The organism is Stenotrophomonas testudinis, assembly GCF_024499815.1.
In the GTDB taxonomy this organism is placed as follows: Bacteria; Pseudomonadota; Gammaproteobacteria; order Xanthomonadales; family Xanthomonadaceae; genus Stenotrophomonas.
Genome location: NZ_JAMOKY010000020.1, coordinates 1 through 56495, shown reverse-complemented (window position 1 = coordinate 56495; position 56495 = coordinate 1). Strand labels below are relative to the sequence as shown.

Genomic DNA, 56495 nt, shown 5'->3' with positions numbered 1-56495 from the left:
AGCACCTGGTCCGGCGACAGGCCGCGCAGCTGCGCGGCACGCACGTGGTCGGCACCGCCGGAGTTGGACTGGCGCGGGAAGTTGAACGACGGCAGCAGGGCCTGCAGCGCGCTGCCCAGCTCGCCGTTGACCACGCCGGCCTTGCGGATGTCCTCGGCGGTGAGCACGTCCACCGGCGAGGTGGATTCGAGCACGGTGCGGTCAGCGGCGCGGGTACCGGTGACGATCACCGTGTCCAGGTTGGTGGCTGCATCCTGGGCAGAGGCCAGGGCAGGGGACAGGGCGAGCGCGATGGCGAGGCCGAGCGGCGACGCGGACAGGCGGAGGGACATGCGGACTCCAGCAACTACGACGTGGGGAAGGGGCGGGGGGAGAGATGGTTTCACTTACATCCATCCGGATGAAGCGATATATTATCTTGGCGTGAGGAGGGGGTGTGACGCAAGCCCCGTTTCCGATCGCATCAGCTGATGCCCCTGTGGCATGAGTGATCGGTTGCAACCGCAACCGAAACGCAGGTGTACCCTCCGTGCCCCTTCGATCCGCTTTTTCCCCTTCCCCGGAGTGCTGTCCCCCATGAAACACCTTGGCCTGATCTTTGCCGTGCTGCTGGCCACCAGCGGCTGCGCCAGCCTGTCCTCGAAGACACCCAGCGCCTACGCCGCTACCGCCGAGATGCAGGGCGATGCCGCGCGGCCGTCCAACGGCACGGGCTGGGTGCGCAGCGAGCTGTACTTCGGCGTGGGCGGGGAGCAGGGTGCCGGCGACCGTCCGCAGGCCGATACCATCAGCGAGGCGCAATGGCGCGCGTTCCTGGACAAGGAAGTGACCCCGCGCTTCCCCGATGGCCTGACCGTGTTTGATGCCTACGGCCAGTGGCTGTTCCGCGGCGATGCCTCGCCCAACCGCCTGCGCACCAAGGTGCTGGTGGTGCTGCACGAAGACAGCCCGCAGCGCCGCGCCGACATCGAAGCCATCCGCCTGGCGTGGAAGCAGCAGACCAAGCACCAGTCGGTGCTGTGGTCGCGGCAGGCGGTTGACGTATCGTTCTGACCTGGAGGCGCCAGCCTGGCGCCGCAGGGAATGACGATGAAACACAGCGAGACGGTGGTTGGCATGCTGCTGGCGGGTCTGCTGGTGCCGCTGGCGCAGGCTGCTGACAGCGATGCGCCGTTGCGCTTCGAGGCAGCGCCCGGCGTTCGCGTGCAGGCTGAGGTAATCGAGGACGGCAGCATCGACGTGCAGCTTCTGCCCTCGGGCACACGGCTGAGCCTGCCGGGTGCCCCTGACGCCGACGGCAATTCCCGGCTGTCGGCCGAGGATGTTGATTTCGACGGGCGTGCCGAACTGGTGGCGCGGGCGTCGGTCGGCATGGTCAACGAAGCGGTGGCGGTGTATCGGCTCGATCCGGCCAGCGGCGGATTCCGCGCGCTGCAGGCCGAAACCCACGGGCATGACAACTGCGGCGGCCTGATGGGCCTGACCGTCGACGCCGCCACCCGCACCCTGACCAGCAGCTGCCGCAGTGGACCGATGTGGTACACGGACCAGTATCGGTTCGACGGTACGAAGTTGTACCTGTATCGCTCCGAAGACGTGCTGCGGCTGGGCGATGCGCTTGATACCGCCCTGCAGTGGGAGCAGGCCGACGAACAGGGGCCGCTCGCGGTATGGCGTACCCACGATGTATCCGGCCACGTGCTGGAAAGTGCCATTGCCGATGGGTTGAGCGCGCCCGCCACTGGCGAACCGCTGCGCGGCCAGCAGGCCACGGTGGTGCCCAAGCGCCTGTTCCTGTTCGACCGGCCCGCTGCGGCCAGCACCAAGCGCTACCTGGTGCAGGGCGACCGCGTGGAGATGCTGGATGAGCAGGACGGCTGGGTGAAGCTGCGCTACCGCAGCCCCAAGCACGGCGCGATCGAAGGCTGGATCAACGTCAACGATTGACGCGTCGCCGGTCCGCAGTTTGCTCAACAAGGCGGTCGGCTTCTTGCCCACGGGAGCATCACCTGGCCGGGTCTAGCCTCGGGTTTCTCCCCCGAACCGGCTGTGCCCTCATGACCAAGCGCGTTGCAGAGATCGTCATCGACACCCTCCAGCAGGCGGGTGTCCGCCGCTGTTACGGCATCGTGGGCGATACCTTGAACCACGTAACCGATGCGATGCATCGCAGCGATATCGAATGGGTGCACGTGCGCCACGAAGAGGTGGCTGCGTTTGCCGCCGGTGCCGATTCGCTGGTGAGCGGGCAGCTGACTGCCTGCGCGGGCTCGTGCGGGCCCGGTGGCCTGCACTTCATCAACGGCATCTTCGAAAGCAACCGTAACCGCGCACCGATGGTGCTGATCGCCAGCCAGATCGTCACCAGCGAACTGGGCATGGAGTTTCCGCAGGAAGTGGATTTCAAAGCGGTGTATGGCAGCTGCACGGTGTTCTGCGAGCAGGTGCACAGCCCCGAACAGGCACGACGCGTGGTGGCGCTGGCCTGCCAGGCTGCGATCAGCCGTCGCGGCGTGGCGGTGGTGATCCTGCCGGCGGACATCAGCGAGGCCGAGGTGAAGCACGATGTGCCGTTCTCGGTGCATTACGCCCAGCCAGTACTTCGCCCCTCCGATGCGGAGCTGCAGCGCATCGCCGAGCTGCTGGGGCAGGGCAAGCGCATCGGCATCTATGCCGGCGCCGGCTGCCAGGGCGCGCATGCGCAGCTGCTGGAACTCGCACGGCGGCTGCAGGCGCCGGTGGCGCACACCTCGCGTGCCAAGGATTTCGTCGAGCCGGACAACCCCTACAACATGGGCATGACCGGCATCTTCGGCATCGAGTCGGGCTTCCACACGCTGATGGAGTGCGACACGCTGCTGCTGCTCGGCGCGGACTTTGCCTGGGGCCAGTTCTACCCGGACAAGGCGACGATCATCCAGGTCGACCGCGATGGCAGCCACCTGGGCCGTCGCCACCCGGTCAACCTCGGCGTGGTGGGCGATATCGCACCGACCCTGGACGCGCTGCTGCCGATGCTGCCGCCGCGCGAGGACAGCACCTTTCTCGACGAGTGCATCACCCACCGCGACAAGGCGCTGCAGAAGCGCGAGCAGGAAGAACAGCCGGGCGAAGGCGAGCTGATCCACCCGCAGCACCTGACTGCGCTGCTGTCGAAGCACGCCAGCGACGATGCGCTGTTCACTGCCGATGGTGGCTCGCCGATGGTCTGGGTACTGCGCCATATCCGGGTGAACGGCCGCCGCCGCACCCTGACCAGCCTGCTGCACGGCACGATGGCCAACGCGATGCCGCAGGCGCTGGGCCTGCAGAAGGCATTCCCCAGCCGGCAGGTGATTTCCCTGTCCGGCGATGGTGGCTTGGCGATGCTGCTGGGCGACCTGCTGACCGCGGTGCAGGAAAACCTGCCGATCAAGGTGGTGGTGTTCAACAACGGCTCGCTGAATTTCGTCGAGCTGGAGCAGAAGGTGGAGGGCCTGCTGGACAACTACACCGACCTGAAGAATCCCGATTTCGGTCGCCTGGCCGAGGTGATCGGCTTCCACGGCCGCACGGTGACCCGCAGCGAGGACCTGGAGGAAGCGGTGCTGGACTTCCTGGCCCAGCGCGGCCCGGCCCTGCTGGATGTGCACACCAGTCGCGCGGAGCTGGTGATGCCGCCGCAGATCGAAGCCAAGCAGGTGGCGGGCACGGCGCTGTATGCGGCCAAGGCGGTGTTGAATGGCCGCTTCGATGATGTGAAGCACCTGCTGGTGGACAACTTCCTGAAGAAGTAAGGGTGGGTTTTGATGCAGGGCTGCGCCCTGCACCTGCCGAGGCCAGAGCAAGATCAAGAGCCCGCTATTCGTGGGATGGCGGGGTGGGTCCGGTTGAGGGTGGGGGCCGACCGTTGGTCGGCACAGTAGAGCCACGCCATGCGTGGATATCGAAAGAGTGATCGGAGTGATCTTCTGTAGAGCCGAGCCATGCTCGGCTCAAGACTCGCGCGTACAGCAGCCGAGCATGGGCTCGGCTCTACAACGAGAGCCTGCCTTCGATCTTTTGATTCTCTTCCGTGGCTGCCGCGCGCAGGAAACTGTCAGGGCCGGGCGGGATGGGGTGCGCAGGACCGTTGGCGCCATGGATGGCGCCATCGAGCCCCCAGGGACGGGTGTGCGGCGTGTCCTGCGCAGCCCATCCCGTCCGGCCCGGCCCGGAGTTTGCCGTTCGAGACCCAGCCACGAGGGGCCCCGCCGTTGGCTGGAACCCATCATTCCACGACGGAATTGGCGCCCGGGCCCCGCTGGGCCTACCATCGGCGGTCCCCGCCCCCCACCGCCCCTTCCATGTCCGCTCCCGCTCCCGCCACAGCACGCCGCTGGTTCGTCGCCGGCGACTTCAATGGCTTCTTCGGCCTGGTCGTCGACAACCTGTCCATCCTGGGCTTCATCGCCATGGCCCTCATCGGCATGTTCCAGTTCCCCGCCGACGTGGTGTTTGGCCGCATGTTCCCCGGTACCGCCTTCGGTGTTCTGGTCGGCAACCTGCTCTACACCCTGATGGCGCGCCGCCTGGCCGCGCGCACCGGCCGCGATGATGTCACCGCCATGCCGCTGGGCCTGGATGCGCCGACCAGCATCGGCATGGCCCTGCTGGTGCTCGGCCCGGCCTTCGTCGCCTTCAAGCAGCAGGGCATGGACCCGCATGCCGCAGCCATCGCCACCTGGCAGCTGGGCATGGCCGCGCTGGTCATCATGGGCGTGCTGAAGCTGATCCTGTCCTTCTTCGGTGAAGCGGTAACCCGCGCGCTGCCGCGTGCGGCGCTGCTGGGTTCCATCGCCGGCATCGCCCTGGTGCTGATGGGCCTGCTGCCGCTGCTGGAAACCCTGCGTTCGCCGCTGGTCGGCTTCACAACGCTGGGCCTGCTGCTGTACGTGCTGATCGCCAAGGGCAAACTGCCGATTCGTGGACCGGGCGTGCTGCTGGCCTTCGTGTTCGGTACCGTCCTCTATTACGGCCTCGGCCTGGCCGGGCTCGGCGTGCCGGGCTTCCAGGTGCCGGCCTGGGTGCCGCCGCAGGTGGTGCTGCCGCTGCCCACGCTTGGCTTCATCGACGGCCTGCCGACGGCGATGACCTACCTGCCGCTGCTGCTGCCGTTTGGCCTGCTGATGGTGGTCGGTGGCATCAACGTGTCCGAGAGCGCTCGCGCGGCCGGCGACGACTACCGCACCCGCGACATCCTGCTGGTGGAAGCGGTGGCTACGCTGGTGGCCGGTGTCTGCGGCGGCGTCGCCCAGACCACGCCGTACATCGGCCAGCCGGCGTACAAGCACATGGGCGCACGCAGCGGCTACACGCTGCTGACCGGCCTGTTCGTCGGCATCGGCGGCATGCTCGGCATCATCTCCGGGCTGGTGCAGTGGCTGCCGCTGGCGGTGCTGGCGCCGATCATCGTCTACGTGTCCATCGACATCACCACCCAGGCCTTCCAGGCCACCCCGCGCCAGCACGCCGGTGCGATGGTGCTGGGCTTCCTGCCGTCGGCGGCCTACCTGCTGGCGATCAAGGCGCCGGGCTGGATTCCCGCCGATCAGATGGGCGCGCTGCTGACCCACGTCGATGGCCACGGTCTGCCGGAACTGGCGGTGATCTTCGCGCTGGGCAACGGCTTCATCATCACCTCGATGCTGTGGATCGCCACGGTATCGGCGATGGTCGATGGCCGCCTGCGCCGCGCCTGCGGCTTCCTGTTGGTAGCGGCGGCGCTGACCCTGTTCGGCCTGATCCATTCGGTCGACCCGCGCGGTGGCATCTACCTGCCGTGGGATCTGCAGGGCCTGGCGCGCATCATCAGCTGGCAGTTTGCGGGTGCCTACGTGGCGCTGGCCGTACTGCTGGGCCTGCTGTCGCTGCAGAAGCAGCCGGTGAAGCCGTTGGCTGACGCCGGCCATTGAACGCATACGCCGGGCCGTGCCCGGCGTCAGGTCTCGCGATCCAGCTCGGGGTAATGGCGGAAAATGCCGTTGGTGTTGAACGCCAGTCGCCGCTCCGAGGCGAGATAAGCGGCGATGTTCGGCCGCTTCGACACCCGCTCCTGCAGCGCCCGCAGCAGGGGCAGGGTGGGCGACAAGGCCTGCATCCGCTTCGGGAACATGTAATCCAGCCCGCTCAGCAGCTGGAACAGCGAGAGATCCACATAGGAATGCTCGCGCAGCGGGTGGCGGCCACCATTGGCCTCGATCACCTGCTCGAAATAGCCGAGGAACTTCGGCAAGCGCTCGCTGCGCATCGCCGTGGCGCGCGCCTTTGCCTCGGCTTTCTGGTCCTCGTAATACTTCGATGCGGCAATCGGATGATGGGTGTCGTGTACTTCCGCCACCAGGTCGGCGATGGTCAACTGCAGCTGTAGCGCCTGCATCCGGCGTGAAGCGGCATGCGGCACCAGATCCAGCGTGGGGCCGAGGAAATCCAGGATCGCCGCGACCTGCGCGATCACCTGGCGCCCGGCTTTCAGGAACGGTGGTGCGAAGGGTTGGCCGCCCTCGGTCTGGCCGCGCAGGAACGGCTCCATCACCGTATCGCCATGGATGCGTGCCATGTCCTCGTACGCGGCACCGGCATCTTCCAGCGCCAGCCGCACGAACTCGCCACGGCCCTGGATGCCGGTCCAGTAATACAGCGCGTAGTGCATGTCGATCTCCGTGAGGAATTTCATGCAGACTCGCGTGCCGCACGCAAAGCAAGCGTGAGCATGGCGTTCATGCAAAGAACAACGCAGGCCAAACAGTGGGGGAACCGCCTGCGACGAAGGGGGTCATACTCGGGTCGTGCACGTGAAAAAAGCGAGGTACTGCGTCATGCAGAAGAGTGGAAAAGCGGTGTGGCCCTGGGTACTGGGCGTGGTGGTGGTAGGCGGTGCGGGCGCGTGGCTGTTCCGCGACCAGTGGCAGGACCTGGCGGATCGCGTGGAGGTGCCCACCCAGGCAGCCGCGCCTTCGACGGCGGCGCCACCTGCAGCGCCCACGGCTGAACCCGCGTCGTCGACACCCGCCATCCAGCATCCGCTGGACACCGACGCTGCAGCCGACCCCGCGCTGCCGAAGATGGAAGACAGCGACACCGCAGCGTGGGCCGCGCTGAGTGGCCTGTTCCAAGGCGAAAGCGGACTCGCCCTGTTGATGCGTGACCACCTTATCCAGCGCCTGGTCACCCACGTGGACAATCTGGACAAGACCAGCGTGCCGCCGTCTGCGCTGGCCACGCGGCCGCTGCCCGGCAGCCTGCAGGTGGAAGCCGGCGAGAACGGCGAGCAGATCGCCGCAGGCAACGCGGCCCGCTATGCGCCCTACGTGCAGGCGTTCACCGCGCTCGATCCGGCGGCAGCAGCTGGGGCGTACAAGCGCTTCTATCCGCTCATCCAGCAGGCCTACGTGGACCTCGGCCGACCGCAGGGGTATTTCAACGACCGCTTGGTGGCGGTGATCGACCATCTGCTGGAAACCCCGGAACCGGCGCGACCGTCGGCCGTGGTGCGTGATGAGCGAGGCCGCTATCGCTTCGTAGATCCGGATCTGCAGTCGCGCTCGGTGGGGCAGAAGGCCCTGCTGCGGCTGAATGCGGACCAGCAAAGGCGGGTCAAGCAGCAGCTTCGCGCCATCCGCGGGGCCATTACCCGCTAGCCGGGGGGGATCTGATCCAGATCAACGCTCCGCCAACACCCCATCGGTCATGCTGGATACCGCTTGAACGGCTCGGATGCGCAGTCGCAGCCCCCCTTGAAACCGGGTGGGGCAACCGCATCTTCCCTGCATCGCCGGCGCGGCCGGCACTGATGACCGATGAGGATTCGCCATGCGAATGGACAAGCTTACTTCGCGTTTCCAGCAGGCGCTGGCCGACGCACAGTCGCTGGCCGTGGGCCGCGACAACAGCATCATCGAACCGGTTCACCTGTTCAGCGCGCTGCTGGACCAGCAGGGCGGCAGTACGCGCCCGTTGCTGGCCCAGGCTGGCGTGAACGTGCCGGTGCTGCGCGAGCGCCTGGCCGAGGCGCTGGATGCGCTGCCGAGGGTGTCCGGCCAGGCCGGCAACGTGTCGATGGGCAATGACCTCGGGCGCCTGCTCAACCACACCGACAAGCTGGCCCAGCAGAACGGCGATGCCTTCATCGCCAGCGAGTGGTTCGTGCTGGCCGCCCTGGAGGACAGCGGCACGCTGGGCATGGCGCTGCGCGCCGCCGGTGCCGACAAGGCGCGCCTGCAGACCGCCATCGACAAGCTGCGTGGCGGAGAGAACGTGCAGTCGGAAAACGCGGAAGAACAGCGACAGGCGCTGGAGAAGTACACCATCGACCTGACCGCGCGCGCCGAGAGCGGCAAGCTCGACCCGGTGATCGGTCGCGATGAAGAAATCCGTCGCACCATCCAGGTCCTGCAGCGCCGCACCAAGAACAACCCGGTGCTGATCGGCGAACCCGGCGTGGGCAAGACCGCCATCGTCGAAGGGCTGGCCCAGCGCATCATCAACGACGAAGTGCCCGAGGGCCTGCGCGGCAAGCGCGTGCTGTCGCTGGACATGGGCGCGCTGATCGCCGGCGCCAAGTTCCGCGGTGAATTCGAAGAGCGCCTGAAGGGCGTGCTCAACGACCTGGCCAAGAGCGAAGGGCAGATCATCCTGTTCATCGACGAGCTGCACACCATGGTCGGTGCGGGCAAGGCCGATGGCGCGATGGATGCGGGCAACATGCTCAAGCCGGCGCTGGCCCGTGGCGAGCTGCACTGCGTGGGTGCCACCACGCTGGACGAGTACCGCAAGTACATCGAAAAGGACGCTGCACTGGAGCGCCGCTTCCAGAAGGTGTTCGTGGGTGAGCCGTCGGTGGAGGACACCATCGCGATCCTGCGTGGCCTGAAGGAAAAGTACGCGGTGCACCACGGGGTCGAAATCACCGATCCGGCCATCGTCGCCGCCGCCACGCTGTCCAACCGCTACATCACCGACCGCCAGCTGCCGGACAAGGCCATCGACCTGATGGACGAGGCCGCCTCGCGCCTGCGCATGGAGATCGACTCCAAGCCGGAGGAACTGGACCGCCTGGAACGGCGGGTGATCCAGCTGAAGATCCAGCGCGAGATGCTGAAGAAGGAAAAGGATGATGCCTCGCGGCAGCGCCTGGCTGATCTTGAAAATGAGATCGAGGGCCTGGAGCGCGAGTTCTCCGACCTCAATGAAATCTGGAAGTCGGAGAAGGCTGCGCTGCAGGGCGCGACCAGGATCAAGGAACAGGTCGAGCAGGCAAAGCTGGATCTGGAAGCCGCGCAGCGCCGCCAGGATTTCGCCCGCATGAGCGAGATCCAGTACGGCCTGCTGCCGCAGCTGGAAAAGCAGCTGGCTGCTGCGCAGGAACTGGATGCGAACGACTTCAAGCTGGTGCAGGACAAGGTTACTGACGAGGAGATTGCCGAGGTCGTTTCGCGCTGGACCGGCATCCCGGTCAACAAGATGCTGGAAGGCGAGCGCGACAAGCTGCTGCGCATGGAAGACGTGCTGCACAACCGCGTGGTCGGCCAGGAAGAGGCGATCAAGGTCGTCTCCGATGCGGTGCGTCGCTCGCGTGCTGGCCTGTCCGATCCGAACCGTCCGGGTGGCTCGTTCCTGTTCCTCGGCCCGACCGGCGTGGGCAAGACCGAGCTGTGCAAGTCGCTGGCCGAATTCCTGTTCGACAGTGCCGACGCGATGATCCGCATCGACATGAGCGAATTCATGGAGAAGCACAGCGTCGCCCGCCTGATCGGTGCGCCCCCGGGCTACGTGGGCTACGAGGAAGGTGGCTACCTGACCGAGGCCGTGCGCCGTCGCCCGTACTCGCTGATCCTGCTGGACGAGGTGGAGAAGGCGCACCCGGATGTGTTCAACATCCTGCTGCAGGTGCTGGACGATGGCCGCCTGACCGATGGCCAGGGCCGCACCGTGGACTTCCGCAACACTGTCATCGTGATGACCTCCAACCTGGGCTCGCACCAGATCCAGGACATGGGCAGCGATGACAGCCCGGAGGCCTACACGCAGATGAAGGCCGCGGTGATGGGCGTGGTGCAGGCGCACTTCCGTCCGGAGTTCATCAACCGCCTGGACGACATCGTGGTGTTCCATCCGCTGGACAAGCAGCAGATCAAGCAGATCGCGCGCATCCAGATGCGTGGCCTGGAGCGGCGCCTGGCCGAGCGTGGCTTGAAGCTGGCGGTCTCCGATGCAGCGTTCGACCTGCTCGGCAACGTCGGTTTCGATCCGGTGTACGGCGCACGTCCGCTGAAGCGTGCGATCCAGGCGCAGCTGGAGAACCCGCTGGCGCAGAAGATCCTCTCGGGGGAGTTCGTCAACGGCGATACCATCGAGGTCGGCAACGACGGCGGCCACCTGGTGTTTGCCAAGGCGTGATGCGGTTGCGTTCGTCCCCGTCTACGGGCGGGGACGAATCTGTCGGTAGCGCCCGTCCTCGCCGACTCCTTTGCTGCGGGTGTCGACGTTGGCACAAAGCTGTTCCTTTCCGCACAGCACCACGTCGGCGCGGTTGTAGGCACGCAGCAGTGCGGCCTCGATCTGGTTGCGCTCGATCTCCGCGCGATATTGACCGCCCAGCCACGCGGCACCCCCGAGAAGGATCGCCACGGCAGTTACGGCCGTGGCCACGCTCTTCCAGACGACGCCGCGCGACGCGAGCTGCAAGCGCTTGACTTCCGCAGCCAGTGCTTCGGTGCTGCGGCCCACACCCTTGGCCGATGCCGCCAGTTGCTGCTCATAGGCGCTCACCGGCGCGAGCAACGCCTGTTTGACGGCCGTTGTGCTGTCCCGGCTCACCCCAGCCACGGCAGCATCGGCGCTGGCTTTGAACTGCGCGGGCAGTGATTGTGCAAGCCCATTCAACGCAGCCGACAGCTGCGATTGCTGCTGGGCCATGTCCGTGCACATCCGCTGGTAGCGCTCCATCAGCAAGGCGGTCTTGCTGATCAGATCTTCCAGTTCGCGTTCATCCATGAGGGTGTCTCCGGTAGGTCAACGGCGCATGGCAGAGGCTGCCTGTTCCTGTTGCGCCGCCTGCTGGGCGGCCTGTTCCTGGCTGCGCGCGCGCGCCCGGTCCTCGGCATTTACCTGGGACTGCGCCTGCTGGTCCAGCACCTGGCCGGCATTGAGCGTGGACATCTGCTGGTTGAGGACCTTGAAGCGGCCGGGGGCGGCGTTGAGCATTTCGTTCAAGCGATTCCCCAATGGCGACAGAGTGTGGAAAGTGGGGTCTTCCCTCATCGGCCCACCGTCGGAACCGGGGGCATTGCGGTGCTCAGCCGGGTTGAACATCGGAGCTGCCTGCCTTGCGGCTATTTGGCGTTGTCCGTAGGCGCCTGACTCTTCCGGACCGCGGATTGCATCCAGCGCATCCACTGCGAGGCCGGGGGACCCACGAGCAATCACCGTGGTGGTGGCGCGTATCTGGTGGATGCTGGTGCGATAGGCATCCACACGGCGCTGGTCGTCAGCATCGGTAATGCGAGCCGCTGGGTTCTCGAGGACCGATTTGACCTGTTCTCCATTTTCTACATGATCGACGAAGTGTTTCATGCGATGGGAATCGCCCAGCATGGCTGCCGTCAGCGGCTTGGCAACCTCGGTGGCCATTCCACCCGCCAGACGGGAAGCGAATTCGACATTGCGTAGTGTCTTCAGTTCGCTGGGCAGTGCATACATCTCGACATTCCCGTAGTGCTTGCCTCCCGCACTGACGAAATCGCCGGCCATTACATGATTGGTGAAAGGCGCAGCGTTGCTGGGCTGGCCTGCTGGAATGCGGTAACCCAGACTGTTGGCGCCGTAAGGGTTGAAGGCTTCGCCGGGCAGGTTGTAGTGATGCGCGGTGACCTGCGCCAGCGCGCCACCGAGGGAGTGGCCGGTGACGGAGACGTTGCTGCCATCGCGATCAGCCAGTTCCTTGGCTTGTCGCGTGAGTTCCAGTGCGTCCTTGAGCTGTCCATTGAAGCGGGTGGAGACCATTCCCAGATCGATTGCGCCGTCCATCAGCGGTTGGCGGTCAAATTCGGTGCCGCGATGCGCAACGACGTAATCGCCGGTCTGAAGGTTCTTGTAGATCGTGCCCTGATAGCCGCTGGGCATGTCCAGGTGTTTCACGGCTACAAATTTGTCTCCACCAGCATCGATCTCTTTCGGAGCTCCGTTGGCTTCAAACTGAGGTGGTAAATAAGCTGCGTCTGACAGGTCGGCATTGGCGTTCTTGCTCATTTATTTCTTCCTTGGACTGATTGCGATCGTGTACGAAAAGTAGTTGCTGCGCTGAGCTTCCGGTACGGTCCTGATGAACCTGGACGTCGGCATGCTGTCTGCCGGAGATGCGCTGCCTTCGCCGAGCAGCGGCTGGATGCTCTTGCTTGAGTATCGTGTCTCACTCCCGCCGTCTACGCTGGTGGAGATCGTAAAGTAGGTGGGAGACTTGGGGGTGTCCGCTTTCAGTGCCGCGCCGACCAGGACTATTTCCCATTCGCAGGGGCCTCTCCCGTAGTAGTCGAGATCGAGGATGCCGTCGCGGAAGTACGTTCCCTTGTATGTTGTTGGGTTGACTTTCCGTAGCGGAATATCGAGCGAGTGCTTGTCGATCCCGTAACGAACACCCTCAAAATTGTCGATGGGAGGCAGGCAATCATTTGTGACTTTGTAGGTCACGTACGCGCCCGTTGCGTAGATGCTCTCCGGCGCATCATGCGTCGTGATGACGACCTCATACGCTTCCTTGGGCGAAGGATTGGCCTCATAGGGAGGCGGCGTGCGCTCTTTACTCCCACATGCGGTCAGCAGCGGCAGTAACGCCAGCAACAGCGGGCAGCGTGCGCGGGACGGGACATGTGCACTGATCCGGTGCCCTTTGAGTTCCATCATCAGCCGATCCCGCATCTTTAAAATGTCTCTACGATACGGCCGCGAATGGGCAGATTTCAAACCAGCAGACTCGCATACCAAATTAAGTGACGAGAATGTCACTTTTAACGTTGTAACTGATTTCGGGCAAGACGCTTGTCCTGCGAATACGTCACAAACACTCACGCGTTGTCGCATACGGCTCGGCGAACATTCCAAAGACGCCGCGCGACGCGAGCTGCAAGCGCTTGACTTCCGCAGCCAGTGCTTCGGTGCTGCGGCCCACACCCTTTGCCGTTACCGCCAGTTGCTGCTCATAGGCGCTCACCGGCGCGAGCAACGCCTGTTTGACAGCCGTTGTGCTGTCCCGGCTCACCCCAGCCACGGCAGCATCGGCGCTGGCTTTGAACTGCGCGGGCAGTGATTGTGCAAGCCCATTCAACGCGGCCGACAGCTGCGATTGCTGCTGGGCCATGTCCGTGCACATCCGCTGGTAGCGCTCCATCAGCAAGGCGGTCTTGCTGATCAGATCTTCCAGTTCGCGTTCATCCATGAGGGTGTCTCCGGTAGGTCAACGGCGCATGGCAGAGGCTGCCTGTTCCTGTTGCGCCGCCTGCTGGGCGGCCTGCTCCTGGCTGTGCGCGCGCGCCCGGTCCTCGGCATTTACCTGGGACTGCGCTTGGTGGTCCAGCACCTGGCCAGCATTGAGCGTGGACATCTGCTGGTTGAGGACCTTGAAGCGGTCGGGGTCGGCGTTGAGCATTTCGTTCAAGCGCTGGCCCAAGGGGGACGCCGTCTGGAACTCTGGCTGCTCGCGTAGCGGTCCGCCGTGGGAGCCCGGCGCATTCCGTTGCTCGGCCGGATTGAACGGATGCGCAACGAGCCTTGCTGCCTCCGCCTGGCGCTCGGCGTAGGCACCGGGTTCATCCAGGCCACGGAGCTTGTCCACGGCGTCCAGCACCAGACCGGGGGAGCCACGGGTAATTACCGTCGCGGTGGCGCGCATCTGATGGATACTTGTTCGATAGGCATCGACCCTTCGCTGATCTTCGGGATCAGTGATCCGCGCCGAAGGGTCATCCAGCACAGACTTGATCTCCACGCCATTCTCGACGCGATCTACAAAATGCTTCATCCGATGCGAATCGGTCAGAGCGAGTGCTGGCAGGGGGTTGCCACCTGTGCTGCCTAGTCCGCCGGCCAGGCGGGAAGCAAGCTCCGCATTGCGCAATAGGGTGAGCTCTCCAGGCGCGGCATACATCTCGATGCTGCCGTAATGCTTGCCTGCCGCGCTGACGAAGTCACCGGCAGTGACATGATTGACGAAGGGGGCCGCATTCGCAGGCTGGCCACTCGGGATGCGATAGCCCAGGCTGGCCGCGCCATACGGGTTGAATCCTTCGCCCGGGAGGTTGTAATGATGTCCGGTGACTTGGGCCATGCACGCGCCGAGCGAGTGGCCGGTCACTGAGAGTTTGGTGCCATCTCGTTCGGCCATTTCCTTGGCCTGTCGTGTCAGCTCCAAAGCATCCTTCACTTGAGCGTTGAATCGCGTAGTGACCATGCCGAGATCGACCGCGCCATCCTTCAGCAACTCGCGGTCGAATTCGGTGCCGCGATGGGCAACGACGTAATCGCCAGTGTCCATGTTCCTGTAAATGTATCCCTGGTAGCCGTTGGGCATATCAACCTGCCTGACGACCTCGTATCGCTCTTGCCCATCCTTGCCCGCCTTCACCGTTCCTGGCGTTCCGTCGGCCTTGCGCGGCGGTGGGTCATAGACAGCCATTGCCAGATCGGCGCTTGCTGATTTGCTCATTTTTCATACTTCCTTGTATTGATCGAGATGGTGTACGAGAAAAAATTGTCCTTATCAGATGTCGGGATTTCACGCTCGAATCGCTCTTGCGAGAAAGCTGCCGCTGGGTGTGCCTGCCCATCATCGAATACCGGCTTAATCGACTTTTCTGCGAATCTTGTCTGCGCACCCGTCTCCGGAGTGGCGCCGATTGAAAAGTAGATGAGCCTGCCGGTAGAGGGCAATCTCAGATTCGCGTTGATGCCTGTGAACTTCCACTTGCAATCGCCCCGCCCAAAATAGTTCGCGACCCTCAATCCGTCGCGGTAATACACCCCTGCAAATGTTGTGGAATCCAGTCGAGTTAGCTGGATGGGAAGCGAGTACTTCTCGAGCCCATATCTCACGCCCTCGACGTTGTCGATAGGCGGGAGGCAAGCTTCGTCTGCAATCTCAAAGTCCACGGACGTCGCGGTGATGAACATTTCTTCGGGCGCATCATGCGTCGTGATGACGACCTCATACGCTTCCTTGGGCGAAGGATTGGCCTCGTAGGGCGGCGGCCCGCGCTCCTTGCTCCCACATGCCGCCAGCAGCGGCAGCAATGCCAGCAACAGGGGGCGGAGCGCATGGGAAACCACCCGTGACCTGGCCGGCTGCCTTTTGAGTCCCATCATCAACCGATCCATCATCAATCGACCCAGCATCCTTGAATGCTTCTACGATACGGCTGCGGATGGGCGGAATTCAAATCAATACACGTCTACACTCAATTGAGTGACGAAAATCTCACTTTTAACGTTGTAACTGATTTCGGGCAAGACGCTTGTCGTGCGAATACGTCACAGACACTCACGCGTTGTCGCATACGGCTCGGCGAACATTCCAGACATGCTTCATGCTGTGCGCGTCCCACGCAGTTATCGCTTACCAGGAGAAGGAGTTCCATGAAGAAGTTCCGCGCGGTCCCGTTGTGTCTTGCCTTGGGCGTCAGCCTGGCCTCCGCTACTGCGATGGCGGCCAGCAGCCAGCAGGTGCTGATGCCAAAGTTCGATGGCTACGTCAAAGCTTTCGAGGCATCCGATCCGAAAACCGGCGACATCACCGAGTTCGTGCCCGAGGGACAGACGGTGGAAGCGTGGACCGACATGGTCACCGTCAACATCGCGCCAAATTCCGCTTGGGTTTCGCCGCGAGAGTTCCTGGGCACCATGGAAGCCGGCTGGCGCGGGGTCTGCCCGGATTCACAGGCGAACTGGCTGCGTGATGGGGAAGAACACGGCCGTCCGATGGCGGTGCTGATGCTCAGTTGCCCGCTCAACCCCGCCACAGGCAAGCCTGAAACCTCCTGGATCAAGGGCATCCAGGGCAAGGAGGGCTTCTACACCGTGCAGAAATCGTTCCGCACCGAGGTGAAGGAAGCTGACGTGGTGACCTGGGTGAAGTGGCTCAGTGGCGTGATGGTGTGCGGTGGTGGCGAGGGGCCTGCGTGCCCGGGCGACGGCCGCTGATAACCCGCAGTAAGGGTCTGATTGCCAGTGGGTCTGACCCGCGCGACACGGCTGCCCTATGGTGGCCGTTTCCCGGATGGAGTCAGGTGCGATGAGTGACCCGCAGTGGCAACTGGAAACCCTGGCCGTGCACGGCGGCTATCGTCCCGACCCGACCACGCGTGCGGTGGCGGTGCCGATCTACCAGACCGTGGCCTACGCCTTCGATGACACCCAGCACGGCGCGGACCTGTTCGACCTGAGGGTGCCGGGCAACATCTACACACGCATCATGAACCCCACCACCGACGTTCTGGAACAGCGCCTGGCCGCGCTGGAAGGCGGCATCGGTGCGTTGGCCCTGGCCTCGGGACAGGCGGCCATCACCTATGCCATCCAGACCATCGCCGAGGCCGGGGACAACATCGTAGCGGCCAGCGCGCTGTACGGCGGCAGCCTCAACCTGCTGGCGCACACCCTGCCGCAGTACGGCATCAGTGCGCGCTTTGCCGATCCGGCGGACCCCGCTGCGTTCGCCGCGCTCATCGACGAACGCACCAAGGCCGTGTTCGTCGAGTCCATCGGCAACCCGCGCGGGAATGTCACTGACATCGCCGCCATCGCCGAGGTGGCGCATACCGCCGGTGTGCCGCTGATCGTCGACAACACCGTGGCCACGCCGTTCCTGCTGCGCCCGTTCGAGCATGGTGCCGACATCGTGGTGCATTCGCTGACCAAGTACCTCGGCGGCCACGGCACCAGCCTGGGCGGGGCGATCGTCGACTCGGGACGCTTCGACTGGGTCGCGCAGCGCAAGCGCTTCGCCCGTTTGAACGAACCCGACCCCAGCTACCACGGCGTGGTCTACACCGAAGCGCTCGGTCCAGCGGCGTACATCGGCCGTGCGCGGGTGGTGCCGCTGCGCAACACGGGTGCAGCGCTGTCGCCGTTCAATGCGTTCCTGATTCTGCAGGGCATTGAAACCCTGGCCCTGCGCATGGAGCGGATCAGTGCCAACGCACTTGCGGTGGCGCAGTACCTGCAGGCGCACGCCAAGGTAGCGTGGGTGCGTTATGCCGGCCTGGCCGACGACCCCGAACATGCCGCCGCGCAGCGCTACCTGGGTGGGCACGGCTCCGGGGTGCTGACCTTCGGCCTGCCCGGTGGGCGTGAGGCCGGCGCGCGCTTCCTGGATGCACTGAAGTTGTTCACCCGGCTGGTGAACCTGGGCGACGCAAAATCGCTGGCTACGCATCCGGCCTCGACCACGCACCGCCAACTGGACGCCGACGAACTGGCCCGTGCCGGCGTCGGCGAGGACACCGTGCGGCTGTCGATCGGTATCGAACACATCGGCGACCTGCGCGCCGACCTGGAGCAGGCGCTGGCGGCGGCCTGATAGCTGCAGGCTTGGTCGTCATCGCCAGCGGCGATCACCACGCAGGGCAGGATGGGTTACGGTGGAACTGCCTCTCCAAGGCGTGGCAGAACTGGCAGTCCCAGCAAGACAAATCCCCGGCGGGTGCGGGCCCGCCGGGGATTTTTTTGTAGTAGATCCACGCCATGCGTGGATGAACATCATCCACGCATGGCGTGGATCTACCGTGTCGACCAAGGTCGACACCTACCAGAGCAGAACCAAATCAGAGCCCGTTACGCAGCAACGGGATCCGACCCCGTGCCGACCAACGGTCGGCACCCACCGAATTCCCAACATCAGCATTTCCAACAGACGCAGGAAAGTGTCGAAGGCGGGGTGGGTCCGGTGGCAGGGGTGTGAGCGGCATGGATGCCGCGACCAAGCCCCCATGGATGGGTTTACGGCGTCCCCTGCCACCGGACCCACCCCGCCATCCCACGGACAGTCAGCTTTTGACGTTGAAGTTGACGTTGATTCAGCAGGTGCAGGGCTGCAAGCCCTGCCACGCCCCACCCATTACACCACCGGAATGCTGTGCTGCCCCAGGTTCCGGTACGGCGGCGTCGACATGATCATCTCCGCCAGCGAATAGGCCAGCTCACGCTCGGCCATCACCGTGCCATCGGCACCGTGTTCCAGCAGATGCTTCACCTCCGCATCGCTGTGCGCCCGCGCCAGCAGGGTCAGGTCCGGGTTGATCGCCCGCAGCTTGGCCAGCGCCTCACCGGCTTCCAGCGGCTGCGGAATGGCCAGCACCGCGATCTTCGCCCGCTCCGGATGGGCCTCGGCCAGCACCCGGTCGGCCGCCGCGCTGCCGCGGATCGCCGCCAGGCCCTTGGCATGCGCCTGCTCGACGTGTTCCTTGTTGTCATCGATCACCAGCACCGGCACGCCACGGTCGCGCAACACCTGCGCCAGCTCGCTGCCCACGCGGCCGTAGCCGATCACGATGGCGTGGCCATGCAGGTCGCGGGAGGGGCCGGTGGCCTCTTCGGGCTCGGCCGCCTGTGGCGACTTCTCCTGCTTGGCCTGCCAGCGGTCCAGCAGGCCGAACACCAGCGGGTTCAGCATGATCGACACCAGCGCACCGGCCAGCACCAGCGACTGGCCCTCCTTGGGCAGGATCTGCAGGGCGACGCCGAGGCCGGCGATGATGAAGGCGAATTCGCCGATCTGCGCCAGGCTGGCCGAGATGGTCAGCGCCGTGCTGGTCGGGTGGCCGAAGGCGCGCACGATGAAGAACGCTGCCGCCGACTTGCCGAACATGATGATGGCCACCGTCGCCAGCACCTGCCACGGGTGCTGCACGATGATGTTGGGGTCGAACAGCATGCCGACCGAGACGAAGAACAGCACCGCGAACGCATCGCGCAGCGGCAGCGAATCGGTAGCGGCCTTGTGGCTCAGTTCGGATTCGTTGAGCAGCATGCCGGCGAAGAACGCGCCCAGCGCGAAGGACACGCCGAACAGCATGGCCGAGCCGAACGCCACGCCCAGCGCAATGGCCAGCACCGAGAGGGTGAACAGCTCGCGCGAACCGGTGCCGGCGATTCGCTCCAGGATCCACGGAATGACCCGGCGGCCGACCACCAGCATCACCGCCACGAACAGGCCCAGCTGCACGAAGGTCCAGCCGATGTCGGCCAGCACGCTGCCGAGGGTGTGGGTTTCCTTGGCGGCATCGGGGCCGAACACGCCGGCCAGCACCGGCATCATCACCAGTGCAAGGACGCAGGCCAGGTCCTCGACGATCAGCCAGCCCACCGCGATCTTGCCGCGCAGGGTTTCCAGCAGGCGGCGTTCTTCCATCGCCCGCAGCAGCACCACGGTACTGGCGGTGGCCAGCGAGAAACCGAAGATGACCCCATGCAGGGCCGGCCAGCCCATCAGCCAGGCCACCCCCCAGCCCAGCAGGGTGGCCACGGCGATCTGGCCGATGGCGCCGGGGATGGCGATGGCCTTCACCGCCATCAGGTCCTTCAGCGAGAAGTGCAGGCCGACGCCGAACATCAGCAGCATCACGCCCAGTTCGGCCAGCTGGTTGGCCAGCGCCTGGTCGGCGACGAAGCCGGGGGTGAACGGGCCGACGCAGATGCCAGCCACCAGGTACCCGACCAGAGGAGACAAGCGCAGCTTGTTGGCCAGCGCGCCGAAGATGAAGGCGAGCCCCAGACCAACGGCTACGATGTTGATCAGGTCGGTGTCATGGTGCATCGGCACTCGCAGGAAATCGGGGGGATGCCCCGATTTTCACCGATGACGCCAGATACGGCAAACCGAAAATGCGAATGGGGTCAGATCCCTTTTCCCGCGGGAAAAGGGCTCTGACCCCACCAGTGCCCCAGATACGGCAAGGGTCTGCCGGCCAGTGGCCGGCGTTACCGCTTACCAGTTGTACTTGATGCGGCCGTAGACATACGCGCCGTTGAAGCCGAACGGCGAGTAGTTGCTGTAGGGCAGCATGCCGAAGGTCGAGTTCTGCAGGTCTTCGGTGCGGTCCGGGTACTCGTCCAGCAGGTTGTCGGCGCCCACGGTCAGGGTCCAGTTGCTGCTCGGCTTGTAGCTCACCGACGCATCCAGCACCCACTTGTCGCCGTAGGTCTGGTCGCGCAGGGCGGTGGCCGAGTTGCGCACGGTGAATTCGCCGTAGCGGGTCGCCGCCAGGCCCAGTTCCCAGTGGTCCGAACGCCAGGTGCCGCTCAGCACGGTCTTGTCGCGCGGGTAGCTGTCCTCGATGCGACCGATCTCATCACGGCCGATCAGCGACTGGGTCAGGCCCAGGGTGCTGAACACGGCCGGGGTGCCGCCCACGCGCTGCACCTTGGTGTCGTTGTAGCTGTAGGCCGCGGTCAGTTCCAGGCTGCTGGCCGCGAACGGCACGGTGTAGCTGGAGACGAAATCAACACCGCGGGTGCGGGTGTCCAGGCCGTTGGTGAAGTACGAGAACGCGGTCACCTGCGGCAGGCCCAGCGTGCCCAGCAGTGCGCTGGTGGCGGCGTTGGTGGTGATGCTGGACGACAGCGCGATGCGGTTGTCGATGTCGATCTGGTACGCATCGACGGTGATGTACAGGCGGTCAACCGGCTGCAGCACCAGGCCAAGGCTGTAGGAGGTGGACGTTTCTGCCTTCAGCGGCGAAGCGCCCAGCGCCTGTGCGGCCTCGCTGGTGGTGGGGAAGGTGCCGCGTTCGACGAACACGCCGTTGGTGAACTGGCTGGTCACCGCCTGGTAACCCTGCTGGGCCAGCGACGGGGCGCGGAAACCGCTGGAGGCAGTGGCACGCAGCGCGACCTTGTCGGTGAAGGCATAGCGCGCGGACAGCTTGCCGGAGAAGCGGTCGCCGAAGTCCGAATAGTCCTCATAGCGGCCGGTCACGCCGGCAGAGAACTTGTCGGTCAGGTCCGCTTCCAGGCCGGCATAGACGGCGTAGTTGTGGCGGTCGGCGTGCACTTCATTGGTGGGGGTGAAGCCGGCGAAGCCCTGGGCACCGGTGCCGGTGTAGGAGTTCAGTTCGCCCGGGTTCTGGTCCCACTTTTCCTTGCGGTATTCACCGCCGAAGGACAGGGTGACCGGATAGGCCAGGCCCCAGTCCAGCGACTTGGTGAAGTCGGCATTGAAGATGTCCTGCTGGTACTTCAGCGTGCCGTCGTAGAACGAGCTCGGGCTGGTGGCGCCCAGGCTGTAGTTGATGCTGTTGCGGGTGTTGAAGTCCAGGGTGTTCTCGCCGTGGTTCAGGCTGAGGTCCCAGGTCCAGCCGCTGTCGGTGTTGCCCTTGACGCCGGCCACCAGCGAGCGGTCCTTCGAGTACTGGTTGATCTCCGGCACGTAGCCGTCCGGGTAGATCTGCGACAGCAGCGCGGTCTGGCTGCTGTGGTTGGGCGAGCGGTAGAACGCGAACGAGGTGATGTCGCGGTTGCTGAGCAGCGCGCTGGCGTAGCCGGTGACGTGGTCGCTGAAATCGAAGCTGCCGTTGAGCGAGGCCGCGGTGGCATCCACGCGCGGGTCGCCGACGACGAAGGTCGTTTCACCGATGGCCGGGAAATTGCCGGTGTTCGGGGTGGTGCCGCGGTACGGGCCGGCGCGGTTGCTTTCGTCCTGCTGGCTGATCTGGCCGGCAACGTGCACGCGGCCACGGCCGTTGGCGAACTCGACGCCGGTGTCACCGGAGAGCTGGTACTTGTTGCCGTCTCCGGCCGAGTACTGGCCGTAGTCAACGGCCAGGCTGCCGCCACTGCCGCTGCCCTTCAGCACGATGTTGATGACGCCGGCGATGGCGTCCGAGCCGTACTGGGCCGAGGCGCCGTCACGCAGCACTTCCACGCGCTCGATGGCAGCGATGGGGATGGCATTGATGTCCACCGCCGAGGAGCCACGGCCGATGGTGCCGTTGACGTTGATCATCGCCGAGGTGTGCTGGCGCTTGCCGTTCACCAGCACCAGCACCTGGTCGGGAGAGAGGCCACGCAGCTGCGCCGGGCGCACGCCGCTGGTGCCGTCGGTCAGGGCCGGGCGCGGGAAGTTCAGCGAGGGCAGGGCGCGCGACAGCGCGGTGGCCAGTTCGCCGGAACCGGTGGATTGCAGGATTTCCGGGGTGATGATGTCGATCGGCGACTGCGACTCGGCGACCGTACGGTCGGCCACGCGGGTACCGGTGACGATCACCGTATCGAGGGTGTTGGCGGCGGTGCCGGTCTGCTGGGCAGCAGCGGCGAACGAAGCGCCACCGAGTGCGACAGCGATGGCGGCGGCGATCAGGCTGGTCTTGCGGTTCATCGGGGGTGGGGCTCCGGTTGGCGGGAACTGGCACCGGAATCGACATCACGGGGGTGAGGCGGACGACGGTTGTTGCGGTGCGCAATACAGCAATTAACGGGAATTTAAGCAGCTGTCAAATGCGCGTCATGTGAAAAAACGTTGCAAAAGCAATCATTTAGCTGTGGCGGGCATTGGCGGGGGAGGGGCCCGGGAGGCGCGCGGACTCGACGAGGGAGAGATGTGGAGCGACCGCGTCGCTTCCCGGGGCGCGTCAAGTATTCGTTAACGCTAGAATTGCGTCGCAGGAACAGTGCTCACCAGCACATTCCATTCGGTTATATGGACGCCTTCCCCCATGATTTCGCTTCGTAATTTCGCCTTGCGCCGCGGCGAGCGGCTGCTGTTGTCCAATGTCGACCTGACCCTGCACGCCGGTTACCGGGTGGGTGTGGTCGGCCGCAACGGTGCTGGCAAGTCCAGCCTGTTCGCGGCGGTGAAGGGCGAGCTGGAGGCGGACAAGGGCGACGTCGACCTGCCCGGCAAGGTGCGCATCGCCAGCGTCGCCCAGGAAACCCCGTCGCTGCCCGACCCGGCGCTGAGCTTCGTGCTGGGCGGCGATACCGAGGTGGCCGCGGTGCTGGCCGCCGAGGCCGACGCCACCGCCCGTGAAGACTGGGAAGCCGTGGCCGAGGCGCATACGCGCATGGCCGAGCTGAACGCCTACGACGCCGAAGCGCGCGCAGGCAAGCTGCTGCACGGCCTGGGCTTCCCGGCCGAGACCCACCACCGCGCGGTGTCCTCGTTCTCCGGCGGCTGGCGCGTGCGCCTGAACCTGGCGCGCGCGCTGATGATGCCCAGCGACCTGCTGCTGCTCGACGAACCGACCAACCACCTCGACCTGGACGCGGTGTACTGGCTGGAACAGTGGCTGCTGAAGTACCCGGGCACCCTGCTGCTGATCTCGCATGACCGCGAGTTCCTCGACAACGTGGCCACCCACACCCTGCACCTGCACGGTGGCGGCGCCAAGCTCTACCCGGGCGGCTACACCGATTTCGAGCGCCAGCGCGCCGAACAGCTGCGCCAGCAGCAGATCGCGCATGAGAAGGAACAGGCCGAGCGCGCCCACCTGCAGAGCTTCATCGACCGCTTCAAGGCGCAGGCCAGCAAGGCCGCGCAGGCGCAGAGCCGCATGAAGCGCCTGGCCAAGCTGGCCGGTACCGAAGCGGTGCGTGCCGAGCGCGAGTTCCGCATCGAGTTCGCGCCTCCGGCCAAGCTGCCGTTCTCGCTGATCCGCCTGAACCACGTCGAGGCTGGCTACGGCGCCGATGCGGTGATCCTGCACAACGTCGGCTTCGGCCTGGAAGCTGGCCAGCGTATCGGCTTGCTCGGCCCCAACGGCGCGGGTAAGACCACCCTGGTGAAGACCCTGGTGGGCGAGCTGATGCCGATTGTCGGCGAGCGCTCGGCGCACCCGGACCTGAAGATCGGCTACTTCGCCCAGCACACGGTGGAATCGCTGCACGAAGGGCAGTCGCCGATGGAGCACTTCCGCGAGATCGCCCCGGATGCGCCGAACCAGTCGTTCCGCGATTTCCTCGGCAAGTGGAATTTCCCCGGTGACCGCGCGTTCGAGCCGGTCGATGGCTTCTCCGGTGGCGAGCGCGCGCGCCTGGCGCTGGCGCTGATCGCCTGGCAGCAGCCGAACGTGCTGCTGCTCGACGAACCGACCAACCACCTTGACCTGGAAATGCGCGAAGCGCTCGCCGAAGCGCTGGCTGATTTCGACGGCGCGATCGTGATGGTCTCGCATGACCGCCACCTGATCGGCCTGGTCTGCGACACCTTCTGGCGCGTGGCCGATGGCGTGGTCGAGCCGTTCGACGGCGACCTCGATGCCTACGCCGCCTGGCTGCGTACCCGTCCGCAGGCGCAGGGCACCAAGGCGCGCATGGAGCAGGTGGAAGAGCCGGTGGTGGTCAAGACCGCCCCGGTGGCGCAGGTGGTGCAGAAGAAGCCGGCCAACCCGCACAAGCTGGCCGCTGCCGAAACCAAGGTGTCCGAGCTGGAAAACAGCCTGGCCGAGCTGGACCGGCAGCTGGCCGACCCGGCCAACTACGCCGATGCCACCCGCATGGCCGTGCTCGGCCGCGACCGCGAAACCACTGCCGCGCAGCTGGAAAAAGCCGAAGCCGCGTGGATGGAGCTGCTGGAGTCCTGATTGCATTGGTAGCGCCGGGCCATGCCTGGCGGCTTTACCATCCGCGGCGCTACCAACCACCCGCTGCGCTCGCCGGGCACGGCCCGGCGCTACCGTTGCAGTCGACGGTGGTAGTGCCGGGCCATGCCCGGCGAGGTTACCCGCCCTGCGCCTGCAGCCACTCGCGGAAGCGGCGGGCCGGTTCGCGTTCGGCGCGTGAGCGCAGCCGCGTCAGCCAGTAGCGGCCCAGTTCCAGCGTGGTCGTGAACGGCTGCAGCAGGCGGCCTTCGGCCAGTTCCTGTTCGAACATGCGCAGCGGCAGCAGGGCGACGCCGGCGCCGCCGGCCGCAGCCATCGCCACGGTCAGCGACGAATCGAACACCGGCCCGCGCGCTTCAACGCCGCTCACTCCGGCCGTCTGCAGCCAGCGCGGCCACTCATCGCTGCGGTACGAACGCAGCAGCGGCACCGTGCCCAAGTCGCGCGGCTGCTTCAGCCGTCGCGCAAGCGCCGGTGCGCACAACGGCGCGAACGGCGCATCGAGGATCGCCGTGCAGGCTTGGCCCTGCCAGTCGCCGTCGCCGAAGCGGATCGCCAGGTCCAGGCCTTCGCCGGCCAGGTCGATGCGGTTGTTGTGGGTCTGCAGGCGCAGCTCGATATCCGGGTGCGTCGCCTCAAAGGCCGCCAGCCGCGGCAGCAGCCAGCCGGTGGCGAAGGTACCGACCACGCCCAGGGTCAGCACTTCGCGCGCAGGGCCACCGGTGTAGCGGGCGATGCTGGCCGAGATGCGTTCGAAGGATTCATTGAGCACCGGGAACAGCGCCGCGCCCTCGTCGGTGAGGGCCACCCCGCGCGGCAGGCGGTGGAACAGGCGGATGCCCAGCCGGTCTTCCAGCCCGCGGATCTGGTGGCTGAGCGCGGCCTGGCTGACGCACAGCTCCAGGGCCGCGCGGGTGAAGTTCTGATGCCGGGCGGCGGCCTCGAAGGCGCGCAGGGCGTTGAGCGGCAGGGTAGGGTGCAGCATGGCCAGGTGTGAGGCGGGGTGATGGCTGATCCTAGCGCGACCGGTCATGGCCTCGCCATGGCGCAGGTTTGTTAGCGACAGGCATGAATGTAATTCATGCCTGTCCCTGAAAATTGCCGCTGGTGGCAGGGCAGCGGGCTTCCAATAATCGGGTCTCGTTCACCGGAGCCCGCCCATGCACGCCCGCCGTCGATTCCTGCAGTTCAGTGGTGCCGCCCTCGCATCCTCCCTGCTTGCGCCCGCATTGGCGCGGGCCGCTGGCCCCGAACCGGGCGCCCCTGCCGCGATTGCGAGCGCCGCCGATTTCGCCGCGCTGGAAAAAGCCAGTGGTGGCCGCCTGGGCGTGACCGTGCTCGACACCGGCAGCGGCCGTCGCATCGGCGGGCATCGCCAGGATGAGCGCTTCCCGATGTGCAGCACGTTCAAGTCGATGCTGGTGGCCCACGTGCTGAGCCTGGCCGACGCCGGCCGCGTCTCGCTGGACACCCGCGTGCCGATCGCCGAAAAAGACCTGCTGTCCTACGCCCCGGTGGCCCGCCGCCACGTCGGCAAGGATCTGAGCGTACGCGACCTGTGCCGCGGCACGCTGACCACCAGCGACAACACCGCTGCCAATCTGCTGCTGGGCGTGAGTGGCGGCCCGCCCGCGCTGACCGCCTTCCTGCGCACGCAGGGCGACACGGTCACCCGCAATGACCGCTACGAGCCGGACATGAACCGGTTCGCCAAAGGTGATCCGCGCGATACCACCAGCCCCGCGGCGATGGCGGCCAGCCTGGCCCGCTTCGCGGTAGGGGATGGTCTGTCGGAAAAATCCCGGCTGCAGCTCGCCGACTGGCTGATCGACAACCAGACCGGCGATGCCTGCCTGCGCGCTGGCGTCGGCAAGCGCTGGCGGGTGGGTGACAAGACCGGCAGCAATGGCGAGGACACCCGCAACGACATCGCCGTGCTGTGGCCGCGTGCCGGCGGTACGCCGTGGGTGGTGACGGCGTATCTGCAGGGGGCCTCGGTGGACGATGACCAGCGCGCGGCGGTGCTGGCACGGGTCGGTGCGCTGGCCGATGCAATGATCGGCTGACGGGGCGCTTGGCCTTTCATGCTTGTCCGTTCACGGCCGCGCCGCCATCCTGCGCGCTGCATTTTTACGCGGACGCCCTGGCCATGAGTCATGAACTGATCTACCTGCTGCTGATCTTCGCGCTGCTGGTGATCCCACGCGCGCTGCAGCGCTTCAGTCTGCCCGCGCCGTTGACCTGCCTGTTGTTCGGCATCATCGCCATGTTGTGGTTGGGTGAGCGCTCGCACGACGCTGTGATCGGCCTGCTCGCCACGCTGGGCATCTCGTCGCTGTTCCTGTTTGCCGGTCTGGAGGTCGATCTGAAAGCGCTGCGGCGCGGCATGTGGCCGCTGCTGGCGCATCTGGTGGTGCGCACCGGCACGCTGTTCGGCGTGGGCTGGCTGGCGTGGCACTACGCCGGCCTCCAGTGGCAGGCCGCCGGCCTGCTTGCGCTGGCCCTCCTTACGCCGTCCACCGGCTTCATCATGGATTCGTTGAACCGGCTTGGGCTCAGCGAAGACGAGCGCTTCTGGGTCACCAGCAAGGCCATTGCCGGCGAGTTGCTGGCGCTGGCGGCGTTGTTTGTGGTGCTTCAGGCCGATGATCCATGGCACATGGCCCTGTCCAGCAGTGCCCTGCTGGCCATGATGGTCTGTCTGCCGCTGGTTTTCATCGCGCTGGGCCGCTGGGTCGCGCCGCACGCGCCGGGCTCGGAGTTCTCTCTGCTGGTGATGGTAGGGATGGTGGCGGCGTACATCACCTATGTGCTTGGGGTGTATTACCTGGTAGGTGCCTTCATCGCAGGGCTGGTGGCGAGGCTGCTGCACCAGCGCATGCCGTTGCTGGCCTCGCATGAAAACCTGCACGCGCTGCGGCTGTTCGCCTCGTTCTTCGTACCGTTCTATTTCTTCAATGCAGGCACCAAGGTGCCCAGCGAAGCACTGAGCTTTGAAGCGCTGGGGCTGGGCATCGTGATCACCCTGGTGGTACTGCCGCTGCGTATTGCCGTGGTCTGGCTGCAGCGCCGGGTCATGTTCGGTGAAAGTTTCCGTAGCAGCCTGCGGGTGTCGCTGGCATTGGCGCCCACGCTCATCTTCACCCTGGTGCTGGCGGCGATCATGCGTGACCGGTTCCAGATTCCAGCCGTGCTGTTCGGTGCGCTGCTGCTGTACGCGGCGCTGACCACGCTGTTACCGTCGCTGGTGTTCCGCACGCCGTTCGATGTGGACCCGGTTGAGCAGGAGCCGGCCGGGGAGGGCGTCGATGCGCCGGTTGCTGCAACCGAATCGCTGCCGGACGCGCCGCCGGAGCCGGCCCCGGCCCGGCTGGGGTGAGGTGGTGCGGCAGGCTGCCGTTTGCGCCTGCCGGGCATGGCCGTTAGGGTTGGGGCATGAATGTACGTGCCCCCCTGCTTTCCGTTGCCGCGCTGTGCAGCTTGGCCGCCTGTTCGCAGCAGCCGCCTGCGATCAACCACGACCTGTCCACGGCCCCGGCCGATGCGTTCATGGCGGCCATCGCCGCCCACTGCGGGCAGGCCTACGCAGGCAAAGTGGTGGAAGACACCCCGGCACCGACCGGCGAGGATCCCTTCGCCGGCAAGCGCCTGGTGATGCATGTGCGTGGCTGCGCCGACCCGGGGCACGAACTGCGCATTCCGTTCCATGTCGGCGATGACCATTCGCGGACGTGGATCATCACCCGTACCGAAAACGGCTTGAAGCTCAAGCACGACCACCGCCATGCCGATGGCAGCCCGGATGCGATCACCCTGTATGGCGGCGACAGCAAGCCACCGGGCACCGCCGAGCGCCAGCAGTTCCCGGCCGATGGCGAATCGGTGGCGATGTTCCGCCGCGCCGGCATGCTGGCGTCTACGTTCAACACCTGGGCGATGGAGATCGAACCGGACCAGCGCTTCGTCTACGAACTGACCCGGCCGGAGGGGCGCCGTTTCCGTGTCGAATTCGATCTCAGCAAGCCGGTGCCGCTGCCGCCGGCACCGTGGGGTGACAAGATCGCGCCAGCGCCCTGACCACGCCCGGCGCTGCTCCTCAACGCGTCCCGAAGCGCGCCCGGCAGCCGTTGCTCACCCACACCTGCCCACGCGAATAGCCCCAGCTGCGGCCTTCCTGGCAGGCGCTGCCGGACAGCTGCTGCTGCAGCACCGGGCGGCCCTGGCGTTCATCCCAGTCGCAGTTCTGGGTGCGATTGTTGTTGCTGCTGCAGGTGACGGAGTAGTTGCTGTTGCCGCCGCCCCAGTTGCCGCCATTGCCACCGCCCCAGCCGCCACGCGATTCGGCGAACTCGCCACGGCAGCCGCGGTTGACCCAGATGCTGCCGCGCCGGACGCCCCAGGTCTGGCCCTCCACGCAGGCCGAGCCGGAAATCTGCCGGACCAGGGTCGCGCCGCGCCAGTTGGTCGGGCAGGTCCGCTCGCGGTTGTCCTGGCTCTCGCAGCGGATGGTGCCGCCGCTGCCGCCGCCCCAGTTGCCGCCATTGCCACCACCCCAGCCGCCGCGGCCCTCGACGAACTCGGCCCGGCAACCATTGGTGACCCAGATGCTGCCGTTGCGGCTGCCCCAGGTGCGGCCCTCCACGCAGGATGAGCCGGACAGCTGGCGCACCATCTGCGCGCTGCGCCAGCCGGTATTGCAGACCCGCTCGCGGTTGTTCTGGCTCTCGCAGCGGATGACGCCGTTCTGCGCAGCGGCGGGGGCAACGGGCAGGGCGAGGCCGGCAAGGCCGCCCACGGACAAGGTCAGGGCCAGGCTGGCCAGGGACAGCGGTTTCATGGCGAATCCCCATACGGTGTGTGGTGCGCGACTATAAGGACGGGTGGGATAAAGCCCGTGTGACTGTCCGCATTTGCCCCGGCCGGGGCCTCGGCCGCAGAATACGGGGCTTTCCGGTCCCCGTCGGGCGCCGGCGTTCTCCAGCGGAGCTTTCCCCCATGCGTACCCACTTCTGCGGCCTGGTCGATGAGACCCTGATTGGCCAGACTGTCACCCTCGCCGGCTGGACCGACGTGGCCCGTAACCAGGGCGGCGTCTGCTTCATCGATCTCCGCGATCATGAAGGCATCGTGCAGGTGACCGTGGAGGTCGACAACGCCGAAGTGTTCGCCGTGGCCGCCTCGCTGGGCTATGAGGACGTGCTGCAGGTGGAAGGCGTGGTGCGCGCCCGCCATGCGGTGAACGACAAGATGGCCACCGGCAAGGTGGAAGTGATCGCCACCGCCATCACTGTGCTGAACAAGGCCGCCCCGCTGCCGTTCCACGCGCACGAGAACCCGGGCGAAGACACCCGCCTGAAGTACCGCTACCTGGACCTGCGCCGCCCGGAAATGCAGCGCATGCAGCGCACCCGCATCAAGCTGGTGCAGGCCCTGCGCCGCCATCTGGACGAGCGCGGCTTCCAGGACATCGAAACCCCGATCCTGACCAAGGCCACCCCGGAAGGCGCCCGCGACTTCCTGGTGCCGGCGCGCATGCACCCGGGCGAGTTCTACGCCCTGCCGCAGAGCCCGCAGCTGTTCAAGCAGATCCTGATGGTGGCCGGCTTCGACCGTTACTACCAGATCGCGCGCTGCTTCCGCGACGAGGCCCTGCGTGCCGACCGCCAGCTGGAGTTCACCCAGCTGGACATGGAATTCGCCTTCGTCCGCGAGCAGGACGTGCAGGACTTCGTCGAGTCGATGATCCGCGCCATCTTCAAGGAAGTGGTCGACGTCGAGCTGGCCGCCACCTTCCCGCGCATGACCTGGGCCGAGGCGATGCGCCGCTACGGTTCGGACAAGCCGGACCTGCGCATCGCGCTGGAACTGGTGGACGTGGCCGAGCTGGTCAAGGACAGCGAGTTCGCCGTGTTCACCGGCCCGGCCAATGACGCCGAAGGCCGCGTGGCCGCGCTGCGCATCCCGGGCGGCGCCACCCTGTCGCGCAAGCAGATCGACGAATACGCCGCGCACGCCGCCAAGTACGGCGCCAAGGGCCTGGCCTACATCAAGATCGCCGACAACGGCGAAGTCAGCTCGCCGATCCAGAAGTTCTTCAGCGAGGCATCGTTCGCCGCCCTGGTCGCCCACGTTGGTGCCGGCAATGGCGACATCGTGTTCTTCGGTGCCGGTGGCTACAACAAGGTCTCCGACTTCATGGGCGCCCTGCGCCTGAAGGCCGGCAAGGACTTCGGCCTGGTCGCCGACGGCTGGGCCCCGCTGTGGGTCACCGACTTCCCGATGTTCGAATGGGACGACGAAGACCAGCGCTACGTCGCCCTGCATCACCCGTTCACCGCGCCGGCCGTGGACGACATCGCCGACCTGCGCGCCAACGCCCGTACCGCCGTGTCGCGCGGCTACGACATGGTGCTCAACGGCAATGAAATCGGCGGCGGCTCGATCCGTATCCACCGCCCGGACATGCAGAGCGCGGTGTTCGAGCTGCTGGGCATCGGTGCCGAAGAGGCCCGTGCCAAGTTCGGCTTCCTGCTCGACGCGCTGAACTACGGCGCACCGCCGCACGGCGGCATCGCCTTCGGCATCGACCGCATCGCTGCGCTGATGGCCGGCACCGAGTCGATCCGAGACGTCATTCCGTTCCCGAAGACCACCGGTGCGCAGGACCTGATGACCGATGCGCCGTCGCCGATCGTCGATACGCAGCTGGCCGAAGTGCACATCCAGGTTCGCCCCAAGACCAACTGATCAGGAGATCCAGGCAATGACCGAGTTTGCGTTTTCGCTGGAGTGGGAAAAGCTGGGCAATGAAGGCTCCGAGGCCAACCTGGTCACCGAGCGTGCACGCGTCTTCGGTGGTTGGCTGGTCCGTGTCGGAAACAACCCGGCGGCGATGGCCCTGACCTTCGTCGCCGACGGCGAAGGCCGTTGGGATGGTGAAGACTTCGGCGTCGAGGATTACGAGGACGACGAAGAGGAAGCGTTCGACGAGGACGAGGAAGAAGAGGGCGAGGACGAGGACGAAGAGGAATACGAGGAAGAGGACGAGGAAGAAGAAGAGGACGAAACCGAGTCGTCGGAACGGGCTTGACCCCGACCGTCGCCCTGGCGTCCACTCGCCCCATGTATTCCATCCGCCGCGCCACCGTGGACGATGCGCCGACCCTGTCGGCGCTGGCTGCCCGCACCTTCACCGAGACCTTCGGCCATCTGTATCCGCCGCAGCACCTGCAGGACTTCCTCGAGGAGTCCTATACGGTGGAACGGCAGCGCACCATCCTGGCTCACCCCGATTACGCGGTGTGGTTGCTGGAGCTGGACGGGGAGGCGGTCGGCCATGCCGCCGCCGGCCCCTGCGGGCTGCCGCACCCGGACGTGAAGCCCGGTGACGGTGAGCTCAAGCGCCTGTACCTGATCAAGACCCAACAGAGTTGTGGTTGGGGCAGCCGCCTGCTGGAAACCGCACTGGCCTGGCTGGAACAGGACGGCCCGCGCACCCTGTGGCTGGGGGTATGGTCGGAAAACTTCGGTGCCCAGCGCTTCTATGCCCGCTACGGCTTCGAGAAGGCCGGCGAGTACCTGTTCCCGGTCGGCGAAACCAACGACCTGGAATTCATCCTGCGCCGGGTTCCGCGCCCGGCCTGAAGTCGTTCACCGGCGCTTGCCGGTCGATTCTGTTCAATCACCGTACGTCCCGCCCCGCCGAACGCCAGGCTGTAACGCATGACTCCCCCCGTACTGCTGCTGCACGGCATCTGGAACGCCCGCGCCTGGGTCGGGCCACTGGCCTGGCGCCTGCGCGCCCGTGGTTTCCAGGTGCATACCTTCGGTTACTCCTCCATCTTCGGTGGCCCCGATGTGGCCGTGCCGCAGCTGCTGGAGCGGCTGGCCGACGCCGGACCGCTGTCGCTGGTCGGCCACAGCCTGGGAGGCCTGCTGGCGCTGGAGGCCCTGCGCCGCCAGCCGCAGCTGGACGTGCAGCGCGTGGTCTGCCTGGGTTCGCCGCTGCGCGGCAGTGGCACGGCGCGCTCGCTGTCCGACCACGGCTGGGGCCTGGCCCTGGGGCGCAGCAGCGAACTGCTGCTCGATGGCCTGCCGGACTGGGAGGGCAGGGCGAAGGTCGGCCTGATCGCCGGCTCAGTGCCGCATGGGCTGGGCAGCCTGCTGGGTGCGCTGGATGACGTATCCGACGGCACCGTGGCCTTGGCCGAGACCCGGCTGCCGGGCCTGGCCGACCACTGCGTGGTGCGCACCAGCCACAGCGGCCTGGTGGTGTCGCCCGACGCCGCGCGGCAGACCGCGCACTTCCTGCGCCACGGCCAGTTCGACCACAGCCGCGACGCCGCGGCGGCGTAGGGGCAGGGGGCGGGGTCGCCCTGTAGAGCCGAGCCCATGCTCGGCTGCATTCCCGTCGGGCCCATTGAGCCGAGCATTGGCTCGGCTCTACAGCAATACGGGCCTAGACACGGTTGCCGCCGCCGATCAGGTAGAATCCGCGCCTTGATCCTGAAGCAGCCAGACGGTAACACCCATGGGAAGAGGTCCCTCGATCGAAAACCGCAAAAACGCGTCTGACGCGAAGCGCGGCAAGATTTTCACCAAGATCATCCGCGAGATCGGCGTTGCCGCGCGCGGCGGTGGAGGCGACCCCAACAACAACCCGCGCCTGCGCGTGGCCATGGACAAGGGTCTGAGCGTGAACATGTCCAAGGACGTGATCGAGCGCGCCATCAAGAAGGCCACCGGTGAACTGGAAGGCGTCGATTACGAGGAAATCCGCTACGAGGGCTACGCCCCGGGCGGCGTCGCCGTCATCGTCGACTGCCTGACCGACAACCGCGTGCGTACCGTGGCCGATGTCCGCCACGCGTTCAGCAAGTGCGGCGGCAACATGGGCACCGAAGGCTCGGTCGCCTTCATGTTCAAGCGCCTGGGCGTGCTGCATTTCGCCGCCGGTGCCGATGAAGAAGCGATCACCGAAGCGGCCATCGAGGCCGGCGCCGACGACATCGTGGTCTACCCGGAAGACGGTGCGATCGACGTGGTCACCAGCCCGGACGCGTTCAACGCGGTCAAGGATGGAATGGCCGCGGCTGGCCATGTCGCCGACCACGCCGAGATCACCTTCCGCGCGGACAACGACATCAAGGTCGAGGGCGACGTCGCCCTGCAGGTCAAGAAGCTGCTGGACATGCTGGAAGACCTGGACGACGTGCAGGACGTGTACTCCAACGCCGAACTCGGCGCCGACGCCTACGCCTGAGCCGTCCCAGACGGTCTGGGCGCGGGCCGTTGAACGGTCACCGCGGACAGTCATGAGCCCATACGCCTGCCAGCGTTTCCCGTTCCACCCGGCCAGGAGTGCCGCATGACCCGCATCCTCGGCATCGACCCCGGTTCCCAGCGGACCGGGGTCGGCATCATTGATGTCGACGCCGCCGGCAAGGTCAGCCACGTGCACCACCAGCCGCTGGTGCTGCTGGGCGCCGACGATTTCCCCCAGCGCATGAAGCTGCTGGTGCTGGGCCTGGCCGATCTGTGCCAGCAGTTCCAGCCGGACGAAGTGGCCATCGAAAAGGTCTTCATGGCCCGCAACCCCGATTCGGCGCTGAAGCTGGGCCAGGCCCGTGGCGCAGCCATCTCGGCGGTGGTCCTGCGCGACCTGCCGGTGCACGAATACGCGGCCAGCGAGATCAAGCTGGCCGTGGTCGGCCGCGGTGGCGCCGAAAAGCAACAGGTTCAACACATGGTCGGGCTCATGCTCAACCTGAAAACCAAGCTGCAGGCCGACGCGGCCGACGCGTTGGCCGTGGCAATCACCCATGCCCACGTAAGGGCGACGGCCAACCGCCTGGGGCTCAGTGCCCGCCAGGCCTGGGGCCGCAAATGAGGAGCTGCACGCAATGATCGGTCGACTGCGCGGCATCGTCGCCTACAAGGCACCGCCGTGGCTGGTGGTGGACGTGAACGGGGTGGGCTATGAACTGGAGGCGCCGATGAGCACCTTCTATGACCTGCCCGAACTCGGCCGCGAGGTCACCCTGTACACCCACTACTCGCAGAAGGAAGACAGCGTCTCGCTGTACGGCTTCCTGCGCGAGGGTGAGCGCCGGCTGTTCCGCGATGTGCAGAAGGTCAGCGGCATCGGCGCGAAGATCGCGCTGGCCGTGCTGTCCGGCGTCACCGTCGAGGAGTTCGCGCGCATGGTCCAGGCCGGTGACATCACCGCGCTGACCCGCATCCCGGGCATCGGCAAGAAGACCGCCGAGCGCATGGTGCTGGAGCTGCGTGACCGTGCCGCCCAGTTCGGTGCCGGCGGCGCCCTGCCCACCGGCAGCGGCCCGGCCCCGGCCGATCCGCTGTCCGACGCCACCGTGGCCCTGCAGCAGCTGGGCTACAAGCCGACCGAAGCGGCACGCATGGCCCGCGAAGCCTTCAATGAAGGCGACGAAGTGGCCACCGTCATCCGCAAGGCCCTGCAGTCGGCGCTGCGCTGAAGCGCGCGCTGATCCTTTCCCATTCCCCCATCGCCTGAGCTTCGCCAGGAGTCCCATGTCCAGCAGTCAAACCCCGCACGCAGCCGCCTCCGGCGGCCATGGTCACGCCCCCCCGGCCGGGGGATTGGCGCTGATCATCGGTGCGATCGGCGTGGTCTTCGGCGATATCGGTACCAGCCCGCTGTACACCCTGAAAGAGGCGTTTTCGCCGCACTACGGGCTCAACAGCGACCACGACACCGTGCTGGGCGTGCTGTCGCTGGCGTTCTGGGCGCTCAACATCGTGGTCACCCTGAAGTACGTGACCATCATCATGCGCGCTGACAATGACGGCGAGGGCGGCATCATGGCGCTGATGGCGCTGACCCAGCGCACCCTGCGCAACGGGTCGCGCTCGGCGTATGTGGTCGGCATCCTCGGCATCTTCGGTGCCTCGCTGTTCTTCGGCGATGGTGTGATCACCCCGGCGATCTCCGTGCTCGGCGCGGTGGAAGGCCTGGAGGTAGCGGCCCCGGGCCTGCATGCCTTCATCGTGCCCATCACCGTGGTGGTGCTGATGGCCGTGTTCGCGGTCCAGCGCTTCGGCACCGAGCGGATCGGCAAGCTGTTCGGGCCGATTACCTCGATCTGGTTCATCTCGCTGGCCGCCATCGGCATCTACAACATCGTCGATTCGCCGGAAGTGCTGAAGGCCTTCAACCCTTGGTGGGCCATCCGCTTCTTCATTGAGCATGGCTGGCACGGCATCTTCATCCTCGGCGCGGTGGTGCTGGCGGTGACCGGTGGCGAAGCGCTATACGCCGACATGGGCCACTTCGGTGCCAAACCCATCCGCCACGCCTGGTACTTCTTCGTGCTGCCGTGCCTGGTGCTGAACTACCTGGGGCAGGGCGCGCTGGTGCTCAACCACCCCGAGGCCCTGAAAAACCCGTTCTTCGAGGCCGTGCCGGACTGGGCGCTGTACCCGATGATCATCCTGGCCACCATGGCCGCGGTCATCGCCTCGCAGTCGGTCATCACCGGCGCGTTCTCGGTGTCGCGCCAGGCGATGCAGCTGGGCTACATCCCGCGCATGCGCATCAAGCACACCTCGCACGACACCATCGGCCAGATCTACATCCCCGGCATCAACTGGGGCATCGCGGTGATGGTCATCGGCCTGGTGCTGGCGTTCCGCAGCTCGTCCAACCTGGCCGTGGCCTACGGCATCTCGGTGTCGGCCACCATGCTCATCGACACCCTGCTGCTGGCCCTGGTGGCCCGCTCGCTGTGGCCGAAGGCACGCAACTGGATCCTGCCGCTGTGCGTGGTGTTCTTCATCATCGACCTGGGCTTCGTCATCGCCAACGGCGCCAAGCTGCTGCAGGGCGCGTGGTTCCCGGTGGTGCTGGGCATCTTCCTGTTCACCATGATGCGCACCTGGCGCCGCGGCCGCGAGCTGCTGCGCGATGAGATCCGCAAGGACGGCATCCGTATCGACACCTTCCTGCCGGGCCTGATGCTGGCACCGCCGGTACGCGTACCGGGCACTGCGGTGTTCCTCACCGCCGACCCGACCGTGGCCCCGCATGCGCTGATGCACAACCTCAAGCACAACAAGGTGCTGCACGAGCGCAACGTGTTCCTGCATGTGGTGACCCTGCCGGTGCCGTACGCGGCGGAGGGGCAGCGCCTGAAGATCGAATCGGTGGGCGATGAGTTCTACCGGGTCTACGTGCGTTTTGGCTTCATGGAGACCCCCGACGTACCGCTGGCGCTGATGCGCTCGTGCGACCACGGTGGCATCTACTTCGACCCGATGGACACCACCTTCTTCGCCAGCCGCGAAACCATCGTCGCCACCGCCAACCGCGGCATGCCGATCTGGCGCGACAAGCTGTTCGCGCTGATGCATCGCAACGCCGCCCCGGCGACGGGCTTCTTCCGCATCCCGGGCAACCGCCTGGTGGAACTGGGCGCGCAGGTGGAGATTTAATCTCCACCTCCGCTACGCCCCTCGATTTGCTGCGCAAACCGCGGGCCCCGCGCGCATTCCACCTTATCCCCCCGCCTGTTGGCGCGCCCCCTTGAACAACAAGGGGGCTCCACTTGCGGAGGCGGCGAGCGCCTGAAACCGAGCCCACTCTGTTCTGCAGTTCCATCCACGCATGGCGTGGATCTACCGTGTTGACCAAGGTCGACACCTACCAGATCCGACCCCGTGCCTACCAACGGTCGGCACCCACCAAAGCAGAACGCCGTTCCGGCAGACCGCAGTGAACTGTCGAAGGCGGGGTGGGGCCGGTTGAGGGGGTGTGAGCGGCATGGATGCCGCGACCAAGCCCCCCATGGATGGGTTTACGGCGTCCCCCTCAACCGGACCCACCCCGCCATCCTACGGGATGCCCGCTTCTGCTTCGGCTGTTGCTCTGGATGTTGCCGTTGCCTCTGCGGGTGCCGGGCGCAGCCCGGTCGAAACCCGTACTTTTGCCGCATAATCAGCACATGACCGACGATCGCATCATCGGCGCCGGCGCCACCCGCGAGGATGACGCCGCCGACGCCAGCATCCGACCCAAGCGACTGGCCGATTATCTCGGCCAGGCGCCGGTGCGCGAGCAGCTGGAAATCTACATCGAAGCGGCCAAGGCCCGTGGCGACGCGCTCGACCACGTGTTGATCTTCGGCCCGCCGGGCCTCGGCAAGACCACCCTCAGCCATGTCATCGCCAACGAACTGGGCGTGGCGCTCCGGGTGACCTCTGGCCCGGTCATCGAAAAGGCCGGCGACCTCGCCGCGCTGCTGACCAACCTGCAGCCGCACGACGTGCTCTTCATCGATGAAATCCACCGCCTGTCGCCGGTGGTCGAGGAAGTGCTGTACCCGGCGATGGAAGATTTCCAGATCGACATCATGATCGGCGAAGGCCCCGCGGCCCGCTCGATCAAGATCGACCTGCCGCCGTTCACCCTGATCGGCGCCACCACGCGTGCCGGCCTGCTGACCGCGCCGCTGCGCGACCGCTTCGGCATCGTCCAGCGCCTGGAGTTCTACAGCGTCGAGGAACTGACCCGCATCGTGCGCCGTTCGGCGGCCATCCTGGCCATCGACTGCACCGCCGACGGGGCAGGGGAGATCGCCCGCCGCGCGCGTGGCACCCCGCGTATCGCCAACCGACTGCTGCGCCGCGTGCGTGACTACGCCCAGGTCAAGGCAGGCGGCCACATCGACGAAGCCGTCGCCCAGGCCGCCATGAAGATGCTCAAGGTCGATCCGGAAGGCTTCGATGAACTCGACCGGCGCCTGCTGAAGACCATGGTCGACTACTTCGACGGCGGCCCGGTGGGCATCGAATCGCTGGCCGCGGCCCTGTCCGAGGAGCGCGGCACCCTGGAAGACGTGGTCGAACCCTATCTGATCCAACAGGGCTTCCTGGTGCGCACCGCGCGCGGCCGCATGGCCACCCACAAGGCCTACCGGCACATGGGCCTGAAGCCGAAAAACCCGCCGCAGGACCTGTTTGCGGAGGTTCCCGATGTTGGTTGAGCCCCGATTCAGTTGGCCGACACGCATTTACTGGGAAGATACGGACGCTGGCGGGGTGGTCTACCACGCCCGCTACGTGGCCTTCATGGAACGGGCCCGGACCGAATGGATGCGCGCGCTGGGCTACGGCCAGGAGCGCATGCGCAGCGAGCACGGCATGGTGTTCGCGGTGCGTTCGATGCAGATGGACTTCATCAAGCCGGCCCGGCTGGATGACGCCCTGCAGGTGAGCGCCACCCTGGTCCAGCTGAAGAAGGCCAGCATGGTCTTCGACCAGCGGGTCCAGCGCGACGGCGAGCTTCTGCTGTCGGCCCAGGTCCGCATCGCCGCACTGGACGCGGCAAGTTTCCGCCCGCGTGGCATGGACGAACCCGTCCTTGCCGCGCTGCAACCCCACCTCCACCCCGAATCCGAACTTTGAGGAACAACGGATGATCGCAACGCTCCTGGCCCTGCAGGCCACGGTCACCGAGGCACTGCCGGCCGATGTCAGCAACGCCGCGACCCAGACCCTTGCCCAGGCCACCACCGGCGGCGGCATCAATTACCTCGAACTGATGGCCAAGGCCAGCCTGCCGGTGAAGCTCATCGTGCTGCTGCTGCTGATCGGCTCGTTCGTCAGCTGGGTGATCATTTTCCGCAAGGCCCGCGTCTTCAAGCAGGCCACCCGCGAAGCCGACGAGTTCGAGAACCGCTTCTGGTCCGGCGCCGACCTGGGCAAGCTGTACAGCTCGGCCACCGACCGCAGCCGCAATGTCGGCGGCCTCGAAGCCATCTTCGAATCCGGTTTCCGCGAGTACAGCCGCCTGCGCGACAAGCGTCGCCTGGACGGCCGCGCGCAGCTGGAAGGTGCCCAGCGCGCCATGCGCACCACCTACACCCGTGAAGTGGACCAGCTCGAGCGCAACCTCGAACTGCTGGCCAACATTGGCTCCACCGCCCCGTACGTGGGCCTGGTCGGTACCGTGTTCGGCATCATGGTGACCATGCACGACATGATCAGCAGCGGTGCCCAGGCCGGCATCGCCGCCGTCGCCCCGGGTATTTCGGAAGCGCTGTTCGCCACCGCCATCGGCCTGTTCGTGGCGATCCCGGCGGTGTGGGCCTACAACCGCTTCACCACCCGCGTGGAACGCATGTCGGTGCGGTTCGAAACCTTCGCCGAAGAGTTCAGCTCCATCCTGCAGCGCCAGAGCGCTGGCGACGAGTAAGCGACTGACCCGGGAGTCCAAGCCATGTCCGCTGCCATCGGTCGCCGCAAGCGCCGCAAGCTGAAATCGGAAATCAACGTCGTTCCCTACATCGACGTCATGCTGGTGCTGTTGATCATCTTCATGGTCACTGCGCCGCTGCTTACCCTGAGCTTCGATGTCGACCTGCCGCAGTCCAACGCCAAGGCGCTGGAAAGCAAGCAGGACCCGGTGGTCGTCTCGGTCCGCCAGGACGGCCAGCTGAGCCTGAAGCTGCCCGACGCCAAGGAGCCGACCGCAGTCAGCGCCGAGGAGCTGCTGGGCCGCCTGACCGGCATCGCCGCACAGGACAAGGACGTGCGCGTGATCGTCGCCGCCGACCGTGCCGTGGCCTATGAGAAGGTTGTCGACGCGATGGATGTCATCAAGCGCGCCAAGATCGAAAAGGTAGGCCTGGCCACCGATGCACGCTGACATCCTGCCACCGTCGCACAAGCAGGAACCGGGCTGGGGCCTGCCCCTGGCGCTGGCCGTGCTGGTGCACGTGCTGGTCGCGCTGGTCTTCATCGTGGCCTGGCTGTGGTCGCCGGAGCGCAATACCGAAGCCGCCGCCGGCGACCCGTCGGTAGAGGCCAGCCTGGCGCTGTCCTCCTCCGAGGCCGCCGCCGCGCGCCAGGCCCTGCGCCAGTCGGAAAAACTGGAAGACCTGCCCGAACCGGTCGCCGAGCCGGTGCCGGTGCCCGTGCCGGAAGACACCATCCCGCCGCCGCAGCCGATCGAGGAGCCGCGCCCGCAGGACGCACCCACGCCGCAGCAGCAACAGGCGCAGGAGCGCGTGGCGCAGCCGGATACCAAGGACCAGGAAGCCGCCAATGCCTTGGCCATCTCCCAGGAAAAGGCCAAGCAGGAGCAGGAAGCCAAGCGCCGCCAGGAACAGATCGACCTGACCGAACGCAAGCGCCAGGAAGAAGCCGAGCAGAAGGCGCGCCTGGCCAAGCAGCAGGAAGAGGACGCCAAGAAGAAGATCGCTGACCAGCAGAAGGTGGCGGCTGACAAGGCCGAGGCCGAGCGGCAGAAGAAGATCGCCGACATCCGGGCCAAGCGCGAGCAGGCCGAGAAGGAGGCCAAGCTGGCCGAGCAGAAGCTGCGCCAGGTGGCCGCCGCCCGCAATGCCGCAGGCACGACCCCGGCCGGCAGCACCGGTGCCGCCCAGCCGGCCGCCGGTGGAGGTGGCACCAGCGATGATCTTTCCGCCAAGTACGCTGCGGCCATCCAGGCCAAGGTGCGTGATGCCTGGACGCGTCCGGACAGCGTGCCGCTGGGCCAGCGCTGCCAGGTGACGATCACCCAGATCCCGGGCGGCCAGGTGCTGCAGGCCAGGGTGGGCGCCAACTGCCCCTACGACGAAGCCGGCAAGCGTTCGATCGAAGCCGCCGTGCTCAATGCCCAGCCGTTGCCGTATCGCGGCTTCGAGTCGGTGTTCAACCGCACGATCAACTTCACCTTCACGGCGCAGGACTGACGGGATGGTGGAGGCCCGTTGCCAGCGCTGGGGAGGACCGGCCAAGTCGGCGGCGCTTCGGCTGTCTGCTTTCGGGCTGTTGCTGCCGATGGCGTTGGCGCTATCGGCCGCCGAGCGCTCTGCTCCGGCCCGCACTATGGATGATGATGCGCTGACGCAGGCTTACGGCGATGCCATCCGCGCGCGGGTCCTGGAGCACTGGCTTCATCCGGCCTCGGTGCTGCCGGGCCAGCGCTGCTCCGTGCGGATCCTGCAGTTGCCTAGCGGTACCGTTATCGACGTCCAGGCGCAGCCGGACTGCCAGTTCGACGCGGTCGGGCGGACATCGCTCGAAGATGCGGTCCGCAGAGCCCAGCCCTTGCCCAGCAAGGGATTCGAGCGCGTCTATGTGCGGAATCTGCAGCTGACCTTCGTTGCTGAGTAGGCAAAAGGTTCTGGGTTTTCGTTAAAGCTGCGTGATTGAGGGCGCTCAAGTGACTCTGCTTTCACGTACCCTTGGTTCATGATTGCGAAGCGGTTCACCCCCGTTTTGTTATCCATCTGTCCGGTTTCCCCTTTATTGAGCGCTCCATGAAGAAGATGCCTCGCTGGCTTGCCGTGTTTGCGGCCTTGTTGTTGCCTTTCGCTGCCGTCGCGCAGCAGAAGGGGCTGGATATCGACATCATCGGCGGCAATGCCTCCGCGCTGCCGATCACCATCGTGCCGATGCCCTACCAGGGTTCGGCCGGCGCCCCGCAGACCGATGTGGCTGGCGTCGTCCGCGCCGACCTGGAGCGTTCGGGCCAGTTCCGCACGCTGCCGGAAGCGCAGATCGTGGAAAAGCCGATCCGTGGCGGCGAGATCCAGTTCCCGACCTGGCGCGCGCTGAAGCAGAACTACATCGTCGTCGGCCGCGTGGTCGACGCCGGTGCCGGCGCCTATCGCGTCGAGTACGAACTGTTCGACGTGCCCAAGGGCGAGCGCCTGCTGGGCCTGGCCATGACCGCGCGCGGCAACGCCATGCGCGACGTGGCCCACCAGATGGCTGATGCCATCTACGAGAAGATCACCGGTGTCCGCGGTGCCTTCTGGACCCGCATCGCCTATGTCACCGCCAGCGGCAAGGGCGATGCCATGCGCTACGCGCTGATGGTCGCCGACTCCGATGGCTACAACCCGCAGACCATCGTCCGCTCGGCCGAGCCGCTGCTGTCGCCGTCGTGGAGCCCGGATGGCGGCAAGCTGGCCTACGTCAGCTTCGAGCGTGGCAATTCGGCCATCTACATCCAGAACATCTCCACCGGCGCCCGTGAGCTGGTCACCAGCTTCCGCGGCATCAACAGCGCCCCGGCCTTCTCGCCGGACGGCCGCAAGCTGGCCCTGACCCTGTCGCGCTCGGGCAACCCCGAAATCTACGTGATGGACCTGGGCAGCAAGCAGCTGACCCAGCTGACCAACCACTTCGCCATCGATACCGAGCCGACCTGGGCCCCGGACGGCAGCGCGGTGTACTTCACCTCCGACCGCGGCGGCCGTCCGCAGGTCTACAAGGTGGGCGCCGGCGGCGGCAGTGCCGAGCGCGTGACCTTCCAGGGCAACTACAACGCCAAGCCCTCGGTGTCCTATGACGGCAAGAAGATCGCCGTGGCACAGGGCTCGGGCAACAGCTACAAGATCGCGGTGATGGACAGCTCGCTGGGCTCCCCGCGCTGGAACACCCTGTCGGTCGGCTCGCTGGACGAGTCGCCGAGCTTCGCCCCGAACGCGAGCATGGTGCTGTACGCCGCACGCGAAGGTGGCCGTGGTGTGCTGTATGCCGTGTCGGCCGATGGGCGCGTTCGCCAGCGCCTGGTGCTGGCCGATGGTGACGTGCGCGAACCGGCTTGGTCGCCATACCGTACCCAACGCTAAAAGAGTGTTAATATTTTCCTGTATTGACCCCTCATCGGCCTAGGAGCCACAAAGGTATTGCCATGAACAAGTCCACCCGCGTTCTGCTTGTTTCCCTGCTGTCTGTGGCCGTCCTGGCCGGTTGCTCGAAGAAGGTGAAGGAAGAGCCGGCAGCCCCGGTCGACACCGGTTCGACCACCGCCCCGACCGCTCCGGCCACCTCCGGCCTGTACGGCCCGGGTGACCTGGACACCGACGCTTGCCTGCGCCAGCGCGTTGTCTACTTCGACCTGGACAAGGAAGACGTGAAGCCGGAATTCCAGGCCATCATGGCGTGCCACGCCAAGTACCTGCGTGACCGTCCGTCCTCGCGCATCACCCTGCAGGGCCACACCGACGAGCGCGGTTCGCGCGCGTACAACCAGGCCCTGGGCGAGCGTCGTGGCAACGGCGTCAACTCGGCCCTGCAGGCCAACGGTGGCTCGGCTTCGCAGCTGACCGTCGTGTCCTACGGTGAAGAGCGTCCGGTCTGCACCGAGTCGAACGAGTCCTGCTGGTCGCAGAACCGTCGCGTCGAAATCGTCTACACCGCGCAGTAATCCATGCGCATTGGCATCAAACTGATGCTGGTCGTTGCGGCAGCCCTCGTGGCTGCCGCACCGGCGCACGCACAGCGGCAGAGCCTGGCCGACCGTGTCGGTTCCCTCGAGCAGCAGATGTACAACAACAGTGCCAACCAGGACCTGTTGAACCAGATCAATCAGCTGCGGCAGCAGGTCACCAGCCTGCAGTCGACCCTCGAGCAGATCCAGCACGAAAACGCCCAGCTCAAGCAGTCCGCCCAGGACCAGTACCTGGATCTGGACAGCCGCCTGAACCGGTTGGAAGGGGGCAATGCAGCGCCGGCCCTGCCGCCTGTTCCGGCCACCTCGTCGACGGCCCCTGCGGCCCCGGCGCAGCCCACTGCAGCGGCCACTTCCGAGCGGCCGCCTTCGGTGCACGGCGACCCGGGCAGCCTGGCGGCGACCGGTGACGAACGCGCCTCGTACAACGTCGCCTTCGATGCCCTCAAGGCTGGCAAGTACGACGATTCGGCGCAGCTGTTCCTGAGCTTCCTCGAGCTGTACCCGAACGGCGTCTACACCCCCAATGCGCTGTACTGGCTGGGTGAGAGCTACTACGCCACCCGCAATTTCCCGATGGCCGAGACCCAGTTCCGCGAACTGATCTCGCGTTATCCCACCCACGACAAGGCCTCCGGCGGCCTGCTCAAGGTTGGCCTCTCGCTGTATGGCGAAGGCAAGGTCGACCAGGCCCAGCAGATCCTGGAAACCGTCGTGGTGCAGTACCCGGGCTCGGACGCCGCGCGCACCGCGCAGGACCGCCTGCAGTCGATCCGCCTGGGCAAGCAGATCCGCTGATCCGCTGACCCGGCGTACAATACGTAACCTGTAGAGCCGAGCCCATGCTCGGCTGCTTTCGTTTCCGGCGCCTGCTGATCCGGCCGCCCGCCCCATGAAGAAGTCCCCGCCATGACCGCCGTTTCCCCGTCCGCCGCCGTCGCTACCCCCAGCGAAATCGTGCAGTCGCCGCTGCCCCGGCTGAAGATCACCGAGATCTTCACCTCGCTGCAGGGTGAAGCCGATACCGCCGGCTGGCCGACCGTGTTCGTGCGCCTGACCGGCTGCCCGCTGCGCTGCAACTACTGCGACACGGCCTACGCCTTCCACGGCGGCACTTGGTGGGATATCGACGACATCGTGGCCGAGGTGCTGGCCCAAGGCGTGCGCCATGTCTGCGTGACCGGCGGCGAGCCGCTGGCGCAGAAGCGCTGCCTGGTGCTGCTGCAGAAGCTCTGCGATGCCGGCATGGACGTCTCGCTGGAAACCTCCGGCGCGCTGGACGTCAGCGCGGTCGACCCGCGCGTGTCGCGCGTCGTGGACATCAAGACCCCGGGCTCGGCCGAAGCCGCGCGCAACCGTCTGGAAAACCTGCCGCTGCTGACCGCCCGCGACCAGATCAAGTTCGTCATCTGCAGCCGCGAAGATTACGACTGGGCCAAGGGTATGCTCGCCGAGCACGACCTGGTGAAGCGCTGCACCGTGTTTTTCTCGCCCAGCAAGGGTGAGATCACCGCGCGCCAGCTGGCCGACTGGATCGTCGAAGACCGGCTGCCGGTGCGCTTCCAGATGCAGCTGCACAAGATTCTGTGGAACGACGAGCCGGGCCGATGAGCCCGGGCGTGGTGCCCTGATGTAGTTCCGGCGCGGGACAGCGTGCTGGCTTTCCCCTCCCAACCGGATGTTTTGCCCATGAAGAAGGCAGTCGTGCTTCTCTCCGGCGGCATGGATTCAGCCGCCGTCATCGCCATGGCCCAGGAACAGGGCTTCGCCGTGCATGCCCTGAGCGTGCGTTATGGCCAGCGCCACACCTCTGAGCTGGACGCCGCCGTGCGCGTGGCCAAGGCCCAGGGCGTCATCGCCCACAAGACCGTGGACGTCGACCTGCGCAGCATCGGCGGCTCGGCCCTGACTGATGACATCGACGTGCCCGAAGCGGGTGGCGAGGGCATCCCGGTCACCTACGTGCCGGCGCGCAACACCATCATGCTGTCGCTGGCGCTGGGCTGGGCCGAAGTGCTCGGTGCCAACGACATCTTCTGCGGCGTCAACGCGGTGGACTATTCGGGCTACCCGGATTGCCGCCCCGAATTCATCGCCGCCTTCCAGGCGCTGGCCAACCTGGCCACCAAGTCGGGCGTGGAAGGGGCGGGCATCACCGTGCACGCGCCGCTGCAGTTCCTGAGCAAGGCGCAGATCGTCAGCGAAGGCGTGCGCCTGGGCGTGGATTTCGGCCTGACCGTCTCCTGCTACAACGCCGACGCCAACGGCGCCGCCTGCGGCCACTGCGATGCCTGCCGCCTGCGCGCGCAGGGCTTCGCCGATGCCGGCGTAGCCGACCCGACGCTGTACGCGTAATGATGCGGGCCGCTGGCCGGCATTCGGTAGTGCCGGCCGCTGGCCGGCATCCGAACCAGCCCCCGGTGGGTGCGAACCGCTGGTTCGCATGCTCTTCGCCGGGCATGGCCCGGCGCTACCGACCTGCCCTGGTAGGTGCGAACCGTTGGTTCGCACGCTCTTCGCCGGGCATGGCCCATTGCTACCAACCTGCCCTGGTAGGTGCGAACCGTTGGTTCGCACGCTTCTGATCTCCCACCCAGCCATCAAAGTAGGTTAAAATGCCGACCCCGCCGAAAGGCAGGGCATGCACGGGCCGTTAGCTCAGTCGGTAGAGCAGAAGACTTTTAATCTTTTGGTCGATGGTTCGAATCCATCACGGCCCACCAATGCAGCGATGACCAAGGCGCCTCACGGGCGCCTTTTTCATGCCTTGGTGCCGTCGTAGACGGGCATGGTGCGTACCTGCTGGATATGCAGGGCTTACCGTCTCAAGCGTAGGCGAAGGTACGCTCGTTTCGCCCAGTAAAGAAGTGCGCCTCCCGTACCGGAATCCTGAGCATTACGAAGTGCCGCATTTTGGTCATAGAGCAGGCGGATGTGCGCGTCCCGTTGCGATATCGCGTCGTGGATGCATGCGACGTCAGAGGCGCTGAGGACGTGACCTGATGTGAAGTGGACGGGTAGTGGTCGCTTCACATAGTGCACGGTATGCCGGTCGATGGTTTCAACGGCGGGCCTTTCTAAAGTGTAGAAAAAGAGCGCGATGGAGCGCCGGGTGAGATGTGCTTTCGCTGGTGGAAGGCGGATCTGGCTGAAACCGTGCCATGAACGCTCCGACGTCTCAAAGATTGCACAGCGGTTGAAGGCCGGCGTTACGTGTCGATCAGCGGTCGACAGTGACTGGGGATCATGGAACAGTTCCAAGCAACCGCCCCACTCATCTTCCCAATGTCTGTTTAGATAGAGCACGACGTTAAGGCGGCGATGCCACGGTTCCACTGGGTGATAGTTCGCATCGATGTGCGGGTCAAGACTGGTGCCGTTTCGCGATTCGTGTGTCCCGCCGCCTAGATACCATGGGTCGTATATCAGGTCTTCGATACCTGTAAGTTTTGAGAGTGTCCGTAAGAATTGGGCCGGTACTCGATGACGATGCAGTTATTCCGGCCGCACTTCCTGCGCACCAGTTCGGCCGGCCCACGGCAGGCCATGAACAGGCCACCGACCACGCCTTCCTCCAGATGACGCTCGGGTCTGGCCATCAGCCGGCAGCGTTCGGCGGCGCGCAGCATTTGCGCCACGGTGAGCATGCCGATGGCTGCGCGTTCTACGCGGGCCATGGCCTGTCGGCAGGCACGTACTGCCTACCATAAAGACCGGCAGCTCACCCGCCGACGCGGTCCGGGGACCGTGCCTACGGGTGAGCGCAGACAAAATGCGACCTGTCTCAGCAGGCCTGCACGCGCAGTGCCACCCATTGCCGGTGGCGTGAAGGTTGGTGCGCCTGCGCCGGGAATTCATTGCCGTGTTGCAAAAGACGTGCAAGGCCCACGCGCACCGATCTTTTTGCAGGAACAATGAGACCTAAGAATGAACACTTCGGCGCGGGACGGTGGTCGCCCTTGCAAGGCGAATGGCGGACGATGGATCCCCGCACTGATGCAATCCTCTGCCGGGAATCCGCGATCGAGCGCTGACGGGGGATGTCAGCCCTATTCGAGACCGAGCACCGACATCGCCCCCCATGGCATTGCGGTAACTCCCTTGCAGTCGCCCTTCAGCGGGGTGGTGGAGTTGGCCTTGGACACGATTCCGTACCCATTGCTTCCCTGGAAGATGGCCGCACCACTGTCACCTTCTCCGCATGCCAGTTGATTGCCTGTGATTCGTATCCAGGCATTGGCACAAGGAAGGTTCTCGCCGGGGCCGCAAGCGATTCCGGGATTGTGCTTGATATCCACCACCTCGCCACAACTGTAGCCGCTTCTTACTCCACGGAAGCACATTTCCTGGCCGACCTTTGCGTTGGTCCACATGTACATGATCGACCGCCTGCTGTAGTCGGATGTGGAGGTGCCATAGACCTCCTTCAATGTCGTGTGGGAGCCAACCGTATGCCATTGCACATCGTGACTGGCATCTTCGATGCCATCGACGTAGGTGAGTGGTAGCGTGTACTTGCCCGCTCCAGTGGCGTAGTTTCCGTAGATGAAGTCGTTGGGACAATGACCGGCTGTGGTGATGCCCCTTCGCCCGGTAGCGGTGTGCTTCACCGGAAAACCGCTCGTGCAGTAGGAATTGTTGCTTTGAAGCACCGCGCCGCCTACTACGTACGCGGCATTCCGGGATCTGGGATTGTCCGCCTCAAGACTGATCTGGAAGCCTGTGACGCGCTCAAGCTTGCGTACGTTCGTCCTCAGACTATCGGCAAGCGCAGCGTCTCCCTCAATCAGTATCACGACGCGGTTGTCGCCTGGGAAGCCGGAGATGCCGCTGACCCCTGGGATAAGGCTGTAGATCAGTGGCGTATGGCGTTCGAGTATCTGGTAGAACTCCTGCTCGGTATGAACGTTGCCTGTTTCGAAGGTGACGCGCGTGGTCCCGCTGTCTGTCCCGATCAACCGATCGGGCACCGGGCTATTTCCGGTCAGCTCCACCAGGATGTGCTGATCGGGTGCATGCCTCAATGATATTGCTGACAGGCGGTCGGTGAACTCGGCGCTGAGACTCTCGAAAGCCTGATTGAGTTCTCCCTGGACTGCCAGGCGGGTAATCGCCGCGTCCACCGAGACTTCAGGATGCTTTGCAGTGTAGGCATGAACAAGTGTCTCCATTTCCTTTTCGGCATCCGATTCGGCAGGAGGTATCTGCGCAGAGAGGTTGCCCGAGACGACGAGCACTGCAACGGACGCGAGGGATTTCCATTTCATCTTAACTTCCTTGTAAGGATGGGTTGAAATCAGGCCAGTGAGTTTCTTGAAAGAATATCGAGGATATGCGGGCGCCTCTCGCGAAATTGTGTCGCGGTTCTCATTCCCCGCGACGAGGCCAGCGACATTCTTCGTCTGTACAAGTTGGACAGCACCATCGGACAGTTGGGCTGGTGTTGCCGCGCAGACGATCGCTGTGCAGTACGGATGCAGACGGGCTGGCGAGTATCGGCCGATTTTTTTAAGAGCAGCGCCTATTCCGGCCCCAGATCCCGGCACATGAGGCAGCCCAGAAAAGTGCTCAGTTCGGGCGTAGGGTGGTCATTGTCATCGTTAGCGCTGGCGTGTATGAAGCGTAGGGCGGACGGTCGGTCATCGCGGCTTCCTCGGCTGCGGAGTGGGCGTGCCACCGCGCAGGATGGTGACTGGCGATGCGTGGTTGCAAGCCGGGATGAAAGTAAGCAGTTAACCGGCGGGCCCGAAAACCCCCACGCATCGCCCGCCATAAAGTCCGACGGATCGCCCGTCGGCACCATTTCAGAACGGTGCCGACGGGCGAGCGTAAACAACAGCGTGAATGTCACTACGGGCTTGCAGGCCCGGTGCCACCCGTTGTCGGTGGCGCGGCATGTTGGTTACGCCCGCGCCTGGAATGCAATCGGAGTTTTCCGAAGGACCTGAGAAGTCCACGCGCGCAGAGAGAGTGTCGCAGGCATGTCTGACGCCGCAAACGACAACATGCGACGCATCTGCTTCAGTGCCTGGTGAATTGCGTCGGGAAATGTCGCGAACTGCACTGCGTGGGCCATCTGTTGTGAGGCGGCGCTTGTAAAGCTGGCTTCACTTTTTCTTTGCATGGTAGCTGGGCGGGCGGCCTTGAGGCCTGATTTTCTGTGCGTATGCAACAGGTTCGAGGAGGGCTGTGCTTGGGCCGCCCACTCGCGCAAGAGCAGCCGAGCGTGGGCTCGGCTCTACAGAAGTGATCGCGCCAGTCAGGTCATGTACGCGGGGCACGGGTCAACGGACGTCATGGCGCGGTCGTTCATCCACGCATGGCGTGGATCTACTTCCTGCGGGCAATTGCGACGATCGCGGCCACGATGCCGAGCGGGATCAGGATGACCGCCAGAATGATGAGCCAATGCCAGATGCTGAATCCACCCATGTTCCAACTCACTGTAGTGAAGAGGGCAGGGTAGCATTGCACAGCGCTATTGGCCCGAGCAGGGCGCTATGCTCGGCTTCTTTCCCAGGATGGGTCGCTCCATGCGCTTGATCGTTCTGTCGCTGCTGTTGTCCGCCGTCTCCGCCCCACCGTTGATGGCGGCCGAACCGGCGCCGAACACGCAGGCCGCACCCGCCCGGCCGCTGGTGATCGGCGAGACCTTCACCATCGAGTCGAAGGTGCTGGGCGAAACCCGCCGCATCAACGTGTACCGCCCGCAGCCTTGGGGCCTGGACCCGGAGACGCCGCTGCCGGTGCTGTACATGCCCGACGGTGGCATCGGCGAGGATTTCCTGCACGTGGCCGGCCTGGTGCAGGTACTGAGCGGCAACGACAGCATGCGTCCGTTCCTGCTGGTAGGCATCGAGAACACCGAGCGCCGCCGCGACATGACCGGCCCCAGCAGCGTCCCGGAGGACCAGAAAATCGCACCGCGCATTGGTGGTTCGGCCGCCTACCGCACCTTCCTGCGTGACGAACTGATGCCTGAGGTGCGACAGCGCTACCCGACCACCGACGAGCGCGCGCTGATCGGCGAATCGCTGGCGGGTCTGTTCGTGGTCGAAACCCTGCTGCAGGAACCGACGCTGTTCAACAGCTACATCGCGCTGGACCCGAGCCTGTGGTGGAACAAGGGCGCGCTGTTGGCCACGGCGCCGAAGCTGCTGCCGGCGGTGGCCAAGGCCAAGCCGCGCGTATTCCTGGCCAGCAGCGGGCAGCCGGAGCTGGCGCGGACCACGCAGCAACTGAGCGTTTTGCTGCAGGGAACTTCGCCGTCGGTACTGGCCGGCTATCAGCCGTTCCCGCAGGAAACCCACGGCACGGTCTACCACCCGGCGGCGCTGCAGGCGCTGCGTACGCTGTTCCCGGCGCACCCGCCGGCCCAGCCTTGATAGCGCCGATGGCCACACGAGAAATGCGGATGAAGCACGGACGTGGATGGAATGCGGTGATGTCGCAGCGCTGTGGTCGCAAGCTGCAGGTGGGCCGGGTGGTCTGATCAGGTGCCCTGCACGGTCGAGCGACAGTAGGGGCCACCCACGCATGGCGTGGATCTACTGCTTCAATCCGAGAGTGGCGCGATTCAGGCGGGTGATGGCCGGTTGCACCCACGCCGACGTGAACCGGGATCAGTAGATCCACGCCATGCGTGGATGACTGCTTCAGGCCGCCTGCGCGTCCGGGCCGGTCAACACGCCGGCATCGGCGTGGCGGAAGCACAACCGGATGGCATCCAGCAGCTCGCTCATGTTGTACGGCTTGGGCAGGAAGTGGATGCCATCACGCAGCTGCGGCAGTACGGCGTGCTGGTCCATGCCCGAGGTGACCAGGATCGGCAGCTGTGGGTACAGGCCACGCACGTGGTTGGCGGCCTCGATGCCGCTGACCAGGCCCAGGTTGACGTCGGTGAACAGCAGGTCGAAGCGCTCACCGGCGGCGAGCAGGCCCAGCGCGGCCTCGGCCGAGCTCACGCCCACCACCTGGCAGGCCTGGCTCTCCAGCGCCATGCGGCTCAGCTCGCGGGTTTCCTCGGCGTCCTCGATCAGCAGGACGCGGGGTTCAACGTGGCGCTTGGACAGCAACATGACGCGACAACTCCGGACAGCGGGGGGCAGAAATGGCGCGCAAGTATGCTTGACCTTTAGGTGATACCCGCGTGCAGGGTGGGCTAAAGCGGCGTTACAGCACGCTTTCGGCGCACATGCACGCCTAAAACGACAACGGCGAGTAGGGCTGTGCCGATGCGCAGGCTGGTGGCCTGCCAGCCCAAGGCGACCGCGTCATCGAGGCTGAACACGTTCCAGGCCAGGTTCATCGACACGTGCAGGGCCAGGCCGCACCACAGGGTGTCACCGTCCAGATGGTCGAGCCAGGCGAAGATGAACCCGCCCAGGGCGATGACCATGCCGACGAACAGGGCCATGCCGCCGCCCTCGAAGCCGCCGAAGCCGAGCCAGTGCACCATGCCGAAAAGCAGCGCCTGCGGCAGCGCCAGCAGGGGCCAGGGGCCGCGCACGATCTTCACCAGCAGCACGAAGCCGAGGCCACGAAACAGCACTTCCTCGGCCAGCGGGAACAGGACGGCCAGCATGCTGGCGTCCAACGCGGTCAACGCGGTGTTCGGCGTGCCGAGCATCGCCAGGCCCAGCCAGCACGGCAGGCTGGCCAGCAGCACCCAGGCCGGCCCGCTGGCGCCGTTCCAGCGCAGGCCGAGGCTGGCGGCCAGACCCACGCCGCGGGGGCGCAGCAGGACGGCGAGCAGTACCGCCACCAGTACGGCCAAGGCGTTATCGAGCAGGCTGCCGCCATAGGGCATTGGCAACGCCGGGATGGGCAGGCCCATGGCGGCGCTGAGGTCACGCAGGTTCAGGCCGAGGCCGATGCCGAGCAGCACGAGCAGCACGCGGGCGGCGGTAGGCAGGCGGGACGTCCGGGGCATGCGCGCGGTCCGTGCGGGATGAAGCCGCAGTGTGTGCGGCCGGCCGTGCGCGGGCACGCCCCGTTAGTCCCTGTGCCATCGGTCATGTTGCCGGACAGTCATCGATGCATAGGTACAGTCGAAGTCTGACCAACAGGAGCGACGCCCATGCAGTGCCCCGTGTGTACCACCCAGACCCTGCAGATGGCTGAGCGCCATGGCATCGAGATCGACTACTGCCCGGGCTGCCGCGGCGTGTGGCTGGACCGCGGTGAACTGGACAAGATCATCGAACGCGCCGGGGCTGCCGTGCCGCCGCCGGCACCGGTGCAGGCCGCACCGCAGGTGGCACCGCCGCCGGTGATGCACCGCGATACCCGCCATCTTGGCCAGCGCCAGGATGAACACCGTGGGCAGTACGGCCAAGGCTACAAGAAAAAGAAGAAGGAAAGCTTCCTGTCGGAGCTGTTCGATTTCTAACGCTGTTTGTAGAGTCGAGCCACGCTCGACTGGCTGTTGCTCGACTCTACGGCCGGCGCAGGATGAACTCGCGGTCGCGCGTGCTGCCCACGATGAAATCGTACTCGCCGGCTTTTTCACAACCGTAGCGCGCATAGAAGCGCTGCGCGGCGAAGTTCTCCTCCCACACGCCCACCCACAGGATGCGGCGCTGTGGCTGGTCCAGCCAGGCGATGAACGTGTCCATCAGTCGTGCGCCATGCCCGCCGTTCTGGTGAGCAGCCAGGATGTACAGCCGCTTCAGTTCGATGTCGCCCTCGCGTGCCTCGGCATGCGGCAGGGTGTTGGCACCGGCTGCCAGGTAACCCACCACCGCCTCGTCATCCAGCAGCAGCCAGACCGCGCTGCGCTCGTCGGACAGTTCCTCGCGCTGTGGCACGATGCCGTAGTGCTCCTGCAGGAACACGCCCAGCTCCTGCGGCGGATACGAGTCGCCCCAGGTTTCGGTATAGGTGGCAATGGCGATGGCCGAAAGCGCTTCGGCATCGGCCAGGGTGGCGCGGCGGATCTGCAGGGACATGGCGGTGTACGGAATGGAACGCGGCGCAGTGTAGCGGGCCCCGGCGATCGCCGGGGCCCTGCCGTGCTTCAGAACCACATACGCACACCGGCTACCCAGCGCGTATCGCGTGCGTGGTCACCGGCAGCGTCGGCCGCATCACCGAAACTGCGCTCGTGGCTGATGCCGATGTACGGCGCGAAGCGTCGGCTGAACTCGTAGCGCAGGCGCAGGCCGGTCTCGACCTTGTCAAGGCCGCGGCCGACGCCGTATTCCGGTTCGTCCTTGACTGCCAGCGTGGCCTCCACCACCGGCTGCAGGATCAGCCGATTGGTCAGCAGCACCTCGTACTCCACTTCGGCCTTGGCCAGCACCTGCCCGCCGGAGCCCAAGTAGAGCGTAGCCGAGCTTTCAAACTTGTACGGTGCCAGGCCCTGGATGCTGAGGGCGGCCCAGGTGCGCGAATCGGCGGGGCGGAAATCCTGGCGCACGCCGACCAGCACGTCCCACCACGGCGATACGCTGCGGCCGTACAGCGCTTCCAGCGACGAAGACTCGGTGCGGCTGCCACTGCGCTCGCCATCGCTGCGCAGCCACAGGCGGTGGATGTTGCCGCCGATCCAGCCGGTGGCTTCCCAGGCCTGGCCATTCCCGTTCCGGCCGTCCCAGTGTTCCAGGCGATCGATCAGCAGCAGGCTGTTGATCTCCGGCGCGTGCTGCATGGCGCCGTGGTCGATGGGCGGGAAGGCGGCGGCGCGGTCGGCGTCGGTGGGCACCGGGATCGGTTCGCGCGGTTCACTCGGCGCGGTCATGTCGTGTCCCATCGTCGAATGGTCCATCTGCGAGTGATCCATCGCGCCGTGGTCCATCTTCGAATGATCCATTTTGGAATGGTCCATTTTCGAATGCTCGACCGGCGCCTTTGCGGGCGCGGCGATGTCATGGCCGGCATGCGCGTCATGCGACTGCGCGAACGTGGGCAGGGCAGTGGCCAGGCCCAGGGCCAGCAGGCTGCAGGAGAGGTGACGGCTCATTCTTCGATCCTCACTTCGCGCATCATCCCCGCTTCCATGTGGTACAGCAGATGGCAGTGGTAAGCCCAGCGGCCGAGCGCATCGGCGCGCACGCGGTAGCTGCGGCGGGTGCCCGGCGGCATGTCCACGGTGTGCTTGCGCACCTGGAATTCGCCCTGTGCGTTTTCCACGTCGCTCCACACGCCGTGCAGATGGATCGGGTGCTGCATCATCGTGTCGTTGACCAGCACGATGCGCATGCGCTCGCCGTAGTTCAGCCGCAGCGGTTCGGCGCTGGCGAAAGGAATGCCGTCGAACGACCAGGCGAATTTCTCCATGTGCCCGGTCAGGTGCAGCTCGATCTCGCGACTGGGCTCGCGGCCATCGGGGTCTTCGAACAGGCTGTGCATGGCGCCGTAGGTCAGCACCTGGCGGCCGTTGTCGCGCAGGCCGATGCCGGGGTCATCCAGCTTCGGTTCGCTGGCCGAGCTCTGCATGTCCACCAGCGGGTTGTTGCGTTCGCTGGCCGGATGCTTTGGTGCCTTGCTGGCGCTGGCATTACCGTGGGCACCATGGCCCATGCTGCCGCCGCAGCCGCCTTCCATGCTCTTCATCGCGGCCATGTCGTGGCCACCGTGGCCGCCCATGTCGTGGCCCGACATACCTGAGACATGGGCCATGTCATGGCCCATGTCTGACATCGTCAGCAGCGGGCGCGGGTCGCGCTGCGGAACCGGGGCCTGCAGACCGTGGCGCACGGCGAGGGTGCCGGCGGCGAAGCCGGTGCGGCCCATGTCCTGGCAGAAGAGGGTGAAGGCATCCTGGCCGGTCGGTTCCACCAGCACGTCGTAAGTCTCGGCCGGGGCGATGCGGAACTCATCGATGCTGACCGGATGGATGTACTGGCCGTCGGCGGCGACCACGGTCATCTTCAGGCCGGGAATGCGCACGTCGAAGTAGGTCATCGAGGCGCCGTTGATGAAGCGCAGCAACACCTTCTCGCCGCTGCGGAACAAGCCGGTCCAGTTGCCGGCCGGCGCCGTGCCGTTCATCAGGTAGGTGTAGGTGTGGGCGTTGACGTCGGAGATGTCGGTGGGCGTCATCCGCATCCGGCCCCACATGCCGCGGTCGGCCAGGGCGGCCGACCAGCCATCGCGGCGCACGTCGCGCACGAAGTCGGGCAGGGTGCGCATGTAGTAGTTGTCGTGCTCGGCGAGCTTCTTCATGCGCCGGAACAGCGCGCCCGGGTCCATGTCGGTCCAGTCCGAGAGCAGGATCACATGCTCGCGGTCGTGGTGGTACGGCGCCGGTTCGGCAGGGTCGATGATGAGTGCGCCGTACAGGCCGGCCTGCTCCTGGAACATCGAATGGCTGTGGTACCAGTAGGTGCCCGACTGCTTCAGCTGGAAGTGGTAGTGGTAGGTCTCGCCGGGGCCGATGCCGTTGAAGCTGAGGCCAGGCACGCCGTCCATGTTGGCCGGCAGCAGGATGCCGTGCCAATGAATGGAAGTGGGGTGGCGATCGAGCGTGTTGCGCACGAACAGGTCCACGGTCTGGCCTTCGCGCCAGCGCAGGATGGGCGCGGGCAGCGAGCCGTTGACGGTGATTGCCGGGCGGGTGCGGCCGGTGAAGTTGGCCAGCGACTCGCCGATGGCCAGCTCGACGCGGGTATCGGTGAGCACGGCGGGGGCGCCGGCCAGGCGCGGGGCGGCGCTGGCCGCGGCGAGCG

Annotated in this window: 53 protein-coding genes and 1 tRNA gene (1 of these 54 running past the window's edge); 34 read left to right on the top strand and 20 right to left on the bottom strand. The window is 65.8% G+C overall.

The genetic code is table 11. The annotated features are described in order from the left end of the window. On the bottom strand, positions 1-332 hold the start of the coding sequence (locus tag NQ204_RS12490) for a TonB-dependent receptor plug domain-containing protein (protein ID WP_256644015.1). The gene continues 2101 nt to the left of window position 1, outside the view; only the first 332 of its 2433 coding nucleotides appear in the window; the start codon lies at positions 330-332; the stop codon falls past the left edge of the window. Positions 333-576: 244 nt separating this feature from the next. On the opposite strand from NQ204_RS12490, the gene NQ204_RS12485 reads away from it, so the two are divergent. The 4 genes from NQ204_RS12485 (at position 577) to NQ204_RS12470 (ending at position 5933) form a co-directional block, all read left to right on the top strand. Beyond that, a complete protein-coding gene (locus tag NQ204_RS12485; RefSeq protein WP_256644014.1) occupies positions 577-1053 on the top strand; it encodes a DUF3574 domain-containing protein in 477 nt (158 codons plus the stop codon). 36 nt (positions 1054-1089) lie between these two features. Continuing rightward, complete coding sequence (locus tag NQ204_RS12480; protein WP_116863582.1) at positions 1090-1947, top strand: XAC2610-related protein; 858 nt, start codon at positions 1090-1092, stop codon at positions 1945-1947. A 110-nt stretch (positions 1948-2057) separates the two neighbouring features. Further along, the gene (locus NQ204_RS12475) at positions 2058-3776 is read left to right on the top strand and encodes a thiamine pyrophosphate-dependent enzyme (protein ID WP_256644013.1); all 1719 of its coding nucleotides are present in this window, start codon (positions 2058-2060) and stop codon (positions 3774-3776) included. Positions 3777-4325: 549 nt separating this feature from the next. Next, positions 4326-5933, top strand: a complete 1608-nt coding sequence (locus NQ204_RS12470; RefSeq protein ID WP_256644012.1) for a SulP family inorganic anion transporter — start codon at positions 4326-4328, stop codon at positions 5931-5933. A 26-nt stretch (positions 5934-5959) separates the two neighbouring features. Here the strand turns inward: NQ204_RS12470 and NQ204_RS12465 are convergent, their stop codons facing one another. After that, positions 5960-6670 (bottom strand): glutathione S-transferase, encoded by a 711-nt coding sequence (locus NQ204_RS12465; protein ID WP_116865316.1) that lies wholly within the window; start codon positions 6668-6670, stop codon positions 5960-5962. Between the two features lie 166 nt (positions 6671-6836). Between NQ204_RS12465 and NQ204_RS12460 the strand changes: the two genes are divergently transcribed. Together NQ204_RS12460 and clpB are read left to right on the top strand one after the other, a co-directional pair. Then, positions 6837-7658, top strand: a complete 822-nt coding sequence (locus NQ204_RS12460) for a DUF3014 domain-containing protein (protein ID WP_256644011.1) — start codon at positions 6837-6839, stop codon at positions 7656-7658. Between the two features lie 172 nt (positions 7659-7830). Next, the gene (clpB, locus tag NQ204_RS12455) at positions 7831-10416 is read left to right on the top strand and encodes an ATP-dependent chaperone ClpB (RefSeq protein ID WP_256644010.1); all 2586 of its coding nucleotides are present in this window, start codon (positions 7831-7833) and stop codon (positions 10414-10416) included. A 21-nt stretch (positions 10417-10437) separates the two neighbouring features. On the opposite strand, the gene NQ204_RS12450 is transcribed toward clpB, so the two are convergent. The 6 genes from NQ204_RS12450 to NQ204_RS12425 all read right to left on the bottom strand — a co-directional run bounded on the left by NQ204_RS12450 (position 10438) and on the right by NQ204_RS12425 (position 15402). Continuing rightward, positions 10438-11013, bottom strand: a complete 576-nt coding sequence (locus NQ204_RS12450; protein WP_256644009.1) for a relaxation protein — start codon at positions 11011-11013, stop codon at positions 10438-10440. Positions 11014-11031: 18 nt separating this feature from the next. Continuing rightward, positions 11032-12267, bottom strand: coding sequence for a Tle-like phospholipase domain-containing protein (locus NQ204_RS12445; protein WP_256644008.1), 1236 nt, complete (start codon positions 12265-12267; stop codon positions 11032-11034). Then, entirely contained in the window at positions 12268-12918 is a 651-nt protein-coding gene (locus tag NQ204_RS12440; protein ID WP_116864283.1) for a hypothetical protein, read from the bottom strand. It abuts the gene before it with no gap. Between the two features lie 151 nt (positions 12919-13069). Then, positions 13070-13450 carry a hypothetical protein gene (locus NQ204_RS12435; RefSeq protein ID WP_256644007.1) on the bottom strand — a complete coding sequence of 127 codons (381 nt, stop codon included), beginning with the start codon at positions 13448-13450 and terminating at the stop codon, positions 13070-13072. Positions 13451-13468: 18 nt separating this feature from the next. Next, positions 13469-14716 carry a Tle-like phospholipase domain-containing protein gene (locus NQ204_RS12430; RefSeq protein ID WP_256644006.1) on the bottom strand — a complete coding sequence of 416 codons (1248 nt, stop codon included), beginning with the start codon at positions 14714-14716 and terminating at the stop codon, positions 13469-13471. Beyond that, positions 14713-15402 (bottom strand): hypothetical protein, encoded by a 690-nt coding sequence (locus NQ204_RS12425; protein WP_256644005.1) that lies wholly within the window; start codon positions 15400-15402, stop codon positions 14713-14715. The genes NQ204_RS12430 and NQ204_RS12425 overlap by 4 nt, the downstream gene beginning before the upstream one ends. A 240-nt stretch (positions 15403-15642) precedes the next feature. Here NQ204_RS12425 and NQ204_RS12420 point away from each other — a divergent pair, with 240 nt between their 5' ends. Then, positions 15643-16206, top strand: coding sequence for a hypothetical protein (locus NQ204_RS12420; RefSeq protein WP_256644004.1), 564 nt, complete (start codon positions 15643-15645; stop codon positions 16204-16206). A gap of 91 nt (positions 16207-16297) precedes the next feature. Next, on the top strand, positions 16298-17584 hold the full coding sequence (locus tag NQ204_RS12415; RefSeq protein ID WP_256644003.1) for an O-acetylhomoserine aminocarboxypropyltransferase/cysteine synthase family protein: 1287 nt from the start codon (positions 16298-16300) through the stop codon (positions 17582-17584). Positions 17585-18121: 537 nt separating this feature from the next. Here NQ204_RS12415 and ybaL read toward each other — a convergent pair. Together ybaL and NQ204_RS12405 are read right to left on the bottom strand one after the other, a co-directional pair. Then, positions 18122-19819: a YbaL family putative K(+) efflux transporter gene (gene ybaL / locus NQ204_RS12410; RefSeq protein WP_116864277.1), complete on the bottom strand. Its 1698-nt coding sequence runs from the start codon at positions 19817-19819 to the stop codon at positions 18122-18124. A gap of 171 nt (positions 19820-19990) precedes the next feature. Next, positions 19991-22378 carry a TonB-dependent receptor plug domain-containing protein gene (locus tag NQ204_RS12405; RefSeq protein ID WP_256644002.1) on the bottom strand — a complete coding sequence of 796 codons (2388 nt, stop codon included), beginning with the start codon at positions 22376-22378 and terminating at the stop codon, positions 19991-19993. A 337-nt stretch (positions 22379-22715) separates the two neighbouring features. Between NQ204_RS12405 and NQ204_RS12400 the strand changes: the two genes are divergently transcribed. Beyond that, entirely contained in the window at positions 22716-24581 is a 1866-nt protein-coding gene (locus tag NQ204_RS12400; RefSeq protein ID WP_256644001.1) for an ABC-F family ATP-binding cassette domain-containing protein, read from the top strand. 136 nt (positions 24582-24717) lie between these two features. On the opposite strand, the gene ampR is transcribed toward NQ204_RS12400, so the two are convergent. After that, positions 24718-25584 (bottom strand): LysR family transcriptional regulator AmpR, encoded by an 867-nt coding sequence (gene ampR, locus NQ204_RS12395; protein ID WP_256644018.1) that lies wholly within the window; start codon positions 25582-25584, stop codon positions 24718-24720. Between the two features lie 175 nt (positions 25585-25759). Between ampR and blaL2 the strand changes: the two genes are divergently transcribed. The 3 genes from blaL2 to NQ204_RS12380 all read left to right on the top strand — a co-directional run bounded on the left by blaL2 (position 25760) and on the right by NQ204_RS12380 (position 28676). After that, positions 25760-26665, top strand: coding sequence for a L2 family extended-spectrum class A beta-lactamase (gene blaL2 / locus NQ204_RS12390; RefSeq protein ID WP_256644000.1), 906 nt, complete (start codon positions 25760-25762; stop codon positions 26663-26665). 83 nt (positions 26666-26748) lie between these two features. Beyond that, positions 26749-27978: a cation:proton antiporter gene (locus NQ204_RS12385; RefSeq protein ID WP_116864272.1), complete on the top strand. Its 1230-nt coding sequence runs from the start codon at positions 26749-26751 to the stop codon at positions 27976-27978. Positions 27979-28034: 56 nt separating this feature from the next. Continuing rightward, positions 28035-28676 carry a hypothetical protein gene (locus NQ204_RS12380; RefSeq protein ID WP_116864271.1) on the top strand — a complete coding sequence of 214 codons (642 nt, stop codon included), beginning with the start codon at positions 28035-28037 and terminating at the stop codon, positions 28674-28676. A 19-nt stretch (positions 28677-28695) separates the two neighbouring features. Here NQ204_RS12380 and NQ204_RS12375 read toward each other — a convergent pair whose 3' ends face one another. Next, positions 28696-29436: a DUF3011 domain-containing protein gene (locus tag NQ204_RS12375; RefSeq protein ID WP_256643999.1), complete on the bottom strand. Its 741-nt coding sequence runs from the start codon at positions 29434-29436 to the stop codon at positions 28696-28698. Between the two features lie 158 nt (positions 29437-29594). On the opposite strand from NQ204_RS12375, the gene aspS reads away from it, so the two are divergent. From aspS to NQ204_RS12275, 20 genes are all read left to right on the top strand, one after another. After that, entirely contained in the window at positions 29595-31346 is a 1752-nt protein-coding gene (gene aspS / locus NQ204_RS12370; RefSeq protein WP_079222905.1) for an aspartate--tRNA ligase, read from the top strand. Positions 31347-31362: 16 nt separating this feature from the next. Continuing rightward, a complete protein-coding gene (locus NQ204_RS12365; RefSeq protein ID WP_116864269.1) occupies positions 31363-31689 on the top strand; it encodes a DNA primase in 327 nt (108 codons plus the stop codon). Positions 31690-31721: 32 nt separating this feature from the next. Beyond that, positions 31722-32243: a GNAT family N-acetyltransferase gene (locus NQ204_RS12360; protein ID WP_079222903.1), complete on the top strand. Its 522-nt coding sequence runs from the start codon at positions 31722-31724 to the stop codon at positions 32241-32243. A gap of 78 nt (positions 32244-32321) precedes the next feature. Continuing rightward, the gene (locus tag NQ204_RS12355; RefSeq protein WP_256643998.1) at positions 32322-32954 is read left to right on the top strand and encodes an esterase/lipase family protein; all 633 of its coding nucleotides are present in this window, start codon (positions 32322-32324) and stop codon (positions 32952-32954) included. A gap of 175 nt (positions 32955-33129) precedes the next feature. After that, the gene (locus NQ204_RS12350; RefSeq protein ID WP_108769730.1) at positions 33130-33861 is read left to right on the top strand and encodes a YebC/PmpR family DNA-binding transcriptional regulator; all 732 of its coding nucleotides are present in this window, start codon (positions 33130-33132) and stop codon (positions 33859-33861) included. 105 nt (positions 33862-33966) lie between these two features. After that, on the top strand, positions 33967-34488 hold the full coding sequence (gene ruvC / locus NQ204_RS12345; protein WP_116864267.1) for a crossover junction endodeoxyribonuclease RuvC: 522 nt from the start codon (positions 33967-33969) through the stop codon (positions 34486-34488). A gap of 13 nt (positions 34489-34501) precedes the next feature. Further along, complete coding sequence (ruvA, locus tag NQ204_RS12340) at positions 34502-35095, top strand: Holliday junction branch migration protein RuvA (protein ID WP_025874676.1); 594 nt, start codon at positions 34502-34504, stop codon at positions 35093-35095. Between the two features lie 55 nt (positions 35096-35150). Next, a complete protein-coding gene (locus NQ204_RS12335; protein ID WP_256643997.1) occupies positions 35151-37070 on the top strand; it encodes a potassium transporter Kup in 1920 nt (639 codons plus the stop codon). A 509-nt stretch (positions 37071-37579) separates the two neighbouring features. Continuing rightward, on the top strand, positions 37580-38620 hold the full coding sequence (gene ruvB, locus NQ204_RS12330) for a Holliday junction branch migration DNA helicase RuvB (protein WP_075676470.1): 1041 nt from the start codon (positions 37580-37582) through the stop codon (positions 38618-38620). Next, positions 38610-39041, top strand: a complete 432-nt coding sequence (gene ybgC, locus NQ204_RS12325) for a tol-pal system-associated acyl-CoA thioesterase (protein ID WP_116864719.1) — start codon at positions 38610-38612, stop codon at positions 39039-39041. Before ruvB ends, ybgC begins: the two co-directional genes overlap by 11 nt. Positions 39042-39051: 10 nt before the next feature. Continuing rightward, positions 39052-39831: a protein TolQ gene (gene tolQ, locus NQ204_RS12320; RefSeq protein ID WP_108769727.1), complete on the top strand. Its 780-nt coding sequence runs from the start codon at positions 39052-39054 to the stop codon at positions 39829-39831. Between the two features lie 24 nt (positions 39832-39855). Continuing rightward, on the top strand, positions 39856-40284 hold the full coding sequence (gene tolR, locus NQ204_RS12315; protein ID WP_116864721.1) for a protein TolR: 429 nt from the start codon (positions 39856-39858) through the stop codon (positions 40282-40284). Beyond that, positions 40274-41332, top strand: a complete 1059-nt coding sequence (gene tolA, locus NQ204_RS12310) for a cell envelope integrity protein TolA (RefSeq protein WP_256643996.1) — start codon at positions 40274-40276, stop codon at positions 41330-41332. The genes tolR and tolA overlap by 11 nt, the downstream gene beginning before the upstream one ends. A 4-nt stretch (positions 41333-41336) precedes the next feature. Then, positions 41337-41756, top strand: a complete 420-nt coding sequence (locus NQ204_RS12305; protein WP_256643995.1) for a TonB C-terminal domain-containing protein — start codon at positions 41337-41339, stop codon at positions 41754-41756. Between the two features lie 146 nt (positions 41757-41902). Continuing rightward, a complete protein-coding gene (tolB, locus tag NQ204_RS12300; RefSeq protein ID WP_256643994.1) occupies positions 41903-43222 on the top strand; it encodes a Tol-Pal system beta propeller repeat protein TolB in 1320 nt (439 codons plus the stop codon). 62 nt (positions 43223-43284) lie between these two features. Next, complete coding sequence (gene pal / locus NQ204_RS12295) at positions 43285-43800, top strand: peptidoglycan-associated lipoprotein Pal (RefSeq protein WP_116864725.1); 516 nt, start codon at positions 43285-43287, stop codon at positions 43798-43800. Between the two features lie 3 nt (positions 43801-43803). Next, positions 43804-44622, top strand: coding sequence for a tol-pal system protein YbgF (gene ybgF, locus NQ204_RS12290; protein WP_256643993.1), 819 nt, complete (start codon positions 43804-43806; stop codon positions 44620-44622). Positions 44623-44733: 111 nt separating this feature from the next. Continuing rightward, entirely contained in the window at positions 44734-45435 is a 702-nt protein-coding gene (queE, locus tag NQ204_RS12285) for a 7-carboxy-7-deazaguanine synthase QueE (RefSeq protein WP_108760530.1), read from the top strand. Positions 45436-45513: 78 nt separating this feature from the next. Further along, on the top strand, positions 45514-46179 hold the full coding sequence (gene queC / locus NQ204_RS12280) for a 7-cyano-7-deazaguanine synthase QueC (protein WP_108769721.1): 666 nt from the start codon (positions 45514-45516) through the stop codon (positions 46177-46179). 292 nt (positions 46180-46471) lie between these two features. Further along, positions 46472-46547 (top strand) — tRNA-Lys (locus tag NQ204_RS12275). A gap of 94 nt (positions 46548-46641) precedes the next feature. Here the strand turns inward: NQ204_RS12275 and NQ204_RS12270 are convergent. The 3 genes from NQ204_RS12270 to NQ204_RS12260 form a co-directional block, all read right to left on the bottom strand. After that, complete coding sequence (locus tag NQ204_RS12270; RefSeq protein ID WP_256644017.1) at positions 46642-47250, bottom strand: 2OG-Fe(II) oxygenase; 609 nt, start codon at positions 47248-47250, stop codon at positions 46642-46644. Continuing rightward, on the bottom strand, positions 47250-47501 hold the full coding sequence (locus NQ204_RS12265; protein WP_116864728.1) for a hypothetical protein: 252 nt from the start codon (positions 47499-47501) through the stop codon (positions 47250-47252). The genes NQ204_RS12270 and NQ204_RS12265 overlap by 1 nt, the downstream gene beginning before the upstream one ends. 372 nt (positions 47502-47873) lie before the next feature. Further along, the gene (locus NQ204_RS12260; protein WP_116864729.1) at positions 47874-49091 is read right to left on the bottom strand and encodes a chymotrypsin family serine protease; all 1218 of its coding nucleotides are present in this window, start codon (positions 49089-49091) and stop codon (positions 47874-47876) included. A 1266-nt stretch (positions 49092-50357) separates the two neighbouring features. Between NQ204_RS12260 and NQ204_RS12255 the strand changes: the two genes are divergently transcribed. Continuing rightward, positions 50358-51209 (top strand): alpha/beta hydrolase, encoded by an 852-nt coding sequence (locus NQ204_RS12255; RefSeq protein ID WP_256643992.1) that lies wholly within the window; start codon positions 50358-50360, stop codon positions 51207-51209. Positions 51210-51479: 270 nt separating this feature from the next. On the opposite strand, the gene NQ204_RS12250 is transcribed toward NQ204_RS12255, so the two are convergent. Continuing rightward, complete coding sequence (locus tag NQ204_RS12250; RefSeq protein WP_256643991.1) at positions 51480-51902, bottom strand: response regulator; 423 nt, start codon at positions 51900-51902, stop codon at positions 51480-51482. Positions 51903-51985: 83 nt separating this feature from the next. After that, positions 51986-52756: a CPBP family glutamic-type intramembrane protease gene (locus NQ204_RS12245; protein WP_256643990.1), complete on the bottom strand. Its 771-nt coding sequence runs from the start codon at positions 52754-52756 to the stop codon at positions 51986-51988. A gap of 147 nt (positions 52757-52903) precedes the next feature. Between NQ204_RS12245 and NQ204_RS12240 the strand changes: the two genes are divergently transcribed. Then, complete coding sequence (locus NQ204_RS12240; RefSeq protein WP_200751281.1) at positions 52904-53215, top strand: TFIIB-type zinc ribbon-containing protein; 312 nt, start codon at positions 52904-52906, stop codon at positions 53213-53215. Between the two features lie 46 nt (positions 53216-53261). Here the strand turns inward: NQ204_RS12240 and NQ204_RS12235 are convergent, their stop codons facing one another. The 3 genes from NQ204_RS12235 to NQ204_RS12225 all read right to left on the bottom strand — a co-directional run. Further along, entirely contained in the window at positions 53262-53774 is a 513-nt protein-coding gene (locus tag NQ204_RS12235) for a GNAT family N-acetyltransferase (protein WP_116864733.1), read from the bottom strand. 68 nt (positions 53775-53842) lie between these two features. Beyond that, complete coding sequence (locus tag NQ204_RS12230) at positions 53843-54787, bottom strand: copper resistance protein B (protein WP_256643989.1); 945 nt, start codon at positions 54785-54787, stop codon at positions 53843-53845. Then, a partial coding sequence (locus NQ204_RS12225; protein ID WP_256643988.1) for a copper resistance system multicopper oxidase occupies positions 54784-56495 on the bottom strand: 1712 nt, incomplete at its 5' end. The genes NQ204_RS12230 and NQ204_RS12225, both read right to left, overlap by 4 nt.

Bases quoted from the DNA above. Each gene is read 5' to 3' on its own strand.
- queC (WP_108769721.1), top strand. From the start codon at position 45,514: ATGAAGAAGGCAGTCGTGCTTCTCTCCGGCGGCATGGATTCAGCCGCC.
- tolA (WP_256643996.1), top strand. From the start codon at position 40,274: ATGCACGCTGACATCCTGCCACCGTCGCACAAGCAGGAACCGGGCTGG.
- NQ204_RS12400 (WP_256644001.1), top strand. From the start codon at position 22,716: ATGATTTCGCTTCGTAATTTCGCCTTGCGCCGCGGCGAGCGGCTGCTG.
- NQ204_RS12240 (WP_200751281.1), top strand. From the start codon at position 52,904: ATGCAGTGCCCCGTGTGTACCACCCAGACCCTGCAGATGGCTGAGCGC.
- NQ204_RS12350 (WP_108769730.1), top strand. From the start codon at position 33,130: ATGGGAAGAGGTCCCTCGATCGAAAACCGCAAAAACGCGTCTGACGCG.
- NQ204_RS12265 (WP_116864728.1), bottom strand. From the start codon at position 47,501: ATGGCCCGCGTAGAACGCGCAGCCATCGGCATGCTCACCGTGGCGCAA.
- ruvC (WP_116864267.1), top strand. From the start codon at position 33,967: ATGACCCGCATCCTCGGCATCGACCCCGGTTCCCAGCGGACCGGGGTC.
- NQ204_RS12235 (WP_116864733.1), bottom strand. From the start codon at position 53,774: ATGTCCCTGCAGATCCGCCGCGCCACCCTGGCCGATGCCGAAGCGCTT.
- NQ204_RS12435 (WP_256644007.1), bottom strand. From the start codon at position 13,450: ATGGATGAACGCGAACTGGAAGATCTGATCAGCAAGACCGCCTTGCTG.
- NQ204_RS12260 (WP_116864729.1), bottom strand. From the start codon at position 49,091: ATGAAATGGAAATCCCTCGCGTCCGTTGCAGTGCTCGTCGTCTCGGGC.
- clpB (WP_256644010.1), top strand. From the start codon at position 7,831: ATGCGAATGGACAAGCTTACTTCGCGTTTCCAGCAGGCGCTGGCCGAC.
- ybaL (WP_116864277.1), bottom strand. From the start codon at position 19,819: ATGCACCATGACACCGACCTGATCAACATCGTAGCCGTTGGTCTGGGG.
- NQ204_RS12485 (WP_256644014.1), top strand. From the start codon at position 577: ATGAAACACCTTGGCCTGATCTTTGCCGTGCTGCTGGCCACCAGCGGC.
- NQ204_RS12415 (WP_256644003.1), top strand. From the start codon at position 16,298: ATGAGTGACCCGCAGTGGCAACTGGAAACCCTGGCCGTGCACGGCGGC.
- pal (WP_116864725.1), top strand. From the start codon at position 43,285: ATGAACAAGTCCACCCGCGTTCTGCTTGTTTCCCTGCTGTCTGTGGCC.
- blaL2 (WP_256644000.1), top strand. From the start codon at position 25,760: ATGCACGCCCGCCGTCGATTCCTGCAGTTCAGTGGTGCCGCCCTCGCA.
- NQ204_RS12230 (WP_256643989.1), bottom strand. From the start codon at position 54,787: ATGAGCCGTCACCTCTCCTGCAGCCTGCTGGCCCTGGGCCTGGCCACT.
- NQ204_RS12380 (WP_116864271.1), top strand. From the start codon at position 28,035: ATGAATGTACGTGCCCCCCTGCTTTCCGTTGCCGCGCTGTGCAGCTTG.
- NQ204_RS12255 (WP_256643992.1), top strand. From the start codon at position 50,358: ATGCGCTTGATCGTTCTGTCGCTGCTGTTGTCCGCCGTCTCCGCCCCA.
- NQ204_RS12305 (WP_256643995.1), top strand. From the start codon at position 41,337: ATGGTGGAGGCCCGTTGCCAGCGCTGGGGAGGACCGGCCAAGTCGGCG.
- NQ204_RS12420 (WP_256644004.1), top strand. From the start codon at position 15,643: ATGAAGAAGTTCCGCGCGGTCCCGTTGTGTCTTGCCTTGGGCGTCAGC.
- NQ204_RS12480 (WP_116863582.1), top strand. From the start codon at position 1,090: ATGAAACACAGCGAGACGGTGGTTGGCATGCTGCTGGCGGGTCTGCTG.
- NQ204_RS12375 (WP_256643999.1), bottom strand. From the start codon at position 29,436: ATGAAACCGCTGTCCCTGGCCAGCCTGGCCCTGACCTTGTCCGTGGGC.
- ybgF (WP_256643993.1), top strand. From the start codon at position 43,804: ATGCGCATTGGCATCAAACTGATGCTGGTCGTTGCGGCAGCCCTCGTG.
- NQ204_RS12445 (WP_256644008.1), bottom strand. From the start codon at position 12,267: ATGAGCAAGAACGCCAATGCCGACCTGTCAGACGCAGCTTATTTACCA.
- aspS (WP_079222905.1), top strand. From the start codon at position 29,595: ATGCGTACCCACTTCTGCGGCCTGGTCGATGAGACCCTGATTGGCCAG.
- NQ204_RS12405 (WP_256644002.1), bottom strand. From the start codon at position 22,378: ATGAACCGCAAGACCAGCCTGATCGCCGCCGCCATCGCTGTCGCACTC.
- NQ204_RS12355 (WP_256643998.1), top strand. From the start codon at position 32,322: ATGACTCCCCCCGTACTGCTGCTGCACGGCATCTGGAACGCCCGCGCC.
- NQ204_RS12430 (WP_256644006.1), bottom strand. From the start codon at position 14,716: ATGAGCAAATCAGCAAGCGCCGATCTGGCAATGGCTGTCTATGACCCA.
- ruvB (WP_075676470.1), top strand. From the start codon at position 37,580: ATGACCGACGATCGCATCATCGGCGCCGGCGCCACCCGCGAGGATGAC.
- NQ204_RS12335 (WP_256643997.1), top strand. From the start codon at position 35,151: ATGTCCAGCAGTCAAACCCCGCACGCAGCCGCCTCCGGCGGCCATGGT.
- NQ204_RS12460 (WP_256644011.1), top strand. From the start codon at position 6,837: ATGCAGAAGAGTGGAAAAGCGGTGTGGCCCTGGGTACTGGGCGTGGTG.
- NQ204_RS12245 (WP_256643990.1), bottom strand. From the start codon at position 52,756: ATGCCCCGGACGTCCCGCCTGCCTACCGCCGCCCGCGTGCTGCTCGTG.
- NQ204_RS12450 (WP_256644009.1), bottom strand. From the start codon at position 11,013: ATGGATGAACGCGAACTGGAAGATCTGATCAGCAAGACCGCCTTGCTG.
- ruvA (WP_025874676.1), top strand. From the start codon at position 34,502: ATGATCGGTCGACTGCGCGGCATCGTCGCCTACAAGGCACCGCCGTGG.
- NQ204_RS12385 (WP_116864272.1), top strand. From the start codon at position 26,749: ATGAGTCATGAACTGATCTACCTGCTGCTGATCTTCGCGCTGCTGGTG.
- tolR (WP_116864721.1), top strand. From the start codon at position 39,856: ATGTCCGCTGCCATCGGTCGCCGCAAGCGCCGCAAGCTGAAATCGGAA.
- NQ204_RS12250 (WP_256643991.1), bottom strand. From the start codon at position 51,902: ATGTTGCTGTCCAAGCGCCACGTTGAACCCCGCGTCCTGCTGATCGAG.
- NQ204_RS12470 (WP_256644012.1), top strand. From the start codon at position 4,326: ATGTCCGCTCCCGCTCCCGCCACAGCACGCCGCTGGTTCGTCGCCGGC.
- ampR (WP_256644018.1), bottom strand. From the start codon at position 25,584: ATGCTGCACCCTACCCTGCCGCTCAACGCCCTGCGCGCCTTCGAGGCC.
- NQ204_RS12465 (WP_116865316.1), bottom strand. From the start codon at position 6,670: ATGCACTACGCGCTGTATTACTGGACCGGCATCCAGGGCCGTGGCGAG.
- NQ204_RS12475 (WP_256644013.1), top strand. From the start codon at position 2,058: ATGACCAAGCGCGTTGCAGAGATCGTCATCGACACCCTCCAGCAGGCG.
- queE (WP_108760530.1), top strand. From the start codon at position 44,734: ATGACCGCCGTTTCCCCGTCCGCCGCCGTCGCTACCCCCAGCGAAATC.
- ybgC (WP_116864719.1), top strand. From the start codon at position 38,610: ATGTTGGTTGAGCCCCGATTCAGTTGGCCGACACGCATTTACTGGGAA.
- tolB (WP_256643994.1), top strand. From the start codon at position 41,903: ATGAAGAAGATGCCTCGCTGGCTTGCCGTGTTTGCGGCCTTGTTGTTG.
- NQ204_RS12425 (WP_256644005.1), bottom strand. From the start codon at position 15,402: ATGCTGGGTCGATTGATGATGGATCGGTTGATGATGGGACTCAAAAGG.
- NQ204_RS12360 (WP_079222903.1), top strand. From the start codon at position 31,722: ATGTATTCCATCCGCCGCGCCACCGTGGACGATGCGCCGACCCTGTCG.
- tolQ (WP_108769727.1), top strand. From the start codon at position 39,052: ATGATCGCAACGCTCCTGGCCCTGCAGGCCACGGTCACCGAGGCACTG.
- NQ204_RS12365 (WP_116864269.1), top strand. From the start codon at position 31,363: ATGACCGAGTTTGCGTTTTCGCTGGAGTGGGAAAAGCTGGGCAATGAA.
- NQ204_RS12440 (WP_116864283.1), bottom strand. From the start codon at position 12,918: ATGATGGAACTCAAAGGGCACCGGATCAGTGCACATGTCCCGTCCCGC.